Annotated in this window: 57 protein-coding genes and 1 tRNA gene (1 of these 58 running past the window's edge); 24 read left to right on the top strand and 34 right to left on the bottom strand. The window is 66.3% G+C overall.

The annotated features are described in order from the left end of the window. A partial coding sequence (locus tag VFZ97_06790; protein HEX6393131.1) for an agmatinase family protein occupies positions 1 to 828 on the top strand: 828 nt, incomplete at its 5' end. Here VFZ97_06790 and VFZ97_06795 read toward each other — a convergent pair. The 4 genes from VFZ97_06795 to VFZ97_06810 are packed head-to-tail and all read right to left on the bottom strand — an operon-like array spanning position 809 to position 4388. Continuing rightward, positions 809 to 1756, bottom strand: coding sequence for an alpha/beta hydrolase (locus VFZ97_06795; GenBank protein HEX6393132.1), 948 nt, complete (start codon positions 1754 to 1756; stop codon positions 809 to 811). The genes VFZ97_06790 and VFZ97_06795 overlap by 20 nt on opposite strands. Positions 1757 to 1758: 2 nt before the next feature. Continuing rightward, positions 1759 to 3384 (bottom strand): acyl-CoA synthetase, encoded by a 1626-nt coding sequence (locus VFZ97_06800; GenBank protein HEX6393133.1) that lies wholly within the window; start codon positions 3382 to 3384, stop codon positions 1759 to 1761. A 46-nt stretch (positions 3385 to 3430) separates the two neighbouring features. Next, entirely contained in the window at positions 3431 to 4033 is a 603-nt protein-coding gene (locus VFZ97_06805) for a response regulator (GenBank protein HEX6393134.1), read from the bottom strand. Between the two features lie 58 nt (positions 4034 to 4091). Then, positions 4092 to 4388, bottom strand: a complete 297-nt coding sequence (locus VFZ97_06810; GenBank protein ID HEX6393135.1) for a hypothetical protein — start codon at positions 4386 to 4388, stop codon at positions 4092 to 4094. Between the two features lie 227 nt (positions 4389 to 4615). Between VFZ97_06810 and VFZ97_06815 the strand changes: the two genes are divergently transcribed. Together VFZ97_06815 and VFZ97_06820 are read left to right on the top strand one after the other, a co-directional pair. Then, positions 4616 to 5296: a response regulator transcription factor gene (locus VFZ97_06815; GenBank protein ID HEX6393136.1), complete on the top strand. Its 681-nt coding sequence runs from the start codon at positions 4616 to 4618 to the stop codon at positions 5294 to 5296. Between the two features lie 3 nt (positions 5297 to 5299). Next, complete coding sequence (locus tag VFZ97_06820) at positions 5300 to 6823, top strand: HAMP domain-containing sensor histidine kinase (GenBank protein HEX6393137.1); 1524 nt, start codon at positions 5300 to 5302, stop codon at positions 6821 to 6823. 24 nt (positions 6824 to 6847) lie between these two features. Here VFZ97_06820 and VFZ97_06825 read toward each other — a convergent pair whose 3' ends face one another. Next, entirely contained in the window at positions 6848 to 7591 is a 744-nt protein-coding gene (locus VFZ97_06825; protein HEX6393138.1) for a hypothetical protein, read from the bottom strand. A 166-nt stretch (positions 7592 to 7757) separates the two neighbouring features. Between VFZ97_06825 and VFZ97_06830 the strand changes: the two genes are divergently transcribed. Beyond that, complete coding sequence (locus tag VFZ97_06830; GenBank protein HEX6393139.1) at positions 7758 to 9254, top strand: GGDEF domain-containing protein; 1497 nt, start codon at positions 7758 to 7760, stop codon at positions 9252 to 9254. 62 nt (positions 9255 to 9316) lie between these two features. On the opposite strand, the gene VFZ97_06835 is transcribed toward VFZ97_06830, so the two are convergent. Continuing rightward, positions 9317 to 9403 (bottom strand) — tRNA-Leu (locus tag VFZ97_06835). Positions 9404 to 9500: 97 nt separating this feature from the next. Here VFZ97_06835 and VFZ97_06840 point away from each other — a divergent pair. The 4 genes from VFZ97_06840 (at position 9501) to VFZ97_06855 (ending at position 13218) form a co-directional block, all read left to right on the top strand. Then, complete coding sequence (locus VFZ97_06840; GenBank protein ID HEX6393140.1) at positions 9501 to 10706, top strand: ACP S-malonyltransferase; 1206 nt, start codon at positions 9501 to 9503, stop codon at positions 10704 to 10706. Continuing rightward, positions 10688 to 11686 (top strand): beta-ketoacyl-ACP synthase III, encoded by a 999-nt coding sequence (locus VFZ97_06845; GenBank protein ID HEX6393141.1) that lies wholly within the window; start codon positions 10688 to 10690, stop codon positions 11684 to 11686. Before VFZ97_06840 ends, VFZ97_06845 begins: the two co-directional genes overlap by 19 nt. A 75-nt stretch (positions 11687 to 11761) precedes the next feature. Further along, positions 11762 to 12001: an acyl carrier protein gene (acpP, locus tag VFZ97_06850; GenBank protein HEX6393142.1), complete on the top strand. Its 240-nt coding sequence runs from the start codon at positions 11762 to 11764 to the stop codon at positions 11999 to 12001. Beyond that, positions 12001 to 13218, top strand: a complete 1218-nt coding sequence (locus VFZ97_06855) for a beta-ketoacyl-ACP synthase II (protein ID HEX6393143.1) — start codon at positions 12001 to 12003, stop codon at positions 13216 to 13218. Before acpP ends, VFZ97_06855 begins: the two co-directional genes overlap by 1 nt. Before the next feature lie 27 nt (positions 13219 to 13245). Here the strand turns inward: VFZ97_06855 and bcp are convergent, their stop codons facing one another. After that, complete coding sequence (gene bcp / locus VFZ97_06860) at positions 13246 to 13704, bottom strand: thioredoxin-dependent thiol peroxidase (protein ID HEX6393144.1); 459 nt, start codon at positions 13702 to 13704, stop codon at positions 13246 to 13248. An 82-nt stretch (positions 13705 to 13786) separates the two neighbouring features. Here bcp and VFZ97_06865 point away from each other — a divergent pair, with 82 nt between their 5' ends. The 3 genes from VFZ97_06865 (at position 13787) to VFZ97_06875 (ending at position 18441) form a co-directional block, all read left to right on the top strand. Continuing rightward, positions 13787 to 15397 (top strand): AarF/UbiB family protein, encoded by a 1611-nt coding sequence (locus tag VFZ97_06865; GenBank protein HEX6393145.1) that lies wholly within the window; start codon positions 13787 to 13789, stop codon positions 15395 to 15397. A gap of 41 nt (positions 15398 to 15438) precedes the next feature. Then, entirely contained in the window at positions 15439 to 17301 is a 1863-nt protein-coding gene (gene typA, locus VFZ97_06870; GenBank protein ID HEX6393146.1) for a translational GTPase TypA, read from the top strand. 222 nt (positions 17302 to 17523) lie between these two features. Further along, entirely contained in the window at positions 17524 to 18441 is a 918-nt protein-coding gene (locus VFZ97_06875) for a type IV toxin-antitoxin system AbiEi family antitoxin domain-containing protein (protein ID HEX6393147.1), read from the top strand. A gap of 40 nt (positions 18442 to 18481) precedes the next feature. Here VFZ97_06875 and VFZ97_06880 read toward each other — a convergent pair whose 3' ends face one another. After that, entirely contained in the window at positions 18482 to 19537 is a 1056-nt protein-coding gene (locus VFZ97_06880) for a glucose 1-dehydrogenase (protein ID HEX6393148.1), read from the bottom strand. 17 nt (positions 19538 to 19554) lie between these two features. Between VFZ97_06880 and VFZ97_06885 the strand changes: the two genes are divergently transcribed. Then, a complete protein-coding gene (locus tag VFZ97_06885; protein HEX6393149.1) occupies positions 19555 to 20127 on the top strand; it encodes a YqgE/AlgH family protein in 573 nt (190 codons plus the stop codon). Between the two features lie 306 nt (positions 20128 to 20433). On the opposite strand, the gene trpA is transcribed toward VFZ97_06885, so the two are convergent. The 15 genes from trpA to hisD all read right to left on the bottom strand — a co-directional run bounded on the left by trpA (position 20434) and on the right by hisD (position 33107). Continuing rightward, positions 20434 to 21240, bottom strand: a complete 807-nt coding sequence (gene trpA / locus VFZ97_06890) for a tryptophan synthase subunit alpha (protein ID HEX6393150.1) — start codon at positions 21238 to 21240, stop codon at positions 20434 to 20436. Further along, positions 21237 to 22412, bottom strand: coding sequence for a tryptophan synthase subunit beta (gene trpB / locus VFZ97_06895; protein ID HEX6393151.1), 1176 nt, complete (start codon positions 22410 to 22412; stop codon positions 21237 to 21239). Before trpB ends, trpA begins: the two co-directional genes overlap by 4 nt. After that, complete coding sequence (locus tag VFZ97_06900) at positions 22409 to 23125, bottom strand: phosphoribosylanthranilate isomerase (protein ID HEX6393152.1); 717 nt, start codon at positions 23123 to 23125, stop codon at positions 22409 to 22411. Before VFZ97_06900 ends, trpB begins: the two co-directional genes overlap by 4 nt. Then, positions 23125 to 23916, bottom strand: coding sequence for an indole-3-glycerol phosphate synthase TrpC (gene trpC / locus VFZ97_06905; protein ID HEX6393153.1), 792 nt, complete (start codon positions 23914 to 23916; stop codon positions 23125 to 23127). Before trpC ends, VFZ97_06900 begins: the two co-directional genes overlap by 1 nt. A 61-nt stretch (positions 23917 to 23977) precedes the next feature. Further along, positions 23978 to 24883: a carboxypeptidase-like regulatory domain-containing protein gene (locus VFZ97_06910; protein ID HEX6393154.1), complete on the bottom strand. Its 906-nt coding sequence runs from the start codon at positions 24881 to 24883 to the stop codon at positions 23978 to 23980. Next, positions 24880 to 25728: a hypothetical protein gene (locus tag VFZ97_06915; GenBank protein HEX6393155.1), complete on the bottom strand. Its 849-nt coding sequence runs from the start codon at positions 25726 to 25728 to the stop codon at positions 24880 to 24882. Before VFZ97_06915 ends, VFZ97_06910 begins: the two co-directional genes overlap by 4 nt. Further along, positions 25721 to 27280 carry an anthranilate synthase component I gene (gene trpE / locus VFZ97_06920; GenBank protein HEX6393156.1) on the bottom strand — a complete coding sequence of 520 codons (1560 nt, stop codon included), beginning with the start codon at positions 27278 to 27280 and terminating at the stop codon, positions 25721 to 25723. The genes VFZ97_06915 and trpE overlap by 8 nt, the downstream gene beginning before the upstream one ends. Then, entirely contained in the window at positions 27273 to 27650 is a 378-nt protein-coding gene (gene hisI / locus VFZ97_06925; protein ID HEX6393157.1) for a phosphoribosyl-AMP cyclohydrolase, read from the bottom strand. Before hisI ends, trpE begins: the two co-directional genes overlap by 8 nt. Before the next feature lie 40 nt (positions 27651 to 27690). Beyond that, positions 27691 to 28014 (bottom strand): co-chaperone GroES, encoded by a 324-nt coding sequence (locus VFZ97_06930; GenBank protein ID HEX6393158.1) that lies wholly within the window; start codon positions 28012 to 28014, stop codon positions 27691 to 27693. Beyond that, the gene (gene hisF / locus VFZ97_06935) at positions 28011 to 28781 is read right to left on the bottom strand and encodes an imidazole glycerol phosphate synthase subunit HisF (protein HEX6393159.1); all 771 of its coding nucleotides are present in this window, start codon (positions 28779 to 28781) and stop codon (positions 28011 to 28013) included. Before hisF ends, VFZ97_06930 begins: the two co-directional genes overlap by 4 nt. A 5-nt stretch (positions 28782 to 28786) precedes the next feature. Next, positions 28787 to 29536, bottom strand: coding sequence for a 1-(5-phosphoribosyl)-5-[(5-phosphoribosylamino)methylideneamino]imidazole-4-carboxamide isomerase (gene hisA / locus VFZ97_06940; GenBank protein ID HEX6393160.1), 750 nt, complete (start codon positions 29534 to 29536; stop codon positions 28787 to 28789). A gap of 5 nt (positions 29537 to 29541) precedes the next feature. Beyond that, a complete protein-coding gene (gene hisH, locus VFZ97_06945) occupies positions 29542 to 30153 on the bottom strand; it encodes an imidazole glycerol phosphate synthase subunit HisH (protein HEX6393161.1) in 612 nt (203 codons plus the stop codon). Then, positions 30150 to 30755 carry an imidazoleglycerol-phosphate dehydratase HisB gene (gene hisB / locus VFZ97_06950; protein HEX6393162.1) on the bottom strand — a complete coding sequence of 202 codons (606 nt, stop codon included), beginning with the start codon at positions 30753 to 30755 and terminating at the stop codon, positions 30150 to 30152. Before hisB ends, hisH begins: the two co-directional genes overlap by 4 nt. After that, complete coding sequence (hisC, locus tag VFZ97_06955) at positions 30745 to 31812, bottom strand: histidinol-phosphate transaminase (protein ID HEX6393163.1); 1068 nt, start codon at positions 31810 to 31812, stop codon at positions 30745 to 30747. The genes hisB and hisC overlap by 11 nt, the downstream gene beginning before the upstream one ends. Then, complete coding sequence (gene hisD / locus VFZ97_06960; GenBank protein ID HEX6393164.1) at positions 31812 to 33107, bottom strand: histidinol dehydrogenase; 1296 nt, start codon at positions 33105 to 33107, stop codon at positions 31812 to 31814. The genes hisC and hisD overlap by 1 nt, the downstream gene beginning before the upstream one ends. A 57-nt stretch (positions 33108 to 33164) precedes the next feature. Between hisD and VFZ97_06965 the strand changes: the two genes are divergently transcribed. Continuing rightward, complete coding sequence (locus VFZ97_06965) at positions 33165 to 33353, top strand: hypothetical protein (protein HEX6393165.1); 189 nt, start codon at positions 33165 to 33167, stop codon at positions 33351 to 33353. Here VFZ97_06965 and nth read toward each other — a convergent pair. Genes nth through mshD form a run of 3 tightly spaced genes read right to left on the bottom strand, consistent with a single transcriptional unit; the run spans position 33334 to position 36008 of the window. Next, complete coding sequence (nth, locus tag VFZ97_06970; GenBank protein HEX6393166.1) at positions 33334 to 34005, bottom strand: endonuclease III; 672 nt, start codon at positions 34003 to 34005, stop codon at positions 33334 to 33336. The genes VFZ97_06965 and nth overlap by 20 nt on opposite strands. Before the next feature lie 4 nt (positions 34006 to 34009). Beyond that, a complete protein-coding gene (gene rlmN, locus VFZ97_06975; protein ID HEX6393167.1) occupies positions 34010 to 35059 on the bottom strand; it encodes a 23S rRNA (adenine(2503)-C(2))-methyltransferase RlmN in 1050 nt (349 codons plus the stop codon). A 16-nt stretch (positions 35060 to 35075) separates the two neighbouring features. Further along, positions 35076 to 36008, bottom strand: a complete 933-nt coding sequence (gene mshD / locus VFZ97_06980; GenBank protein ID HEX6393168.1) for a mycothiol synthase — start codon at positions 36006 to 36008, stop codon at positions 35076 to 35078. 133 nt (positions 36009 to 36141) lie between these two features. Here mshD and VFZ97_06985 point away from each other — a divergent pair, with 133 nt between their 5' ends. The 4 genes from VFZ97_06985 (at position 36142) to VFZ97_07000 (ending at position 38988) form a co-directional block, all read left to right on the top strand. After that, positions 36142 to 36480, top strand: a complete 339-nt coding sequence (locus tag VFZ97_06985; GenBank protein ID HEX6393169.1) for a hypothetical protein — start codon at positions 36142 to 36144, stop codon at positions 36478 to 36480. Positions 36481 to 36545: 65 nt separating this feature from the next. Then, the gene (locus VFZ97_06990; protein ID HEX6393170.1) at positions 36546 to 37001 is read left to right on the top strand and encodes a MaoC family dehydratase; all 456 of its coding nucleotides are present in this window, start codon (positions 36546 to 36548) and stop codon (positions 36999 to 37001) included. Between the two features lie 17 nt (positions 37002 to 37018). After that, positions 37019 to 37735: a ubiquinone/menaquinone biosynthesis methyltransferase gene (locus VFZ97_06995; protein ID HEX6393171.1), complete on the top strand. Its 717-nt coding sequence runs from the start codon at positions 37019 to 37021 to the stop codon at positions 37733 to 37735. Beyond that, on the top strand, positions 37732 to 38988 hold the full coding sequence (locus VFZ97_07000) for an isochorismate synthase (GenBank protein ID HEX6393172.1): 1257 nt from the start codon (positions 37732 to 37734) through the stop codon (positions 38986 to 38988). The genes VFZ97_06995 and VFZ97_07000 overlap by 4 nt, the downstream gene beginning before the upstream one ends. 18 nt (positions 38989 to 39006) lie before the next feature. Here the strand turns inward: VFZ97_07000 and menD are convergent, their stop codons facing one another. Next, positions 39007 to 40761: a 2-succinyl-5-enolpyruvyl-6-hydroxy-3-cyclohexene-1-carboxylic-acid synthase gene (gene menD, locus VFZ97_07005; protein HEX6393173.1), complete on the bottom strand. Its 1755-nt coding sequence runs from the start codon at positions 40759 to 40761 to the stop codon at positions 39007 to 39009. A gap of 14 nt (positions 40762 to 40775) precedes the next feature. On the opposite strand from menD, the gene VFZ97_07010 reads away from it, so the two are divergent. Continuing rightward, complete coding sequence (locus VFZ97_07010) at positions 40776 to 41525, top strand: alpha/beta fold hydrolase (GenBank protein ID HEX6393174.1); 750 nt, start codon at positions 40776 to 40778, stop codon at positions 41523 to 41525. Between the two features lie 79 nt (positions 41526 to 41604). On the opposite strand, the gene VFZ97_07015 is transcribed toward VFZ97_07010, so the two are convergent. Beyond that, positions 41605 to 42495, bottom strand: coding sequence for a 1,4-dihydroxy-2-naphthoate polyprenyltransferase (locus VFZ97_07015; GenBank protein ID HEX6393175.1), 891 nt, complete (start codon positions 42493 to 42495; stop codon positions 41605 to 41607). Between the two features lie 101 nt (positions 42496 to 42596). Here VFZ97_07015 and VFZ97_07020 point away from each other — a divergent pair, with 101 nt between their 5' ends. From VFZ97_07020 to VFZ97_07035, 4 genes are read left to right on the top strand one after another with little or no spacing between them, the layout of a single operon-like run. Next, the gene (locus tag VFZ97_07020; protein ID HEX6393176.1) at positions 42597 to 43760 is read left to right on the top strand and encodes an AMP-binding protein; all 1164 of its coding nucleotides are present in this window, start codon (positions 42597 to 42599) and stop codon (positions 43758 to 43760) included. A 9-nt stretch (positions 43761 to 43769) separates the two neighbouring features. Further along, on the top strand, positions 43770 to 44759 hold the full coding sequence (locus VFZ97_07025; GenBank protein HEX6393177.1) for an aldo/keto reductase: 990 nt from the start codon (positions 43770 to 43772) through the stop codon (positions 44757 to 44759). A 59-nt stretch (positions 44760 to 44818) separates the two neighbouring features. Beyond that, positions 44819 to 45928 (top strand): NDMA-dependent alcohol dehydrogenase, encoded by a 1110-nt coding sequence (locus VFZ97_07030; protein HEX6393178.1) that lies wholly within the window; start codon positions 44819 to 44821, stop codon positions 45926 to 45928. A 13-nt stretch (positions 45929 to 45941) separates the two neighbouring features. Continuing rightward, positions 45942 to 46790 carry an alpha/beta fold hydrolase gene (locus VFZ97_07035; protein ID HEX6393179.1) on the top strand — a complete coding sequence of 283 codons (849 nt, stop codon included), beginning with the start codon at positions 45942 to 45944 and terminating at the stop codon, positions 46788 to 46790. 28 nt (positions 46791 to 46818) lie between these two features. Here VFZ97_07035 and VFZ97_07040 read toward each other — a convergent pair whose 3' ends face one another. The 4 genes from VFZ97_07040 to VFZ97_07055 all read right to left on the bottom strand — a co-directional run bounded on the left by VFZ97_07040 (position 46819) and on the right by VFZ97_07055 (position 50996). Next, positions 46819 to 47607, bottom strand: coding sequence for a VC0807 family protein (locus VFZ97_07040; GenBank protein ID HEX6393180.1), 789 nt, complete (start codon positions 47605 to 47607; stop codon positions 46819 to 46821). 122 nt (positions 47608 to 47729) lie between these two features. Further along, the gene (locus tag VFZ97_07045; GenBank protein ID HEX6393181.1) at positions 47730 to 48446 is read right to left on the bottom strand and encodes a glycerol-3-phosphate acyltransferase; all 717 of its coding nucleotides are present in this window, start codon (positions 48444 to 48446) and stop codon (positions 47730 to 47732) included. Continuing rightward, the gene (locus tag VFZ97_07050; GenBank protein HEX6393182.1) at positions 48425 to 50149 is read right to left on the bottom strand and encodes a hypothetical protein; all 1725 of its coding nucleotides are present in this window, start codon (positions 50147 to 50149) and stop codon (positions 48425 to 48427) included. Before VFZ97_07050 ends, VFZ97_07045 begins: the two co-directional genes overlap by 22 nt. Next, positions 50136 to 50996 (bottom strand): DegV family protein, encoded by an 861-nt coding sequence (locus VFZ97_07055; protein HEX6393183.1) that lies wholly within the window; start codon positions 50994 to 50996, stop codon positions 50136 to 50138. The genes VFZ97_07050 and VFZ97_07055 overlap by 14 nt, the downstream gene beginning before the upstream one ends. A gap of 192 nt (positions 50997 to 51188) precedes the next feature. Here VFZ97_07055 and VFZ97_07060 point away from each other — a divergent pair, with 192 nt between their 5' ends. Together VFZ97_07060 and VFZ97_07065 are read left to right on the top strand one after the other, a co-directional pair. Then, positions 51189 to 53180, top strand: coding sequence for a thioredoxin domain-containing protein (locus VFZ97_07060; protein HEX6393184.1), 1992 nt, complete (start codon positions 51189 to 51191; stop codon positions 53178 to 53180). A gap of 102 nt (positions 53181 to 53282) precedes the next feature. Continuing rightward, positions 53283 to 53948: a hypothetical protein gene (locus tag VFZ97_07065; GenBank protein HEX6393185.1), complete on the top strand. Its 666-nt coding sequence runs from the start codon at positions 53283 to 53285 to the stop codon at positions 53946 to 53948. Positions 53949 to 54064: 116 nt separating this feature from the next. Here the strand turns inward: VFZ97_07065 and VFZ97_07070 are convergent, their stop codons facing one another. Both VFZ97_07070 and dnaE read right to left on the bottom strand, forming a co-directional pair. Beyond that, on the bottom strand, positions 54065 to 54736 hold the full coding sequence (locus VFZ97_07070; GenBank protein HEX6393186.1) for a hypothetical protein: 672 nt from the start codon (positions 54734 to 54736) through the stop codon (positions 54065 to 54067). Between the two features lie 152 nt (positions 54737 to 54888). After that, on the bottom strand, positions 54889 to 56738 hold the 3' portion of the coding sequence (gene dnaE, locus VFZ97_07075) for a DNA polymerase III subunit alpha (protein ID HEX6393187.1). 1702 nt of this gene lie beyond the right edge of the window; the window shows 1850 of its 3552 coding nt (coding positions 1703-3552); its start codon lies off the right edge, out of view; it ends in the stop codon at positions 54889 to 54891.

Consider the following 56738-nt stretch of genomic DNA (forward strand, 5'->3'; position numbering starts at 1 on the left):
GGGAGCCGGCCGCACCTGGCTCTTGGCGTCGATCCCCTGGCCGATCTCCGCGTGGTCGATGCGGGAGACGTCGAGATGCCGCCGGGCGAGATCGAGACATCGATGGCGCGACTCGAAGCGGCGGTGCTGACAATCGCTACCTCAGGCGCGATCCCGGTGGTGCTCGGCGGTGACCACACGATCGCATGGCCGGACGTGACCGGAGTCGCCCGCCAAGTCGGCTGGGGTCGGGTGTCGGTCATCCACTTCGACGCACACGCGGACACAGGGAACACCCAGTACGGGTCGCTGATCGGTCACGGCACACCCATGCGCAGGCTCATCGAGTCGGGCGCGGCGCGCGGAGACCGGTTCCTGCAAATCGGGCTGCGCGGCTACTGGCCCGACCCCGAGACACTCGCGTGGATGGCCGAGCAACGCATGCGCAGCTACGAGATGGCCGAGATCGTCGAGCGCGGGCTCGATGACTGTCTCACCGAGGCCATTGCGATCGCGACCGACGACTGTGACGGGGTGTTCCTTTCCGTCGACGTAGACGTGGTCGATCCCGGCATGGCACCGGGAACTGGAACACCTGAACCCGGCGGGTTGTCGACGCGCCAACTCCTCGACGCTGTGCGCAGGATTGCGATGGAAGTTCCTCTCGCCGGGATGGACGTCGTCGAGGTCGCTCCGCCATACGACAACTCAGAGGTCACCGCGTTCCTCGCCAACCGTGTCGTGCTCGAGGCACTTTCTGGCGTCGCCTGGAGGCGCCACCCCGGCGAAGCCGGCCCGAAACCTCAGCCGGGCTGGCCGCTCCTCGACCCTAGGAGAGCGCAGACCTGAGCCAGTCGAGCATCTCTCGCCGGCAGCGCTTCGAGACGTCCGCTGATGGAAACATGTCGAAGGCGTGCGGCGCGCCGGGGTACACGTGCAGTTCCGTCGGGACCCCCGCCTGGATGAGCCGCTGGGCGTAGATGATGTCCTCGTCGCAGAACCCGTCGGCGGTGCCAACCCAAATACCGGTCGGTGGAAGCCCCTCGAGGTTCTCAGCCCTCGACGCGGCCGCGTACGCAGGCACGTCGTCAGTGCCGAACAGGTCGCCGAGATAGCAGCGCCAACCAAACTCGTTGTTTGCCGGGCTCCAGATCGGAACGTCCCAACGGCTTGACGGCGTGACCCGCCGATCATCGATCATCGGGTAGATCAGCATTTGGAAGGCCAGGGGTATATCGCCGCGGTCACGCGCCAGCAGAGCCAATCCGGCGGCGAGTCCACCGCCCGCACTCGCACCGGAGACACCGATCCTTCCCCGATCGATGCCGAGGGTGTCCGCGTTGTCATGGACCCACTTGAGCCCTGCGTAACAATCTTCGAGTGGCCCCGGGTAAGCGGTCTCTGGCGCGAGGCGATACTCGACAGACACTCCTACAGCACCCAGCCTCGGGCACCAGTTGTCGAAACGAAGGTCGTCCATGTCGTAGCTCCCGATGACATAGCCGCCGCCGTGAATCGAGTAGACGCAGGGCAGGTCACCCGAAACGTCCTTGGGCCGATGGACGCGTACGGCGACGTCCGGCGCGCCGGTGGGTCCGGGGATCACCAGGTCCGACCGTTCGACCGCATCGGACAGCTCGATACCGCCGACCAACTGCGATCGAAAATCGCGCACCGTGGGAAGGGTCTCCAGGCTCAGATCCGCGACGGAGATCGGAAAGAGCTCGAGTTCTGCGGTGATCGCCGGATCGACGGCTGGAATCGTTGGAGCCGTCATGTTCAGCTCACCGTCTCGGCGGGATGCTCGGCGGCCTCGCGTCGGATTCGCTGGTAGTCAACCTTTCCGGCGGGGCTACGCCCTATCGATTCAACGAACATCACTCTCCGCGGCACCTTGTAACCGGCCAGTTCCCCCCGGACGGCAGCCTCAACTTCTCCCGCGGTCATCGAGGAGCCGGTCTCCTTTTGGACGACCGCGCACACCGTCTCGCCCAGACGGTCGTCTGGGATGCCTACGACCACGGCGTCCGCGACTTCGGGAAGCCGTTTGATCACCTCTTCGACCTCCTCAGGGAAGACCTTCTCGCCCCCCGTGTTCACGACGACCGACCCTCGTCCCAGAAGCTTGATCGCCCCGTCTGCCTCAACCGTTGCATAGTCCCCCGGGAGCACGTACCGCACTCCGTCGATGACTCGCCAGGTCCGCTCCGATTTCTCCGGGTCCTTGTAATACCCGACCGGAAGAAAACCAGGCAGCGCGATCACCCCCGTCTCCCCCGATCCCGGTTCCACGTCGCGGTCGTCCGGGGTAAGGACACGCACGCCGTTGCCTAAAGAGAATTGCGCGGTTCCGGCAGCAGTCCCCGCGGCCGAGATGCTCGCTCCCAAACCGACCCCCTCGGAGGAACCGAGGCTGTCGAAGAGGATGGCGTGAGGAACGTGCCGGAGCAGGCCATCCTTGACTTCCTGGCTCCACATCACGCCCGACGAGTTGATCAGCTTCAGCTCCGAAAGGTCGTACTTTCCAGGGTTGGCGTCCAGCTCGGCGAGCATCGGCCGCGCAAACGCGTCGCCGACTATGGCAACGCTGTTGACTCGGTAAGCGGAAATGGTCTGCCACAGGACGGCGGGGTCGAACTTTCGGCCGGGCGTGGTCACGACGCAACCGCCGCCGATCAAGGCGATGAAAGCGCTGAACTGTCCGGTGCCGTGCATCAGCGGGCAGGCAGGGAGTGAGCTCATGCTGGGCTGGCCGGCCTCGAGGCGCGACCGAATCTCCGAAACGTCGTTCGCTGGTGGAGCCCCGATGAAGGGATTGCCGCCGGAACCGAGGACGTTGACCAGGTCGTCCTGGCGCCACATGACCCCTTTCGGCATGCCCGTCGTGCCGCCGGTGTAAAGGAGGAGCAGGTCGTCCGGGGACCTTCCCCAGCCGGAGGCGATCCGATCTGCTCCGCTCGCCACCAACTCCTCGTAGCGAACCGCCCAGTCGGGTGCCGGGGAGCCGTCTTCGACCACATACCAGCGGCGGACGTTCGGGAGCTTCGGCTGGATCTCCTCGACGATGGGGGCGAACGCCGCGTGAAACACGACGGCTTCAGCGTCCGCGTTGTCGAGCAGGTAGATCAACTCTCCGGCGCCGTAGCGGTAGTTGACGTTCAGCGGTGCCAGGCCCGCCTTGAACGCAGCGAAGTACACCTCGAGGTATTCGGGTCCGTTGTAGAGGTAGGCCGCCACTTTCGCTTGATGGCCAAGGCCGGCATCCAGCAGGTCGGCTGCGAGCGCGTTCGATCGCCGATCGAACTCGGCGAACGTGAACACGCGCTCCCCGCTGCGTTGCGCTTCGCTTCCGGGCCTTGCGTCGGCAACCGCCTCCCAGATGTCGGCAAGGTTCCAGCTCGTCATATTTCCCCCTATGAACGCGTTTCAGTTGCTCGTCTTACCGATGGACTCAGTCGCCGTGCCCGTCGTTTTGAGGAGCCGGTCTCAGTTCGCCGTTGATGATTCGCTCCGCCACCTCCACCATGCGAACCCTCTCACTCATGGCGGTCTTTTGAATCCACGAGAAAGACTCGTGCTCCTTCCATCCCAGCTCGTCCATCAAGATCCCCTTGGCGCGGTCAACGGCCTTCCGAACCTCGAGGCTCTCTTCCAACGACCGGACCTGCTCGTCGAGCGCCTTCATCTCGGCGAACCGCCCGAGCGCCATCTCTATCGCGGGCAGGAGCTCGCTTTTCTGAAACGGCTTCACGAGGTACGCGAGTGCGCCGGCGTTGCGAGCCTGCTCAATCAGGTCGCGCTGGCTGAAAGCGGTGAGGATCAGCACCGCGCTCAACCGCTCGGAACTGATCTCCCTCGCCGCGGTGAGCCCGTCCATACCGGGCATCTTGATGTCGAGGATGGCGATGTCCGGCCGGTGCTGCCTGACGAGCTCGACCGCCTCGTCACCACGGCCGGTCTCGCCGACCACCTCGTAACCCTCCTCTTCCATGATCTCCTTGAGGTCGAGGCGGACGATGGCCTCGTCCTCGGCGATCACGACGCGTACTGCCACGGGCACTGCTCCTTGAGGTCTCGTCTACGGAAAAAACTTCACCCGGCTGAAAGCCAGCTCATCCCCGACTCTCCCCGATCAGGCGATCGAGGAGGTCGTCTTGAGAGGCCTGCAACTCTGCCACGTCGGCGAGAACCGCCTTGCGGGTTCGGTCCATCGCGTCGGCATGCCGCTGGGCCTCGGTGTACTCCCGGTGGGCCAGGGGGGTCTCGGACACGAGCGAGCGGATGCGCGCCTCGTCGGCGGCGTCGTTGAGAACCAGCAACTGCTCCTCGATGATCGCCAGTTCCTCCCGAGCGCGTTTTAGACGCTGAGCTACGTCGATCAGCCTCCGCTCGATAAGGACGCGAGACATGGTCACGAAAGCGTACTGCTCTAACACTTGATCCGCCCCGGGACCCTCTAACAGCGACTTGGACAGCGACTCGGACACCGACTTGGGGCCCCGGGCCCTGCCCCCGATTGAGGCCGGCTTCGCCGGCGGGACGCGTGACCCCGGCCCGATGCCCGGCCGCAGGGTCTCGGTTCTCCTTTTCTCGCAGCGTTCAGCCGTTTCTCAGATGTTTCCGTCACACTGGAGTGGTGCGAGTTCTCGTAGTCGACGACGAGCCGGCCGTCCGCCAAGCGCTCGACCGCGCCCTCAGGTTCGAGGGGTACTCGACGGAGATGGCGGAAGACGGCTCCGCTGCTCTCGCAGCGCACGCCGAGCATCCGGCAGACGCGATCGTCCTCGACGTGGCGATGCCGAAGATGGACGGGCTCGAAGTAACCCGGCGGCTTCGCCGGGCCGGAGACCACACCCCCGTGCTGATCCTGACTGCGCGGGCGGCGATCGACGAGCGGGTGGAAGGCCTCGATGCCGGGGCGGACGACTATCTCGTGAAGCCCTTCGCCCTCGAGGAGCTGCTAGCCCGCATAAGGGCTCTCATGCGCCGGAGCGCCTCGAGCGACAGCGACATGCTCCGCTACTCCGATCTGTCGCTCGACCCGGGCACCCGTGACGTGTTCAGAGGAAAGCGGCGCATCGAGCTCACCAGAACCGAGTTCCTCCTGCTCGAGCTCCTGTTGCGCAACCCGAGACAGGTGCTTCCGCGAGAGGTGATCTTCGACCGCGTCTGGGGATACGACTTCGGCGCGAACTCGAACTCCCTCGAGGTCTATGTCGGTTATCTGCGTCGCAAGACCGAAGCCGAAGGAGAGCCCCGTCTGATTCATACGGTGCGCGGAGTCGGTTACGTCATGCGGGAGCCGGTGGGGAGGTAGCCGGTGGCGAACTGGCTTATGCGCACCAGCTTTCGTGCTCGGCTAGGAGTTCTGGTTGCCGCGGCCGTGGGAATCAGTCTCGCGCTCGCCGCCGTCGCCTCCTACGTGGCTGTACGCCACCAATTGCTCGGCCAGGTCGACTCGACGTTGCAGACCGACGTGCAGAGCGCGACACAGCTGTCACCAGGCGGAGCATTCAATCCAACCCGATACGGGTCCTTCCTCAGGCGGACGAACAACAGTTTCATTCAGGTCATTCAGCCTGACGGCACCGTGTGGTACTCGTCGATCAACCCCGCGATGCAGGTTGATCAGTCGCAGGCTTCCTTGGCTCAGTCGAATCACGGCTACGGCTTCCGGAGTGTTCTATACGACGGTTCGACCTACCGCGTCATAACCGAGGGTGGTTTCGTCGCTCCCGACGGAACGCCGCTCGCGCTTCAGATCGCCCGGCCCCTCTCCGACATCCAGCACTCCCTCGCCGACCTTCGCCGGATTCTGTGGCTGGTCGCCATCGCCGGCGTGGCAGTCGCTGTGGGCCTCGGATACCTCATCGGGAGGGCAACCATCCGTCCAGTCGAGAGACTGACCGCGGCAGCCGAACATGTTGCTGCAACCCAGCTGCTTGACGCGGAGATCGAAGAGAAGAGCGAGGACGAGCTGGGACGGCTGGCAAAGGCCTTCAACTCGATGCTGCGCGCGCTGGCAGCGTCGAGAAGTCAGCAGACACAGCTGATATCCGACGCCGGGCACGAACTTCGTACCCCGCTCACCAGCCTTCGCACAAACATCGAGGTCCTTCTGCGTGTGCCGGACCTGCCCGCCGGCGACCGCGCCGAACTGATGGCCGACATCGAAGCGCAGCTGGAAGAGCTCACCACCCTCGTGGGAGATGTCGTCGATCTCGCGAGGGAAGAGGAGCAGAAGGGGGAGCCCATCGAGGTTCGGTTCGACAGCATCGTGGAACGAGCGGTCGAGCGGGCGCGCCGGCGGGCACCTGGCGTTGATTTCGACGTGCACCTCACACCCGGTTCGGTGCGAGCTCACCCGGCCCTGCTCGAGCGTGCCGTCCTGAACGTGCTCGACAACGCCGTCAAGTGGAGCCCTCCTGGAGGCCGAGTCGGAGTGTGGCTCCAGCGAGGCGCGTACTGGACTCTCGATATCAGTGACCAAGGCCCCGGGATCAGCCCCAACGACCTGCCGAAGGTCTTTGACCGGTTCTACCGCGCCCAGACTGCCCGTGCGCTTCCCGGATCGGGTTTGGGCCTGGCCATCGTCAAGCAGGTCGTCGTCGCTCACGGCGGCCAAGTCACCGCGTCATCCCCGCCCGAAGGCGGCACGGTAATTCACATCGAGTTACCGTCGGTCGCGGAACAGGAGCTCGAGGGCCCGGACGCCCCCGACACCAGCCCGAGCTTCAGCTGGCCCGGACCGCTACATGAGGCGCCGTTGCTTTCGAACGATCCCGAACCAGATAACGGCATTCCGAGTCGAGCCGACACGGCGAAATCAGAGAGCCGCCCGTAACCCGGTTACACGCATAAAGCGTCGTCAGCCCGACGCTTTGGTCTCGTCGTCCAAACTCTTCTGGGCCGCCCTGAGACGCTTCTCTGCTTCTTTCACATCGCTGCGCAGGCGGGCCGCGGTTTCCTCGGCATCTCGAGCCGCGGCGCGTGCCACTTGAAGGCGCTGTTCGGCTTGGTCGACCTCTCTGCGCAACTGGCCTAGCCGAATCTCTCGATCGTCATTGCGCGAATCGTCCTCGTCTCGAGAGACCCGTGACCGCGAGAAGGCGCCGGCAGGGATGGCTTCGAGGCCGAAGCCGGGTGCAGCCATGTCCGTCTGGAGGTTGCCCTTCCGCAGCCGCTCGGCCACCGAGCTATCGACGGTCGCCGCCCGAAGTGTCTCACTCATACGGTGGCGAGCGCTTTCAGGAACCGGGTTGCCGCCGGCTTCCAGCAGCGCAACGGCGGCGCCGACCACGTCCTCGATCGCACGCCGCTCCTGGGCTTGCGCAGCCGGCAGCCCCGAGCGGTCCCCGCCCATCGTGGTCTCGATGGCAGCCCGGAGTCGTTCGCCGGCGTCGATCAGTGCATCGATCAACGCCGGCCGTTCGCGAGCCACTTGGTTGACCGCCCATGCGGTTGGCGACGGCCGCTTGAGCGCCTGTACCCCGGCCGCCTGCTCGGTCAGGCCCTCGGACTTCAGTCGCTTCGCCAGGGCGTTCCGGGCGGCGGTGAACTCCTCGGGTCGCAATCCGAACAGGTCATCGGCTTCTTGTGGCTGGCCAGTCATTTTTCTGGGTCATCCTGCGCCCGGGAGGATACCCGGAGGTTCGGGCGCCTCCTGAGCGGCATTCGACGCAATTCGGCCTATACCCGCGGGAGGAAGCAGCCGATATGTCTTCCCATCAGTTGCGATTAGTTGTGCTGTTCGACGACCCGGGGAGCACGCAGGCCACATGGACCCAAGTGAATCAGCGGAAGTTGAGCCGGCTCTCCGGACGCGACCGGTTGCCCTGGCATTTGCCGGCGTCCTGATCGCGGCCGAGGTCAGTGCAGCCCTGCCGCCGGGGCCCGCCCACGGTCCCCAGCTGGGAGTGAGCGCCGTCCTGCTCACCGTGGCCCTGGTTCTTGCCGCGTTTCGCAGGGAGCGCAGCCGCGTTCCGGATCTCGTTCCGCCGCTGCTTGTCATCGCGAGCACCTCGCTTCTGACGATCTCAATAGGGGGGTCCTATTCCGGCCTCGTCGCGCTGGTCATGGTTCCCATTGCCTGGGCAGCGCTGTATCTCCGCTGGTGGCACTCCGTCACGGTCGTAGCAGCAAGTGCCGTTGCGGTTTGGGTCAACTCCGCACTCGACCACGACATCTTGTCCGTCCTCGCCCGGCGGGTCGTGCTGTGGTCCGCAGTCGGCCTGCTGGTCAGCGTTGCCACCCACGCCCTCAGGACCCGGCTCGAGGTTGCGCTCCAGCGTCGGGGCGAGCTGCTGCATCAGGCCGAGGCGCTCGGCGCTGCTGCACGGCTACTCAATCAAATACACGAACCCCGGGAGGTGGTCACGATCGCCACCCGTCTAGGCGCATTGCTCGCTTCATCACCGGGTCAACCGCCGCGTCGGGCCCATTACTTGAGAATCGCCGGTAGGCGGGCCCATTTCGTGAGCCAGTACGAGGAGCTCAGCGAGAGCATCAACGAGGTGTGGCCTTTGTCGGAAGCACCGCTGATCCAGGGTGCGGTGAATTCCGGCACCCCGGTCAGCGGATCTGTGGGGGATTTGGCGGGACCCACCGCGGGACGAATACTCGGACGGATGGGCGTGACTCACGCAGCGTGGATTCCAGTTCGGGTGAATGGCGAGGTCGACGGGCTCTTCGTCATCGCCAGCAGCGGGCAGCCCATTCCCGATGAACTTCTCAAGAGAGGTATCGAGCTGGCGCAGATCATCGAGCTTGCACTCACCAACGCGATCTCGATGCAAGACCAGAAGCGGTTGTCTCGAACAGACCCGGTGACCGGTCTCGCCAACCGTCGCGGCTTCGAACTGGCTCTCAGGCGCCGCCCCCACGAGGAGTCCTTCACGATTCTCTCGATGGATTTGGACGGACTGAAGGCGGTGAACGACTCATACGGCCACGCGGTCGGCGACCAGCTCCTCATGCTGGTGAGCAGCGCTCTGCAAAGCGTGCTTCGAGACGACGACGTGCTCGCCCGGCTCGGCGGTGACGAGTTCGCGGCCATTCTCTTCGGTGCCTCCCCCAGTCAGGCGGAGGGCGTCGCCAGTCGGATACTCAACGCGTTGGGAGAGGTGCACCTCGGCGATGTGACGCCAAGGATCAGCATCGGGATTGCGATGGCGAACTCGGACGAGGATCCCGACGTCGTCGGCCTGAACGCGGACCGCGCTATGTACCGCGCGAAGCGTCTCGGCGGGATGCGCTACGAAGTCGCTGCTGCGTAAGTTACCGCGCCGTAAAGCAGGTCTTTGCGGCATACTGCGGTCCACTGTGGATATCCGTCGATTGGTGCCCGGAGCGGGAATCGAACCCGCACGGCCTTGCGGCCAATGGTGTTTGAGACCATCGCGTCTGCCTATTCCGCCATCCGGGCGGTGGCGCCAGATTAGCTGTTACCTCTAGTCGCTCCCGGTGGTCCAAACTTCAACGTGCCCCCCACTCGATCAGAAGCCCGAGGAGGTCTGCGGTAAGTGCCTGCGTTCGTCTTCCCCGGCCAAGGCGCCCAACGCGCCGGCATGGGCCGGCCTTGGACGTTCCATCCTTCCTGGGAGATCGTCGAAGACGCTTCGGAAGTATCGGGGCATGACATCTCCCATCTCCTGCTCGACGCGTCGATAGAGGAGCTGACCGAGACACGAAATGCTCAGCTAGCGACGTTTACCTTCAGCTTGCTGGTGCTCGACGCAGTCGAGCGCCTCGGCGTAGAGCCGACGGGAGTCGCAGGTCACTCGGTCGGTGAGTACAGCGCTCTAGCCGCGAGCGGCGTTCTCGGGTTCGAGGACTCGGTGCGGGTCGTCGCGGAGCGAGGCGCCGCGATGCAGTCCGCGGCCGACGCGCAGCACGGGGTCATGGCGATCGTCTCGGGATGCGACTCTGACACCGTAGACATCGCCTGTCGCCTGGCTGATGGCGACGTGTGGGTGGCCAACTTCAACAGCGCCGAGGAAACCGTGATCGCAGGTGACGCCGAAGCGGTCGCCCTGGCGGGCGCCATAGCCGTCGGCATGGAGGCAAGGAAGGTCACTCCCGTGCCGGTCGGCGGAGCGTTCCACACTCCTTACATGGAGACTGCTCGAACGAGACTGCGTAAGGTCCTCGCCTCCACGACATTCCATGACAGCGACATTCCGGCGATCGCGAACGTCGACGCGCGCAACCACGTGGGTGGCGGTGAATGGCCACGACTCCTTTCGGCTCAGCTGTGCAATCCGGTCCGGTGGCGTCAAAGCGTCATGCGCCTGGGTGGCATTCTCGACCGCGGCGCGGACACCGAGTGGCTTTTCGTCGAACTCGGCCCGGGGGACTCGCTCGCTACCATGATCCGCCAGACGCTTCCGAGCGTGACAGCACTCGCCGTGACTGTTCCGGCCGACCTGGACACGCTCGTCGAGACCGCTGCGGGAAGCCCGGCGATGCACGCGTTCGCCGCAGAACACCAAGGGGAGCACTTGTACGTTTCCGAGAGGGTTGTCATCAGCCCAAGCGCCGGAATCTTCGAGCCAGCGTCAGGTACCGACCTTTCCCCCGGCGCGGGCATCGTCGTCGGAACCCTCCTCGGCACGGTCTCCGGAGAGGAGATTCGTTCACCATTCGCCGGTCGGCTCGAAGGCACCCTGGCCCACCCAGGTGAGCGGGTCCAGACCGGGCAACCTATTGCTTGGCTGCACGCGTCATGACGGGGGCTCACATCACCGGTTGGGGAAGCGCGCTACCCGACACGGTCGTCACCAACGAGGACATGACGACCCTTTTCGAGACCAGCGACGAGTGGATCGTCGAGCGCAGCGGCATACGGACCCGCCGAGCCGCCACAGGACCATTCGTGCCGGAGCAACCTCCGGCCCACCCAAAAGAGGGACTGGGTACGACTGGGGCTCTTGCTGTCGCCGCCGGTAAGAAGGCGCTTGCCGTCGCGGGCGTCCAGGCGTCCGACGTCGGACTGCTCATACTTTGCACGACCACCCCTGACCAACTAATTCCCGCCTCATCCGCCGCCGCGTCGGCCGGCTTGGGGATCGGCGGAGGCGCGATGGACGTCAACGCCGCGTGCGCCGGGTTCACCTACGGGCTGGTAACCGCTGCCGGAATGGTCGCCGCTGGGCTGGAGAAAGTTCTTCTCGTCGGATCCGAGACCCTGACGCGGGCTACCAACTGGGACGACCGCACGAACGCCTTCTTGTTCGGGGACGGCGCCGGCGCGGTCGTGGTCGAGGCCTGCCCTGGCGAAAGCTCGCTCCTCGGCTGGGATCTCGGCGTTGACGGGACCTTGGTGCCCCTCCTGTACGCGGACCACGGGTCGCCCGGCATGGTCATGCGGGGGCAGGAGGTGTTCCGCAAGGCGGTCCGGGTAACGGTCGACTCCGCCACGGCGTCGATGGAGCGCGCCAAGGTGACAGCAGACGACATCGCGCTCTTCGTCCCTCATCAAGCCAACATCCGGATCATGGAGGCAGCCGCATCCCGCTTAGGGCTGCCCGAAGAAAAGGTCGCCTCGGTGATCGACAAGACCGGGAACACAAGCTCGGCCTCGATCCCACTGGCGCTGATCGACGCGGTCGAATCAGGTCGGTTGAAAGACGGGGACCTCGTGCTCCTGGCGGGCTTCGGCGCGGGAATGACCTGGGCCTCGGCGGTATGGCGTTGGGGGCGGCGCTGACCATCTCGGCGAGCAACTAATTTCGTAATTCTGGCACTGGATGGCTTGACCCCACAGGCTCGGACGGAGGAAGAAATGGACAACACTGAAGCATTCGACAAGTTCAAGCAGTGCGCCGTCGACGTTCTGCAAGTCCCGGCCGACAAGGTCACCCCCGACGCGGCCTTCGGCCCCGATCTCGACGCGGACAGCCTCGACCTGGTTGAGCTGGTAATGGCGCTCGAGGAGGAGTTCGGCATCAGCGTCGACGAGTCCGAACTCGAAGGCGTCGAGACCGTCGGCCAGGCGTTCGAGCTCGTATCGTCCAAGCTCTGATGCTGGTCGTCCACCCGACGCCTAACGGGCGCGATGGAATCCAGGGCCGCCGGGTTGTCGTCACCGGGGTCGGAGTGGTCGCGCCGTGCGGTGTCGGGCGAGACGCCTTCTGGGCGGGCCTTCTCGGCCCGGCACCCGAAGGACCCCGACGGGTGGAGGCGTTCGACGCCACTCCGATCTTCGGGCCCAAGGAAATTCGGCGAGTCGACCGCTTCACTCAGTTCGCGGCGGTCGCCGCTGCCGAGGCCGTGGAAGACGCGGGCGGGGTGAGCTCGTTCGCTTCGGATCCGGATCGGACCGGCGTAATCGTCGGCACGGGCGTAGGGGGCATCGAGACACTCGAAGAACAGATAAAGGTGCTCCTCGACCGCGGAGCCCGCAGGGTAAGCCCGTTCCTCGTTCCGATGATGATGGGCAACCGGGGTGCGGCCGACATCTCGATGCGATACGGGTTCCGCGGGCCCTGCGAGACAACCGTGACGGCGTGCGCAGCCGGGACGCACAGCGTCGCGAACGGAGCCCGCCTCGTAGCAACCGGCCGTTGCGACGTCGTCATCGCTGGATCTGCCGAGGCGGCCATGACCGAGACGAGCATCGCCGGCTTCACCAACATGACCGCCCTTTCCACGACCGGCGTATCCATGCCGTTCGATGCCAAGCGTGACGGCTTCGTTATGGGAGAGGGGGCGGGCATCCTCGTGCTCGAGGAGCTCGACCGTGCCGTTGCACGGGGAGCAAAGATCTACGCGGAAGTGCTCGGGGCAGCCAGTACGGCCGACGCCCACCACATCACCGCTCCGGCTCCTCAAGGGATCGGAGCGGTCACGTGCATGGAGTTGGCGTTGGTCGACGCTGGAGTAGGGGCCGAGGCTGTGACCCACATCAACGCCCACGGAACCTCCACGCCCGCCAACGACCTCGCCGAGTCACAGGCGATCGTAAAAGTGTTCGGCTCCCCCGGACCGGCCGTCACCTCGATCAAGGGAATCACCGGCCATTCACTCGGTGCGGCAGGTTCGCTCGAGGCCGCCGCCCTGGCGCTGACGATCGAGCGCTCTCTCATTCCGCCCACCGCCGGACTCAACGACCAGGATCCCGAGATAACGATTGATGTTGTACGCGGCCAGCCGCGCAAATGGGAACCGGGACCGGCGCTGTCGAACTCGTTCGGCTTCGGCGGTCACAACGGAACCCTGGTGTTGGGCCCGATCGCCTGAATCATCTTGCGCCCCCGGCGCGAAGAGTCAGGCAGCCAGCGCGGCGAGCAGGTTCTTCGGCGTGTCCGCCGGGGAGATCTTGTACCAGACCTGAGCGAGCTTGCCCTTTCCGTCAACCAGGAAGGCGGAACGGAGAATGCCCATGTACTTCTTTCCATACATCGACTTCTCCGTCCACACTCCGTAGGCGTCGGCGACCGCATGGTCCTCGTCCGCGAGCAGCGGAAATCCGAGGCCGTACTTCTGATCGAACTTGGCCTGGCGGGCCGGCGGGTCCGGGCTGATTCCTAGGACGGCCGTGTCTCCGATGTCGCCGAGGATGTCCCTCAGGCCGCACGCCTGCGCGGTGCAACCGGGCGTATCGGCCTTCGGATAGAAGTAGACCAGAACAGACCTTCCCTTGAAGTCGGACAGCTTCACCTTTTGGCCGCTTTGGTCGAGCAGGGTGAACGTGGGTGCCTTGTCTCCAGGTTTCAGCTGGGCCATGAACGCGCATCGTAGCCAGTCCTGATCGAACTCCGGTTTCCTCGGATGTCGGTTCCGTTCCGCCTCCCACTAGGGTCGAAGGATGCAGCAGCCGACGCCCGTCGACCTTGCCGTAGGAGGGTTCAGTTCAGACCCTCCGTGGTTGGTCGACCCGGACCACCTGGTGTGGCGGAAGGGCTGCGCGGCGCTTCGGGCCCGCACAGCGGCCCAGGTTCCCGAGCTTCTTCGCCGGCGCCGTCTTCCGCCCGGTCGGCGGGTCGTGAGGGTGGGTTTCACACTCGGACGGGCACTCGGTGGCTGGTACCTGCTCGACCGGAGAAGAGCAAGGCGCAGCAACCAACCTGAGATCTCACGCGCGGGGCTGTCGCGGCGGCTGCGCGAAGCGTTCCAGGCGCTCGGGCCCACCTACATAAAGCTCGGCCAGATCCTTTCCTCCGGCGAGGGGCTGTTTCCGGTCGAGCTGGTCACCCAGTTCCGGTTCCTGCGTGACCGTGTGCCTCCCGAAACCTTCGAAACGGTAAGGAGCGTGGTCGAACAGGATCTAGGCAAGCGGCTCGAGGAAGTCTTCGAGCGGTTCGACAGAACCCCGGTCGCCGCTGCCTCGATCGCCCAGGTGCACGCAGCGAAGCTCCGCACCGGCGAAGAGGTCGTCGTGAAGGTGCAGAGACCGACGGTCGCGGAGCTCGTCCGCTCGGATCTTGCCGCGATGAGCTGGATCGCACCCTTTCTCATCGGACGAATCCCGGTAACTGCGCTCGCCAATCCCCCCGCGCTCGTAGAGCTTTTCGCCGAGACGATCGTCGAGGAACTCGACTTCCGTCTCGAAGCGGACAACATGCTCGACATCGCGCATGTCTTCGCCTCCACGGGACAGCGATCGGTTGTCGTGCCACGCCCACACCCGACGCTCGTTACACCGAGAGTTCTGGTGATGGAGAGACTCGACGGGTTCTGTTTCGACGACGTCGAGGGAATGCGGGCCGCCGGCATCGACACCGAAGCGGTGGTGAGGGCGTTGATGATCTCCTTCTTCGAAGGAGCGACCCTGTTCGGGGTCTTCCACGGGGACCTTCACGGCGGGAACCTGTTCGTGCGGCACGACGGAACCATCGCCCTTCTCGACTACGGCATCACCGGCCGGCTCGACGAGCCACGCCGCCTCGCCTTCCTGCGGATGCTCATGGGCGGCACGATCAACGACGTCAAGATGCAGCTGTCTGCGCTGCGCGACCTAGGGGCGCTTCCCGCCGACACTGACCTCGACTGCGTAGTCCGGGATCTTGGACTCGACCAGCCGGTCAAGGATCCGACCACGATGACCCCCGACGAGCTGCTCTCCGAGATTCGGGAGATGATCAAGAAGCTGCTCGGTTACGGCGCCCGCTTCCCGAAGGTGCTCATGCTGTACGTCAAGGACATGCTTTTCCTCGACGGCGCCCTTGCGACGCTCGCACCGGATGTAGATCTGTTCTCCGAAGTCACCCAGATCGCGACCTACTTCACCGAGCGCTACGGCGAGCGGATCGCCGCCGAAGTCGGAGTCGACCCGCGACAGCAGGCGATCGACCTCGACGGAATGCGTGCCCAGTTCGGCCTGACCCCCGAGGTCGAGCGCATGAGCTACCGCGACCTGCAGGCCAGGCGGGAGCTGATCCGCAAGCGAATGGAAGAGCACCGCAGGACACGGCGATAAAGCCAGACCGTCCGCCGCGGCCGGTACCCTGTTAGTCCCCCATGCAACGCCCAGACCTACGTAACGTCGCGATCGTCGCCCATGTCGACCATGGCAAGACCACCCTGGTGGACGCCATGCTCCGGCAGTCCGGCGCGTTCCGAGCCAACCAGGAAGTCGCCGATCGGGTCCTCGACTCCATGGATCTGGAGCGTGAGAAGGGAATCACCATCCTGGCCAAGAACACCGCGGTCCGATACGGCGACCTGACCATCAACATCGTCGATACTCCAGGGCACGCGGACTTCGGCGGGGAAGTCGAACGAGGCCTCACCATGGTCGACGGCGTTCTGTTGCTGGTCGACGCCAGCGAAGGGCCGCTGCCCCAGACCAGGTTCGTTCTGCGCAAGACCCTCGAAGCCCGCCTACCGGTCATCTGCGTGATCAACAAGATCGACCGGCCGGACGCGCGTCCCGGTGAGGTGATCGACGCGGTCTACGAGTTGTTCATGGACCTCGGCGCGGACGAGCACCAGATCGAATTCCCGATCGTCTACTGCAACGCACGCGCGGGCAAGGCTGCCATGGCAGCAGAGGACGTCGCCTCGGCCCCGGACCTCAAGGTTCTGTTCGACCTTCTGGTCGATCACATACCCGCTCCGTCATACGAGGAGGGCCATCCCTTCCAGGCGTTGGTAACCAACCTCGACGCCTCGCCCTACGTCGGCCGTCTCGCTCTGTGCCGGATACGCAACGGATGGGTCAAGAAGGGCCAGACCGTGGCGTGGTGCCGTCACGACCGATCGATCGAGCGGGTCAGGCTGTCCGAGCTGTACGTGACCGAAGCACTCGAGCGGGTCGACGCGCCCCCGCAAGGAGCCGGCCCCGGAGACATCATTGCCGTAGCTGGAATTCCTGAAATCATGATCGGTGACACGCTGGCCGATTCGGAAGACCCGCGGCAGCTCCCGGTCATAACCATCGACGATCCCAGCATCTCGATGACCATCGGCGTCAACACGTCACCCCTGGCGGGCAAGCCAGTCTCCGGCGCACATCCGGGCACGAAGCTGACGGCTCGGTTGATCAAGAGCCGGCTGGACGCCGAGCTCGTCGGCAACGTGAGCATTCGGGTGCTGCCGACCGAGAGGCCCGACACGTGGGAAGTGCAGGGACGAGGCGAGCTGGCTCTGGCCGTTCTGGTCGAGCTCATGCGAAGAGAGGGCTTCGAGCTGACCGTGGGCAAGCCGCAGGTCCTCACCAAGGAGATCGGCGGCAAGCTTCACGAGCCGATGGAGCGGGTCTCCGTTGACGTTCCGGAGGACTTCATGGGCGTGGTGACTCAGCTCCTGTCGCTGCGCAAGGGGCGTATGGAGTCGATGACCAACCACGGAACGACCGGCTGGTGCCGGATGGATTGGCTGGTTCCGTCGCGGGGGCTGATCGGTTTTCGCACCGAGTTCCTCACCGAAACTCGGGGCACCGGGCAGCTCCACCACGTGTTCGAGGGGTACGAGCCCTGGCACGGTGATCTTCGAACCCGACCGAACGGGTCGATGGTTGCGGACCGCCGCGGACCGACGACGTCGTACGCGCTGACCACCCTGCAGGAGCGGGGAGCACTCTTTGTCGGGCCGGGCGTCGAGGTCTACGAAGGGATGATCGTCGGCGAGAACGCTCGCTCCGAGGACATGGACGTCAATCCGACCAAGGAGAAGAAGCTCACCAACATGCGTGCCGCGGCCGCCGACGAAACCGTTCGGCTGGTCCCCGCGCTGCAGCTTTCACTTGAGCAGGCACTCGAGTTCATCCGCGAGGACGAATGCGTCGAGGTGACGCCGGCCAGTGTGCGGTTGCGGAAAGTGATCCTCGACCAATCCGACCGAGCTCGCCGGCGAGCGGCTGGCAGGCCTCCTCGGTCCTAGGGAGCGGCGGGGGTCGGGCAAGGGTCTGCCAGGGCTCCTCGGTCCTAGGGAGCAGCGGGGGTCGGGCAAGGGTTTGCCAGGGTTTGCCGGGGCCTCGGCCTGTCGTGACCGTTTTTTCGGGACATTTCGCATCTGCGGTACAGGACCCGGGTGCTTCGCGTTCCGTGCGTCCCACAGAAACAGTTTGTCCCGGCGTCCCCGTGTCTTTTAACATGAAATATCATGAACAGCGGTATAAGTGAACTCTTCCGCCGCCAGTACGGAGCGATCAGCCGGGCGGATGCGACTGCCCTTGGACTGACTCGTCGCCAGATCGTCCAGCGGGTTCGCTCAGGCCTCTGGGTGGAGGCAAAGCCGGGCGTGTACCGGAATGCCGCCAGCCCAATTACGCCCGAACTGCTGATCATGGAGGCGATCCTCTCGGCCGGATCCGACTCGTTCGCATCCCACGGATCGGCCGCCTACCTGTGGTCGATGCTGACATGGAAGCAGGTCGGAGAGCGGGCGGCGGTCACGGTGGCAGGCTCACGCAACCCGCGCCGATACGGGTTCGACGTTCACCGGACCAGCAACCCTCAATGGGAGAGAGTCCGTCGCTGGAAAGGGATCGACTGCACCGACCCGCTGCGCACCCTCATCGACGTCTCGGCCGTCGTCGCCGCCGGCGTTCTGGACAGTGCGATTGACCGCTCCCTTTCGAGCGGCCTGGTCACCGTCGCCGGCTTGCAGCAGGAAATCGGCAGGCGCTCGGTTCAGGGCCGCAACGGGCTGGGGATACTCCGGGAGCGACTGAAGGTCAGAGGTTTTAGCGGGGCCCCTCGCCCGAGTGCGCTTGAAATGCGGGGCATCCAGTTCCTCCGGACCTACCGCATTCCCGTTGTCGGCCGAGAGGTCGTCACCGGACCCGACGGCGAATACCGAGTGGACTTCGTCATCGTCGACAGGGTGGCTTGGGAACTCGACGGGTATGCCTGGCACTTCAGCCCAGAACACAAGGCCCGGGACGAGCGGCGTCGGAATGAGTTGCGGGCAGAAGGTTGGGAGCTTTATGTCTCGGATTGGCGATCGTTGTCGGGGGAACCTCTCGTCATCGCGCATACTCTGCGCAACGCCGTCGCTCGCGCGGCTCGATCGTCCTGATTCGTCCGATCTGTAAGCGTGCCCTCAGCCCAAATCACTGCTAGCTGGGACTGGAGTCGAACTGGAGGACGGTCTTCACGTCCGCCGGCTGGCGGTCGTACGCGTCGTGCCAATTCGACAACGGCACTCGCCGGGTAATCAGCTGGGAGAGCCAACCTCGATCTGCATTGGCTAGCGCTTCTGCACCCGCCTGATAGTGGCGACGGTTGGCGTTGACCGAACCGAACACAACATCGTTCTCGAGAACCAGCCTCCGGTTAAGCAGGCCGACGTCGACCGGCACCTCGCGACCTCCGGAGGAGACACCGGTGAGGCACACGATTCCATTCGCGCCGGCGGTGTCCATGACGTCGAAGATCAGCTGACTGACACCGGTGCATTCGATCGCTACGTCCGGCTGTATCCCTATATCCGCGACGGAACCGGAGTGGTAGGTGGCGCCAAGCGCAGCGACAAGCTGAGGCTTGAGGCCACCGGTCACCTTGTCGAGCACGTGAACCTCTAGGCCGCGCTGCCGTCCGAGAAGCGCGGCCAGCAGCCCGATGGGCCCGGCTCCCGTCACCAGAACGGTGGAGGGCTGCCACTTGGCCCGGCTTCCTATGCGCTCGATGTGATCCCATGCCTTCGCGACGACGGTTGTTGGCTCGAGCAGGACGCCGAGGTCGCCAAGCGCGGGGTCCACTTTGACCACGAAATCCGGCGTGATTCTGTAACGCTCCCGCGCGTACCCATGGTGCTCCTTGATGCCCCATTCGGTGTACTGGCCGTTGCGGCACATGTCCCATTCCCCGATGGCGCAGTTCGGGCACGGCACCGGGTCGGGTCGCCTGACGATCGCGACGACGAGATCGCCGGCAGCGAGTCCGGTCCCGCTGGGAGCTTCGATCACTTCGCCGATCGACTCATGTCCGATAACGAGGCGCTCCTCCCCCGGCGGAGCCCATCCGTACTCACCGTTGATGATCTCCAGGTCGGTTCCACACACCCCGATGGCTCTCGTCTCGACAAGCACCGGGCCGTCGGAATCCGGAGGCTCCGGAACGTCGGTAAGGTCCACCGATCCGGCCTTCAAGGGAAGAACTGTGACCGCACGCATAATGGCAAGCTAGTCGGGTGCGCAACGAGCACCTCGAAGCTGGACGGTTACTTGTCGCCAACCCACTGCTTCCCGACCCCAACTTCGACCGCACGGTCGTCCTACTCATCGCCTACAACGACGAGGGCGCGGTCGGCCTTGTGCTCAACCGGCCAAGCAAGACCTCGCTCAAGGTCCCGCTCTCCGAGTGGGAACCGCTTGCCGCTTCGCCGGCGGTGGTATTTGTCGGCGGACCCGTCGACCATCGGGCTGTCATATGCCTCGCCCGTTCGTTCACCCATCCCGCCAGCAGCACCCCTCCCGGCGGCTGGACTGCGGTGACTCGGGACGTCGGAACGCTCGACCTCGACCTGGGTCCCGAAGGCCTGCAGAGCTCATTGAGCGAGGTTCGGTTCTTCGCCGGCTACGCCGGATGGGGCACCGGCCAGCTGGAGGGCGAGATCGCGGCCGGGGCGTGGTGGGTGGTCGATGGAGAGGCCAGCGACATCTTCTGCGAGGACCCGGACCTCCTCTGGAAGCACGTGCTCCGCCGGCAGAAGGGCGGGCTGGCGCTCGTTTCGGCTTACCCGGACGATCCGGTCCTTAACTAAGTGGTTCGGATCGGCTCGGTTCGAATCGGCTCGGTTCGGCTTGGCTTGGTCCGGCTCGAGGGTGGGTTGCAGACCGGAGGGGGATCCAGGGCCCCCGGCTGGTCGAAATTCGGGACATCTGGTTTTTGAGGGACGAGCGCAACCCGAAACGTCAAAATTTAACCGCAGAAACCATTTGCACCGGAAAAACGCAGGCCAACACAAAACGCAGCCACCACACCGCCCACCAACCAAACGGTGACCAACCACACGCTGACCAACCACACCCAGCACCCAACACACGCAGCACCAAACAAACAGCCGCCGTCAGCCCCGGTCGAGAGCCCCTCGTATCGCCGCCACCGCGTCCCCGACGGCCGCCGGCCCCGCCCCGCTGAGCAGCAAACGCATCAGGGCAGATGCGACCACCACACCGTCCGACTCGGCTGCTGCCGCCACTGCCTGGTCCGGAGTGGAGATCCCGAAGCCCATGACGACGGGTTTGTCGGTCGTTGCCTTCAGCCTCTTGGCGAGCACGCTGGCGGACTTGGCGAGGGTGTCGCGCTCACCGGTCACCCCCATGAGGTTTACGCCATAGACGAAGCCGCGGCTTCGCTCGCAGATCTCAGCCAGACGTTCGTCGGGCGTGACAGGGGACGCGAGAAGGACGGTCTCCACGCCGGCTTCGGCTGCGTCGGTCTCCCACCCGGCCGACTCCTCCAGCGGGAGGTCGGGAAGGATCGCTCCTCGGACGCCGGCGCCGGCGAGCATGGTGGCGAACCGGTGGTGACCCGCCCGGAAAACGAGGTTGTAGTAGGTCATCGCCACCAGCGGCACACCGGGCTCGAGCCGGGCCAGCTCATCGAGGATCGCCGGCGGGGTCGCACCAGCTGCCAGCGCCTGCACCGACGCCTCCTGGATGGTCGGGCCGTCCATAACCGGATCCGAAAACGGCAGCCCGATCTCCACCGCATCCGCACCTGCGGCAATCATCGCCTCTAGCGCGACGGTCCAATCGCTTCCAAGGCCTCCCGTCACGTATGTGACGAGCAGCTTGCGCCCGGAATCGCGTGCCGACCGCAGCGCCGGATCCAGCGGAACGCCCTTTGCCACTTCCTCGGATGCCGAACTCAAGACAACAACCTCATCACCTGCTCGGCGTCTTTGTCCCCTCTACCCGACAGGGTGACCAGAACCGCCGAGTCTCTCTCGACCTCGCCGCTTCGGACCGCACGGATCAGCCAAGCGAGCGCGTGCGCGGGCTCCAACGCAGGAATGATCCCCTCGGTGCGGGACAGCAACTGCAGCGCGTCGAGTACCTCGGCGTCGGTCGCTCTCTCGTACGACGCGCGCTTCATGTCGGCGAGGTAGGCGTGTTCCGGTCCGATCCCCGGATAGTCGAGACCGGCGGAGATCGATTCGGCTTCCAAAATCTGTCCCCACTCGTCCTGGAGGATGAAGGAACGCATCCCGTGCAGGATCCCCGGCACACCGTGGCCGATCGCGGAACCGCCGGCGGCCTCGACACCGACCAGCCGAGCGGGAGTGTCGACGAACCCGGCAAACGTTCCCGCCGCGTTCGACCCTCCTCCCACACACGCGACGACGATGTCGGGGTCCCCGCCGATCAGGGATCGGCACTGCTCCCGTGCCTCTTCGCCCACGACCCTCTGGAACTCGCGCACCATCCACGGGTACGGGTGAGGGCCCATGACAGATCCGAGGCAGTAGTGGGTGTCCTCGACGGTGGCGACCCAATCTCGGAGAGCCTCGTTCACCGCGTCCTTCAAGGTGCGGCTGCCGGAGCGAACCGGTCTCACCTCCGCCCCGAGCAAGCGCATCCGGAACACGTTCAGCTCCTGCCTCGCGGTGTCCACCTCGCCCATGTACACGACGCACTCGAGCCCGAAGAGCGCCGCCGCTGTGGCCGCGGCGACCCCGTGCTGGCCGGCCCCGGTCTCGGCCACCATGCGGGACTTGCCCATTTCGAGGGTCAGCAGTCCCTGACCGATGACGTTGTTGATCTTGTGCGAACCGGTGTGGGTGAGGTCCTCGCGCTTCAGCAGCACCCTGACTCCCAGCTCTTCGGAGAATCGCCTGCACTCGCTAACCGGTGTCGGGCGTCCCGCGTAGTCACGAAGGAGGTCGTCGTAACGACGCCGGAAGTCCTCGCTGGCCCACGCCGCCCGGAAGGATTCCTCCAGCTGTAGGCACGCCGGTATGAGGGCTTCAGGGACGAACCGGCCTCCGAAGTCCCCGAACCTGCCGTCCGACGCGGGCTCTCCCATGTTCACGGGGGCGGTCATACCTCCTCCTGCCAGTCGTAGAGGCCGACCTCGTCCTCCACGTCGGCGGCGGAACTGTCGCCAGAGCCCTTATCGGCTCTGACCAGAGGAGCGTGCTCACGCTCGAGCTCGGCTTCGGCTGCTCTCGCCGCTGCGATGAACTCCCGCACCTTGATCGGGTCCTTGTTCCCCGGCTCGCGCTCGACGCCTGTCACCACGTCGACCGCCCAGGGTTGCGTCCGCGCTATGGCCGCGGCGACGTTGCCCGGATTGAGCCCGCCGGCGATCATCAACCGCTGCCCCACCGGAACCTCCGCGGCCATCGCCCAGTCGAACACTTGACCGGAACCCGGGTTCGGGGCGTCGAGGAGAATTGCATGCGCTCCGTAATCCGCTGCCCTGCGCACGCGAACATCGCCGGCAGGGAACGCCTGGATCACCCACGGGACCCGGGTCCGCAGCCACTGGGCCACTTCGGGCTTTTCGTGGCCGTGGAGCTGCACTGCCTTCAAGCCGGCCAGGTGAGCGATGGACAGCACCCGCTCCGGGGCTTCGTCGCGGAACACGCCCACCGGGATGGTCTCCCTCGGGAGCCGCTTGATGATGTCCCCGGCGATTTGGGGAGCGATCTGTCGTGGCGATGGTGCGAACACGAATCCCACCATGTCCGCGCCCATCGCCACCGCGAGAAGCGCGTCCTCCTCGGACGTCGTGCCGCACACCTTGACCAACATCAGCGTGCCGTCTTCTCCGACGTGCGCAACTCGCGTACGGCGCGCTCCGGATCCGGCGAGCGAACCAGAGACTCGCCAACGAGGACAGCGTCGAATCCCGCGTCCGCGAGCGGCTTCACATCGTCGGCCGACGCGACACCCGACTCCGCGACGCGTACGACACCGGCCGGCAGCACGCCGGCGACACGGACAGCACGCCGAGTGTCCACATCGAAAGTCACCAGGTCTCGCTGGTTGACGCCGACGAGGGTCGCACCCGTCTCGAGCGCCAAGCCGGCCTCCTCTTCGTCGTGTACTTCGACGAGCGCCTCGAGACCGACCGACCTGGCCACCGTGATGAGGTCAGCAAGTTCGGACGTCGACAGAGCCGCGACGATGAGCAGCACTGCGTCGGCACCCATGATGCGAGCATCGAGGACGTCGGAGGCGGACACGGTGAAGTCCTTGCGCAACACCGGCAACTCGACGGCGGCCCGGGCCTTCTTCAGGTCGTCGGCCGACCCGGAGAAGAACTCGACGTCGGTCAGAACCGAGAGTGCCGCGGCGCCTCCGCGCTCGTACGCTGCTGCCAGGGCGGCGGGGTCCAGGTCCGGGGCGAGCATGCCCTTGCTCGGGCTGGCTCGCTTGATCTCGGCGATGACCGATATGTCGTCGCCGGCGCGCAAATTCTTGGAAAACGGACGCGCCGCTGGGGCCGCCCGCGCCTGCTCGTACAAGTCGGCCAGATCCCTGCGATCGGCGGCGGCGCGGGCGCGATGCGCCGCCAAGATCCGGTCTAGGTACGTGGCCATGAGTATCCGAGCCTAGCTATAACACTCGGCCCGGCCGGGGCCCCAAACCCCGCCGGCGCCCTCAAGTTGTTGTGCAGGGTTGCTGAGTGGTGGTCGTCTCGCCTGGCCGGATCAACGTCGTGGTCGACGAAGTCGAGGGGGTACATGCCGTGGTCGGTGGCGCCGGCTCGATGCACGCGGGCGTGGGAACGGTTTGGGGATTTGCGGAGCCGACGGTAACGCTCAGAGGGTTGTCCCCCGGCTGCGAGCATCCGATCTGGAACAGGACCCGCCCGTTGGTGCCGGTCGTCTGGGGGTTGCCGTTGTAGACCGTCCAGGCGGGACCGTTCGTAAGGGTGACCGTCGTTCCTACAAGCGGCTGGTACCGGACCACGCCGTCGGACCCAACTGCAGGCGTGGTCGCCTGGACGAGCAGGTTCGCGGAGTTCCCGACGTAGAGGACGCTCGGATTGACCGACGTGGCGATGTCCGGTCCGCTGAACCCCACCAACTGCAGGGTGACGTTGTGAGGCTGACCCCCCTCGAGGAAGAAGATCTGCGGAGAGGTCATGCTCAGGTCGGGGCTGTGCCAGGCGCGGACCCGGTAGCGGCCCCCGAGAATGTTGCCGATCGTGAAGCTCCCGTCGGCAGCCGTAGTCGCATTTGCAGAGGCGAGCTGGATTCCGACCAGGCGCACGACTTCGACCGTCGCGCCGGCGACCGGACCCCCAGGACCGAAAACCGACCCGGTGATAGACGCGTTGCCCGGCCCGATCTTGGGGAGCGTCGTCGTCGTGGCACCGGGAACGGGGGTCTGTCGCACCGAAGCCAGGTCTCCCGGGAGGGTAAGCGGCGATGTCGTACGGGGTGCCGTAGTGGGCGGGGGCTTGCGGAAGCTGAGGGTCTCGACACCGCCGCACCCCACGAGGAGCACCGACGCCCCGAGCGCCACCAGCACCGACAACAGGCGCACCCGCGACGTTCTCAAACCGGTAGCTCCTCGACCCCAACCTCGACCAGGTCAGAACCTTCGGTGCGCGCAAGGAGCGTTACCGGGAGTTCGACGCCGCGTTTGGTGAACCCGAGCGCAACCCAGCTGCCGGATGGTTCTCGCGCGGCGCTCGTCACTGTTCCGGCAACAGCTCCTGTTTCGAGCACCAGCTCGGCGCCAGGCTCTATCGGACTCGAAGCGTGCATGAGACGCAAGCGTCGAGGAACATTGCTCCCTCGCGAGTCGACGCGCGCCACCAGCTCCTGACCGGTGTAGCAACCCTTCGTGAAACTGACCGTCAAGGGAACGAGGCCGGTTTCTGCGGGCATCGTCTTCTCGTCCAGCTCGGCGCCCATCTTCGGCATGCCGGACAAAATTCGAGCGGCTTCGTTCTCCGAGTCCGTGATTACGTTCCAGCCGTCCGGCACCGAGGGTTGGGGTCCGATCATGTCGATCCCTTCAACATGGGGCCACGGAGCGACGGCCAAGCTGTTGGCTGGCTCGCCTGCAGTACGGGCTTCGTCGCCGCGGAGGCCGAGAACTCGCCAGTCGACTTTTTCGATCTCGACCTTCGTCCGGAGCTTGAATCGGTTGAGCCGCTGGGCCAGCGCGTCGCCCCACCCGAGGTCGGTGTCGAGAAGCCAGTCGTCGGCGGGGAGACGGGTGACTCGGACCAGGGCGTCTATTTTTCCTTGAGGGGCCAGAACCCACGACCACGCGCTTTGCCCCTCGTCGAGCCGGAGCACGTCTTGACTGAGCTGCCCCTGCAGGAACTCGGCAGCTTCCGGACCGCCGGCCTTGACAGTGTCGCGGTCGAGCCAGACCGCGTAGGCCTCAGGCACCTGCGAGCTCCTCTGGACGTGAGGTTCTCGCCGTCCGGGCGGCACTCATGCGGCGGGCGCCCGGCACCGCCGCGAGCAGGGCGGCCGCCTTGTTGCGGCACTCCAGATCCTCGTCGTGGGGGTCGCTGTCGGCGACAATCCCGGCTCCCGCCTGAACACTCGCGGTTCCGTCCGGTGCGACGAGCATCGTCCTGATCGCGATCGCCGTGTCGAGGTTGCCCGAAAAATCGAAATAGCCGATCACACCCGCGTACGGGCCGCGCTTCGCCGGCTCGAGCTCGTCGATGATCTGCATCGCTCGCACCTTCGGCGCGCCGGAGACAGTCCCGGCCGGCAGCGTCGCTCGAAGCACATCGATCGGACCGAGACCGCCGCGTAGCCGTCCGGAGACCTGCGACGTCAAATGCATTACGTGGCTATAGCGCTCGAGCGTCATCAGCTCGTCGACTTTCTCGGTTCCGTAGTCGACGACGCGACCGACATCGTTCCGCGCGAGGTCCACGAGCATGACGTGCTCGGCGCGCTCCTTCGGGTGCTCGACGAGCTCGGCCGCCATTCGCCTGTCGTGCTCATCGGTCCGTCCTCGCCGCCGGGTGCCGGCGATCGGCCGCGAGATGACCTTGCCGCCCATCAGCTGCACCATCGGCTCGGGCGACGATCCGACAACACAGAGCTCCGGATGCTGCAAGTAGTACATGTACGGGCTCGGGTTCACCTGCCGTAGGGCCCGGTACAGGTCGAAGGCCTCGGCTTCCAATTCGAGCTCGAAGCGTTGCGAGAGCACGACCTGAAAGATGTCTCCTGCGAGGATGTGCTCTTTGGCTACTGCGACTGCGGAGGCGAACATCTCCGGCGAAGTGCGCCGCGTGAACTCCGGAAGCTCGTCGTCACGCTCTGGTGGCACGACGATCGGCTCGTCTATCGGACGCGCTCCCTCGGAAGCGAACACCTCGAGCCTGGCCATCGCCGCGTCGTACAGGTCGTCGCACAGCGCCCTGTTGCTCGCCGCAGCCGGCGGTATCGGCACCGCATCAATGAGGGTGACTCGCTGGCGCCAGTAGTCGTAGGCAGCGACCTGCCCGACTACCGAAAGGATTGCGTCCGGGTAGCCGGCCTCATCGGGCGGGATATCGGGGAGGTGCTCGACCTCTCTGACCACGTCGTAACCGAGGTATCCAACGATCCCTCCATGAAGCGGGGGAAGGCCCTCGATCACGGGGGACCGGTAGCGGTTCAACAGTCCTTCGACAGCGGCGAGGATCCCCTGGCGCAGGGGGACCTCCGGAGGGATTCGCCCTTCGACATCGATGCGCCCGTCCTTGCACACAAGGGTCGCCGAAGGATGGCGGCCGACGAACGACCAGCGGCCCCAGGGCCCGGCGTGCTCGACGGATTCGAGGAGGAACGCCCTCTCGTCGCGATCGTCTCCGGTAACCCGGGCGAACGCCGCAACCGGGGTGGTCAGGTCGGCGAGCAGCTCTCGCCACACCGGAACGACGCTGTAATCGCTGGCGAGAGAAGCGAACTCGTCGCGTGAGATCCCGCTAGTCACTGCTCGCAGCGTCGCCGGCGCCGAATGACCTGTAGAAGCAGCTGTGCTCGCCGGTGTGGCACGCGCCGGCGCCGTCCTGCTCGACCACGAAGAGGAGCGTGTCCCCGTCGCAGTCGTAGTAGGCGGCTTTCACCCACTGGCAGTCTCCGCTGCTGTCACCCTTGCGCCACCGCTCCTGCCGGCTCCTCGACCAGAACACGGTCCTGCCGCTCTCGAGCGTCTCCGCCAGCGTGCCGGCGTTCATCCACGCCATCATCAGCACAACTCCGCTCCCGTGCTCCTGCACGATCGCGGGAACGAGGCCCTCGGAGTTGTACTTGACCTGGGCGAGCTGCTCCGCCGTGGCTTCGATCGGGACTGCTACAGGCATGCGTCCATGCTAGGAGGCCCGGCCCCGGGAGAAGGTGCAGTTACAAATACAGGCCAGTCCCGCCGTCGACCCGCTCGGAGGCGACGGCGTGGATGTCGCGCTCGCGGAGGATCAGGTAGTCCTCGCCCTGCACCTCGACCTCGTAGCGGTCCTCGGGGTTGAACAGGACCATGTCGCCTTGCTTTACCGATCGCACGTGAGGTCCGGTGGCGACCACCTCCGCCCAGGCGAGGCGCCGGGCCACCTGAGCCGTCGCCGGGATGAGGATGCCCGCGCGGGACTTGCGCTCGCCTTCGCTCCGGGGAATCTGCACCAGCACCCGGTCGGTGAGCATCTGTACGGCCTGCTTCGGCGACGTGCTCATTCAGTCAACGTTACTTCGACCGGCCTGACGGTGACGCCGGCCGCCGCGAGGGTCTCCTTGGCCTCTGCCACGCTGGCCTCGGCGAAATGGAAAATAGATGCGGCGAGAACCGCGTCTGCGCCTCCGATCACGGCTCCGTCCACCAGGTGTTGCAAGAGGCCCACACCGCCACTCGCGACCACCGGAATTCCGACCGTGTCGGTGACTGTACGGGTCAGCTCGAGGTCGAATCCCTCTCGAGTCCCGTCGCGATCCATCGAATTGAGAACAAGCTCCCCCGCCCCTCTTGCTTCGCACTCGGCCGACCACTCGACCGCGTCGACCCCTGTCGCCCTGCGGCCGCCGTGGGTGAACACCTCGAAGCCACCGCGCTCGTTCCTGCGGACGTCGATCCCGACGACAACGCACTGGGTCCCGAACGTGTCCGCCAGCTCGTCGACCAGAGCGGGACGCTCGACGGCAGCGCTGTTGACGCTCACCTTGTCGGCACCGACCCGAAGCAGCTGCCGGGCGTCCTCCAGCGTCCGCACGCCGCCCCCGACCGTCAACGGGATGAAGACCTGCTCGGCAGTCCTCGCGACGACGTCAACCATCGTTTCCCTGGCTTCGGCCGACGCGGTGATGTCGTAGAAGACGAGCTCGTCGGCCCCCTCGCTGTCGTACCGCGCAGCGAGCTCGACCGGGTCGCCCGCGTCGCGAAGGTTCTTGAACTTGATCCCTTTGACCACCCGTCCGGCGTCCACGTCGAGGCAGGGGATGACGCGCACGGCTCTCAACCGCCGGCCTCCCGAAGAACCTCGAGCGCGCTCGTGACGTCGACCCGTCCCTCGTAGATGGCCTTGCCGACGATCACTCCTGCGAGACGCCGGCCGTCGGGAGAGGCCAATCCGGCGAGCGTTTCGAGATCGTCCAGCCCCGACACTCCACCCGATGCGATCAGCGGAACTTCGAAGCTGCCGAGCAAGTCCGAGAGCCCGCCGACGTCCGTGCCTGCGAGATTGCCGTCGCGTGATATGTCGGTGACGACGACTGCTGCTGCGCCGGCCTCCGCAAAGGACTCGACTGCGTCGGCGACCTTCACACCCGCGCGCTCCTCCCATCCGCGCAAGCGAAGCTCTCCGTCACGATGGTCGACGCCGGCGGCCACCCTTCCGGGCCACTCGAGACACAGCGATCGCAGAAAGCCGGGCTTCTCCAAAGCCGCGGTGCCGACCACGACTCGGGCCACCCCTGAATCGAGGAGTTGCTCGGCATCTTCGTGAGAACGCACTCCCCCACCGGTCTGCACCTTGACTCGATGGCCGAGGGTCGAGGCCAGTTCCGCGATCACTTTCCGGTTCACCGGTTCACCCGTTCGAGCGGCATCCAGGTCCACGACGTGTATCCACCTTGCGCCGGCCGAAGCGAAGGCTTGTCCCATCGAGATAGGGTCGTCGCCGTAAACGGTCTCGTCGTCGAAATTGCCTTCGACAAGACGCACGCAACGACCGCCACGCAGATCTATGGCCGGAAAGAGCTCCACCTGGCTCAGCGGGTCGCCTCTGCTGCCCGAACGAAATTGCCCAGCATCTCCAGCCCGACAGCTCCCGACTTCTCGGGGTGGAACTGGGTTGCCCACACGTTCCCCCTCGCGACGGCGGCCACAACCCTTCCTCCGTAGTCGCACGTCGCGACCGCCGGATCGCCCGCCGGGGGCGAATACGAGTGCACGAAGTAGACCCAGGGCTGCGGGCCGAGGCCGGCGACGAGTGCGTGACCGGGTTCCTCGAGCTGCAACTGGTTCCACTGCATCTGGGGAACCTTCACGCCCGCCGGAAGTTTCTCCACTATTCCGGGGAGTACACCGAGGCCGGTGACTCCGGGCGACTCCTCGGATCCTTCGTACAGCATTTGCATCCCGACACAGATACCGAGAAAAGGCTTTCCAGACTCGATGGCGTCGAGGGCGACCTTGTCGAGTCCAGTGTCGCGTAGAGCTTCGATGCAGCGACCGAAGCCTCCGACTCCGGGTAGCACCACCGACGCGGCAGTTGCGGCTTCGTCCGGATCTGAGACCAGCCGGGCGTCGCCGCCTTGCCGTTGCAACGCCTTCTCCGCCGATCGAAGGTTGCCGATGCCGTAGTCGAGGACCGCGATCACAGAGTCCCCTTTGTCGAAGGGACTCCCCCACCCTCGATCCGCACCGCGTCGCGCAAGGCCCGGGCCACGCCCTTGAACGACGCCTCGAGAATGTGATGGGTGTTGCGGCCCGAGACCATTCTCAAGTGCAACGTCATGCCGGCGGCGGTAACGAACGCGCGCCAGAACTCCTCAGCCAACTGTGGATCGAACGGAGGACTCCCGATCGGGTACGCCTCCCCGCCGGCTCCCGGGTCGACCTCGTACACGAGGAACGGACGTCCGGACAAGTCGACTGCTACCGAGATCAACGCCTCGTCCAGGGGCACATCGATCGACGCGAACCGCCGAATGCCGGCCTTGTCGCCGAGCGCCTCTCGGAACGCCTCGCCGAGAAGGATGCCCGCGTCCTCGACGGTGTGGTGCGCGTCCACGTCGAGATCCCCGGTCGCTTTCAGCGAAAGGTCGAACCCCGCATGCTTTCCGAGCTGGGCGATCATGTGATCGAAAAAGGGAAGGCCGGTCGCGACTGACACGTCCCCTTCGCCGTCTATTGCGAGGCGAAGGACGATCGAGGTCTCCTTGGTCGCGCGTTCGCGCACAACCGGATTCCTAGCGGTCACGGAGAACCTCCTTTAGAGCGGACAGGAAAGCGTCGTTCTCCGCCGGCGTTCCGATGGTGACCCGCAGGCATCCGGACAGACCCGGCCACGACGACGTGTCGCGCACCAGAACGGATCGGTCCAAAAGCCCCTGCCAAACTTCGCTTCCTTTTCGCCGCTCGGGGCGGAAGAGGACGAAGTTCGCCTGTGATGGCCACACCGTCACTGGAAGCTTTCCGAGCTCGCCCTCGACTCTCTGGCGCTCTCTGACGATGAGGCCAACGCGCTCTTCCATCTCGCTCACGAACTCCAAAGCCAGCCTGCCCGCAGCCTGCTTGAACGAGTCGAGATGGTAAGGGAGCGCCACCCGCTCGAGGGCGGTGACGACCTCTGCCGGCCCGATGAGATACCCGAGCCGCGCGGCCGCCATGGACCACGTCTTCGAGAAGGTCCGGGTGACCACTAGCGGTCGCGAGTCCTCAACCAAAGAGACCGCCGACCAGTCCGAAAACTGACCGTAAGCCTCGTCCACCACGACCAACCCGGGCGCGCATGAAAGCACCACCTCGACGCTGGAGCGGTCCTCTGCCATTCCAGTCGGGTTGTTCGGCGAGCACAGAAACGTCAGCGACGGAGACGTCTCGCCAACCACATCCCTCACCGCATCCACGTCGAGCGAGAAGTCCGGACGGCGCTGCCCCTCTACGACCTTGGTCGACGTGAGATGAGCGATGTGCGAGTGCAGCGCGTAAGTCGGCTCGAACACAGCGGCGGCGCGTCCCGGCCCGCCGTATGCGAGGCACAGCGACTGGAGGACTTCGTTCGACCCGTTCGCGCAGAACACCTGATCCGGCGACACTCCGTGGAAATCCGCCAGCGCGCTACGGAGGTGAATCGCCGAACGATCCGGGTACCGGTTGAAAGGAATCTCGCGCAGCTCGGTGACTAGCGCGCCCAACCAGCCGGCGGGTGGCGGCAAAGGCGACTCGTTGGTGTTGAGACGAACCGACACGACGGCCTGTGGAGAGTGGTATCCCTCGCGAAGTCCGAGATCCTCGCGAGGCTCGGGCAGCGGCATCAGCGGGAGCCGCCGGCGCGGATCAGAACCGAGTCGGCATGAGCTGCGAGACCCTCGCTTCTCGCCATGGCCGCGACGTGAGGAGCAAGGCGGTCCAGGGCCGGCCGATCAACGTCGACCAGATGGATGAACTTGCAGAAGTCGTCGACTCGCAGCGCGCTTCCGAACCTCGCGGAACGCGCCGTCGGCAAGACGTGGTTGGGGCCTGCCGCGTAGTCACCGACGCTCGCCGGCGCCCAAGGACCGAGAAACACCGCGCCGGCGCTGCGGACAAGGGGGACGAGCGATTCAGGATCGTCGTTGAGCAACTCGAGATGCTCCGCGGCTACGGCGTTGGCGACGGCCATCGCCTGCTCCGGCCCGTCGACCAGGACCGAATATCCGCCGCCGACGAGGGTCGACTCGATCTCCTGACGTCGAGGAGATGCCGCAACGATGCGGTCCACTTCGCGTGTTATCCGGTCGGCAGCCTCGGGCGACCAGGTGATCAGGTAGGCAAGGCCGTCCGGTCCGTGCTCCGCCTGCACCACGAGGTCGACGGCCGCGTACTCGGGCGGGGTGGAGTCGTCGGCCACGACGGCGACCTCGGAGGGGCCGGTGAACGCCGAGGGAACTCCAACCGCGCCTTCGCCCGCGACGAGCCTCTCGGCGATCGCCACGTAGCGGTTGCCGGGCCCGACGATCACGTCCACCGCCGGGATCGAATCGGTCCCGTAAGCCATCGCCCCGATCGCTTGAGCACCGCCGACCCGGTAGACCTCGTCCACCTCAGCGATGGCCGCCGCCGCGAGGATCGCGGGCGCGAGCTTCCCGTCGGGGCCGGTGGGCGAGCACATCGCGATCGCGCCGACCCCGGCGACGCGCGCCGGTCCGGCGGTCATGAGCACCGTTGATGCCAGCGGCGCCCTGCCGCCCGGCACGTACAACCCCGCCCGCTCGACCGGGCGCCGGATCTCACGCACGACGATCCCGTCTTTTTCATGCCTGATATCCGGCCGCAGCTGCTCGCGGTGGTAGTCCACGATGTTCTCATGCGCCACACGTAGCGCCACGCGCAAATCCCCGGGGATCTCGTCCAGCGCGGCGCGGACTTCGGACGGCGGAACGCGCAGCTCGTCGATTACGGCCTTGTCGAACCGCTCGGTCAGGTCACGAAGCGCCGAGTCGCCTCCGGCACGGACCATCGCGAGGATCTCCCGAACCGAGGCGGTGGGCCCGTCCTCGGTCAGGTCGGGCGCCGGAAGGAGCTTCCTGAGGTCGCCCGTCGCCCCGCGCAGGTCCAAGGGTCTAAGCATCGACCCTCGAAAGTGACGTTCGCGGACGGGCGTACACGGAACCATGATGGTACCGATATGACTGCGCGCGCCGAACTGAGTTCCGTGTCGACCAGGCTCGAGGAGCTGGTCAAGAGGGTTACCGACATCGCCGACGGGCTCGCCGGCCAAGAGCGGGACTCGCTCGGCCCGGACCTCTACGAGGTCGAGCGGGCCCTGCGCGCGGCCGATCGGCGGCTGCGGCGGGTCATCGACGCCGAGCGCTAGCGAGAACCGTCGACGACGGGCAGAAGTCGTTCAGAACGCAGTCGGGGCACCTGGGCCGGCGGGCGATGCAGACCCGCCTCCCGTGGAGGATCAGGCGCAGCCCGAAAGCGCCCCACTCCTCCGGAGGCAGCATCGCGGTGACGTCCGACTCGATCTTCACAGGGTCGGTGGACTCGGTCAGGCCTATGAGCCGGGTGAGCCGGGTGACGTGGGTATCGACCGCGAGGCCCGGCTTGCCGAAGGCGACGCTCAGTATCACGTTGGCGGTCTTGCGCCCGACACCGGGGAGGGTGTCGAGGTCGTCCATGTCATCCGGTACCCGACCCCCGAAGCGTTCCTCCAACGCCTTGCTCAGCCCGATGATGCTTCGTGCCTTGGACCGGAAGAACCCCGTCGAGTGGATGAGCTTCTCGACATCCTCGGGGTCGGCGGCGGCGAGGTCAGCCGGCTCGGGATAGCGAGCGAACAGGGCGGGGGTGGCCTTGTTCACGTTCTCGTCGGTCGTTTGCGCCGACAGCACTGTTGCCACCACAAGTTGGAACGGCGTCTCGAAGTCAAGAGCGCACAGGTCCTTGGCCGTCCCGGGATATTCGACGGCAAGCCGCTTTGCGGTCTCGCGCGCTCTTCCTTTGGGGGTACGGGGGAGTCCCATCGGGTCACAGGGTACGTGGTGTTCGGGACGTTCCTCCGCGAGCTACCCGGGCGGCCAATTGCCCGCAGGCGGCGTCGATGTCGGTGCCGCGGTTTCGCCGAACCGTTGCGTTGACCCCTGCGTTTTCTAGCGACGAACGGAAGCGCTTGACCGCTCGTGGGTCGCTTCCCCTCACCGGATAGCCGGGTGTGGGGTTGAGGGGGATCAGGTTGACGTGGGCGCCGAGGGGCGTCGCCAACTCTGCGAGCTCGGCTGCGTCGGATGGCCGGTCGTTGACCCCGGCGATCAGCGCCCATTCGAAGCTCAGCCGGCGGCCCTTCGCTGTCACGTACTGGCGGCACACCTCCATGAGGGCGCTTAGCGGATAGCGACGGTTCAGGGGAACGAGCTTGTTGCGCAACGCGTCGTTGGCGGCATGCAGGGAGACCGCGAGGTTGACAGGCAGGTCCTCGCCCGCCATCCGGCGTATACCGGGCACAACCCCGACGGTCGACAAAGTCAGGTGACGGGCGGATAGACCGAGGTCGTCGTGGATCCGGCGGATGGCGGACCAGACGTTGTCGTAATTGGCCATCGGCTCGCCCATGCCCATGAAGACGACGTTCGACACGCGCGACTTCGCAGCTTCACGCCGCGCAGCGACGACCTGCTCGACGATCTCGCCGGCGCTTAGATGCCGGCTGAATCCGGCCTGCCCGGTAGCGCAGAACGAACAGCGCATCGCGCAGCCAGCCTGGCTGGAAATGCACACCGTTGCGCGGTCCGGATAGTGCATAAGTACCGTTTCGATCTGGGCACCGTCGTGGAGTTCCCACAGCCACTTGACGGTCTGCCCCTTGTCCGATCTCGACTCGGCGACAAGTCGCAGACCCGACGGAAGCTCCTCTTCGAGACGGATGCGGAGCGAGCCCGGAAGGTTGGTCATCTCCGCCGGACATCGGGACTCGGCGTGCAGGCCGCGCCAGACCTGCTCGACCCGATAACCGGGTTGATCCGAGAGGACCTCGGCGAGGTCGTCCCGCGTGAGGTCGTACCGCCCGGTCGCGAGCTTCATCTACTACCGGGCTTCATCAGGCGGGAGCGATGTCACCGACGAAGGCCTGGTCGAGGTGGTTGACCACGAACTCCAGATCCACGTAGAGCTTCACTGCCTTGGCGTTGTTGGCGTCCACGTAAAGCATCCCGTTTTGCAGCCCCCGGCCGTACAGGTAATCGAGCCCCGCTATCACCAGGCGACGGCCCAGGCCCGGAGTCGGCTCCGCCGCTTCGGGGTCGACAGCGATCACATATATCTCGCCGAGCGGCGGGTCGGTCTCGGCGTGAATCTTGGTCCAGCAGAACCCGTCCACACGGCCGGAGCCGTCCTCGTGAAGCAGGAAGCCGCCGGGATCGAACCACGGCTCGGCCTCTCGCTGCTTTAGCGTCTCAAGCTCCCAACCGCCTTGCTCCGGGTGCCAGTGGAAGGCTCGGTTGTTCACTTCGAGCCATGCTTGTTCGTCGAATCCGACGCGAAACGGCCGGGTAGCGAGCGGGGGCCCGTCCGGCCTCAGCTCGTCCTCGATGGGAAGCGGGCGGCGCATCTGGTAGAGCACCCGCCCAGGTTTGAGCCCGATCGTCGCCGCGAGCGCTGCCTGCTGCGGCGTTGGCTGGTTGACCCACAGGTGCACGTGACCCCCGCCTTCCGAGGCGATGATGCCCGCGGCGCACTGCAGGAGATCACGCGCGATCGTGCTTCCAGGGACTCGGTGGTGGGGGTCCACCACGTATTCGAGAGCCCAGCTTTCGGGCCCGCCCGACACCTGCGCGTATCCGACCGGGTGGTCGTGCCCTTCCTCCAGAGCGACGAGGCCGGCGAAACCTTCCCGGCCGCCATGCACCAGGTCGAGCCACGCGTGCTCGTCGAGAGCCGCATGGGCATCCGCGGCGGCCGCTGCGTCGAGCAAACCCTTGACCGCTGCCGCGTCGCCGGCGCCCATCTGGCGCTTGACCTCTATCCGGTGCACGGCCCGAAGGCTATGCCAGTTTCGCCCGGACGGGGCCCCAACCCCGTCCTCCTCCGGAACGCGGGGACCCCAACCCCACGCCCGGCCGTGAACCCGCACCCGCGATGCCGCCGACGGCTGTAAGACTGGCTCCATGCCTGCCAACCGCTGGCTCGACAGAACCCAACCGCAGACGCTGATGATGGCGACGCTCCTGATGTACATAAACGCGGGCCTGGCCATCATCGACGGCGCAGTGCTGTTCCCCATCGGAGCAGCGCTGGTGGCCGGGCAGATCGCGTCTGGGTGGGGCATAGCCAACGAGAAGAAATGGGGCTATTGGTTGGGCGTCGGACTGGTCGCCCTGCAGCTGGCGTTCATCGTCCTGTATTTGTCCTTCGCGGCTGTCCTGAACCTCCTCTTCTACGGGGCGCTTCTCGCGCTGCTCTTGCACCCCCAGAGCCGCAGCTACCGGAAAATCTGGTTCCACTGACGCAACCGTGTGCGGCTCGTACGCCGGTGTGCCGCTAGCGCGACCCCAGAGATAGCCTCGGGCTCATGACAACCAAGATCGACGGGATCGCCGGGCTCGAGAAGCTGGTCGGTGAGCACCTCGGCTACAGCGAGTGGCACGAGATCACCCAGGAGCAGGTCAACCTGTTCGCCGACGCGACGGGAGACCACCAATGGATCCACGTCGACGTCGAGCGCGCCAAGGCCGGGCCGTTCGGAGGGCCGATCGCCCACGGGTACCTGACGTTGTCCCTCGCGCCGACCCTCCTGACCGAGATCATGCATGTCGACGGCATAGCTATGGGAATCAACTACGGGCTCAACAAGCTCCGGTTCCCGTCTCCCGTCCCGGTCGGCTCAAAGTTGCGAGCGGGGGCGAAACTCGCGTCGGTCGAGCAGGTGAGCGGCGGGGTTCAGGTGACCCTTGAAGCGACGTTCGAGATCGAGGGGGGCAGCAAGCCGGTCTGCGTGGCGGAGATCCTCTTCCGCTACTACGCATGATTAGTAGGGCGTGATCAGTGGGCGCTCTGCATGGCGCCGAACTTCCGGAGGGGGAGGCCAAAGCGCGCGCCGTGCGCGACATGTTCGACACGATCGCGCCACGCTACGACCTGGTGAACCGGATCATCACGTTCGGTCTGGACCGGAGGTGGCGAAAGGCTGCGGTCGAGTCGTTGTCCTTGCCGGCCGGGTCTCGGGTGCTCGACGTCGCGTGCGGCACGGGTGACTTGTGCATAGAGCTCTCGTCGCGCGCCCACCAGGCCGTCGGCATAGACCTGTCGATCGGGATGATCTCCCATGCTCGAACCGCTGCGCCGCTTGTCCAGACCGACGCGCTCGAGATGCCGTTCCCTTCAGCATCATTCGACGGAGCGGTCAGCGGGTTCGCGCTGCGCAACTTCGTCGCCCTCGACGCCCTATTCAATGAGCTCGCTCGGGTCGTCCGGCCGGGCGGGCGGATCTCGCTGCTCGACGTCGAGACGCCCGCCAACCCGGTCTTGCGTGCGGGACACGCCGTTTACTTCGGCCACGTCGTTCCGCGCGTCGGATCGCTGCTGTCGGATCGCGACGCTTACCGGTACCTGCCGAGGTCGGTTGCCTACCTACCGCCGGCGGAGACAACGCTCTCACTTCTTCTACAAGCGGGCTTCGCCGACGCTCGGCGGAGGCTGCTCAGCGGGGGCATAACCCAGCTCATCACCGCAACCCGGTCCCCCACCGGAGGAGTCCCGTGACAACAACAACCACATCCGTCGAAGGCACATCCCTCAAGGCCAGAACGGTCAGGATCGATGGTCGCCTCCCCAACCTCATAGACGAGGCCGGCGAGACCGGGTTTCTGTGGCGCGACGGCGCCGGAGGAATCGCCGGCAACGGGGTGGCGATGCGCATCGATCTTCCGCAGGGCCTGGCCGACCTCGAGGCCGTGCGAGAGGCCATTCGCCTGCTCAACACCATCGACGTCGAGGACGCGGTGGGGCTGCCGGGCTGTGGCGCCGTCGCGATCGGAGCCCTCCCATTCGATCGCTCTGCCCCGGCGCATCTCATCGTTCCGCGCCGGGTCGTTGGACGCTCCGGTTCCGAAGCGTGGGCCACGACCATCGAGCCCGGGTCGGGCGATACCGCTCCGAAGACGGCGGAAGGATCACCGCCCGATCAGTTCACCCTGACCTCCTCGATGCCCCACGCGGACTGGCAGGCCGTCGTTACCGGAGCGCTGGACGCGATCAAGCGGGGCGAGCTCCGCAAGGTCGTCCTCGCCCGTCGAGTTGAGATCACCTCGAACCGACCGTTCGTGGTCACCGACGTGCTGTCGAGGCTGGAGGCTCTTTACCCGTCCTGCATGGTGTTCTCGGTGAACGGATTCATCGGAGCAAGCCCCGAGCTGCTGATCCGCCGGCACGGTCTTACCGTCGAGAGCCATCCGCTCGCGGGGACGGTCGCCCGAAGCGGAGACAGCAAGTCGGACGAGGCGTTGGTTGCCGGTCTAATGGCCTCGGAAAAGGCACGCCATGAGCACCAGGTCGTCGTGGACGCGCTCCAGGAGATCCTCGAGGAGGTGTGCTCCGAGATCGAGGTCCCCTCCCAACCGTCGGTTATGGGTCTGCGGAACGTGTCGCACCTCGCGACCCACATCACCGGGCAACTTGTCGCCGGCGGCGCGGCCGGCGGTCCCCCGTCAGCTCTGGAGCTGGCAGCAAGGGTGCACCCGACGCCGGCCGTCGGAGGCGATCCAACCGGTGCGGCGTTGGATTACCTCAGGCAGGTCGAGGGTTTCGACCGGGGCTTCTACGCCGGTCCGGTCGGCTGGGTGGACGCACGAGGCGACGGGGCTTTCGCCGTGGGTATCCGCTGCGCCGAAGTCAACGGGGCCCGGGCGCGGATCTACGCCGGCAACGGCGTCGTGGAAGGCTCCGATCCCGCCGACGAGCTCGTCGAAACTCAGCTCAAGCTGCAAGCGCTGCTGGCCGCCCTGGTCCGACCCTAAGCCAACCGGGCCGGCGCGTCAGACCAGGCCGGCGGCTGCCTTGCCAACGGCGGCGTTCAACCGTTCGTGGGCGACGACGTTGTCAGCCCGATCCGAACGCACGATGGCAACCCGGACACCGGGCTTTCCGGCTCCCGCGATCAGATCGTCCAAGCCCGATCGCGAATCGATCCCTTGCGCAGCGACCCCGTAGCCGGCGGCGATCGACAAGAGGTCTGCGTCCTGCGGTGTCCCCCAGTACCTCTCGTAAGTCTCCGCGGGCAGCGCCGAAGCCTGCGGAAGGAACGAGAAGATCCCACCTCCGTTGTTGTCGACCACGAGGACCGTCAACGAGATGTCGCGATTGTTGAGCCCGAGAAGCGCGCCCGCGTCGTGGAGGAAAGCCAGGTCGCCCAAGAGCGCGATCGCGGGCACACCACTCAACGCAACTCCAATCGCGGTCGACAGGACACCGTCGATCCCGTTCGCGCCACGGTTAGAAAGAACCTCGCAATCGAACGACGGAGGGCCGAACCACTCGACGTCTCGCACGGGCATCGAGGACGACACCATCACCCGTGTGCCGGCGGGCGCGCCTGCAAGCAGGGCCCGTGCGACACCCGGCTCGCTCATCTCAAAGTCTCCACCCGGTCCGAGAAGCCGATCGAAGGCCTGTTGGGCCGCACGCTCGGCATCGGCCCATCCGGAGAACCACGAGCTCGATTTCGGCCCATCTTGCCCTGCCGCGACTTCCGCGAGCAGTTCGCCGGCGCCGCCTGCGACCACGTGCGATGACCTGCGTTCGGGATCCGACCACCGACCCCACGGATCGACCAGCACCTGAGGAATGTCCGGCGGCAAAGAACCAAGCCACTGCGAAAGAACCTTCGATGCCCAAGGAGAGCCCGCGCGAACCACGATTTCGGGCGTCCAACCGTGACCGATGGCGGGAACTCGCAGCAGCGCATCGGCGGCTGCCACAACGGGTTCAGGGCCGGCACGGCAACCCGATCGTGGGTCGGCGAACACCGGCCAGCCGACCGCGCCCGCCGCCCGAACCAGCCCGGACCCGCCGGCGCCGGCGCCCCAGCCTGCCACCACCAAACCCCGTCGCCCCGAATACCGCTCGAGCAGATCGACCACCTCGCGGGGAGCCGAACCGGTCAGCGAACGAGTGACTTTGTGCCAAGGCTCGCGGGACGTTCTTCCCGGCGGCACCCCGATCGAGCCGGCATCACCCAGAAGCGGCTCTCGAAACGCGAGGTTGACGTGCACCGGTCCGGCCGGTCCGCCGGAACCTGTCGCCTCGACGACGATTCGCGACCCGAGCGAACGCCACGTCGCGACCGATCCAAGATCCGGAACTCCGGGGGATACAGCCCATCTGACCGCCCGGGAGAACAACGATTCCTGTTCAACGGTCTGCGGCGCGCCCACGTCATGCAGTTCCGGTGGGCGATCCGATGTCGCCGCGATGAGAGGAACGTACGAGTGGTAGGCCTCGACGACAGCAGGGTGCAGTTCAACCGACGCAGTGCCCGACGTGGTCGCGATTGCGACAGGTCTGCGAGTCGACAACGCCAGCCCCAGCGCAGTGAAACCCGCCGAACGCTCGTCGAGCACGACGTGGACACGCACCGCCGGGTCGGCGTCCAAGGCCAACACCAGCGGGGTGGAACGCGATCCCGGGGCTACGACCGCGTCGGTCAAGCCCCCCCGGACCCACTCGTCGACGAGTACCGCGCAAAACGCAGCCTGGACGTCTCCCTGAGAAGTGGCGGCCGGCTGATTCATGCGAGGATCATCGCGTGCTTCGTACCGAGGCCACAGGCGAAGGATCCCCGGTGGTGCTCCTTCACGGGTTCACCCAGTCGGGAGCAGCCTGGGCGCCGATCACCCGAAAGCTGGCGGATAGTCATCGGGTTGTCACCATCGACGCGCCCGGTCACGGCGGCTCGGCCAACGTGCGAGCCGGGCTTTCCGATGGGGCTGACTTGATGGCCGCCGCCAACCCCTCGCCGGCGGCATGGATCGGATATTCGATGGGCGGTCGTTTCGCGTTTCACGTCGCGCTGCGCCATCCCGAAGTCGTGACTCGGCTCATCGTCGTCTCTACGAACGCGGGCATCGAGAACCCGATCGAACGTGCGGACCGGCGTTCTGCTGACGATCGCATGGCCGGCCACATCGAGGAAATCGGAGTCGAGCGGTTCATCAAGGAATGGCTGTCGCAGCCGCTCTTCGCGAGCCTCCCGACCGAAGCCGCAGCGCTCGAGTCGCGGTTGGGGTCGACGGCAGAGGGGCTCGCATCCAGCTTGCGACTCGCCGGCGCCGGGCGACAGGAGCCTGTCTGGCATCTACTTCCGTCTTTGTCCATGCCTGTTCTCGTCGTAGCGGGAGAATACGATTCGAAGTACGTCGCCATCGCAACGCGTCTGGTCGACTCGATCGGCTCGAATGCCCGGCTTTGTGTAATCGACGGGGCCGGCCACGCGTGCCACCTCGAGCGGCCGGACGCATTCCTCGGCGCGGCTCTGCCGTTCCTCGCCGGCGGCTGAGACATCACCCGGCCGGGGCCCCAACCCCGGCCTCCTCCGCAACGTGGGGACCCCCAACCCCACGGCGGACGTGACCCGGTCAAGTGGCGATGCCCACCGCCAGCAGCCCCCCGAACACGAGCTGCAGCCGCGCGGTGTCGACCAGCACTGCGACGAGCCCTCGCCCGCTTTCCCCGCCGAGCACGCGGAGGACCGGCGATACCGCGAGCGGCGCGGCGAACAGGGTGAGAAGTGCCCACGGTCTGGTTACGGCGACTTCGCACGCGAACGCAAAGGGAACGACGACCGAAGCGCAGTAGAGCCAGCGGGTGCGGGTGGGCCCGAGGCGGACGGCGAGAGTTTGTTTTCCGGAGGCGGCGTCGGTCGGGATGTCCCGGAGGTTGTTGACTACGAGCAGCGCGACCGCAAGCAACCCGACCGGAACCGACGCGGCCACCGCCAAACCGGTCAGCTGCTCGAGCTGGACGTAAGCGGTTCCCGCGGTCGCCACCAGCCCGAAGAAGACGAAAACGAAGACCTCCCCCAAGCCCACGTATCCATACGGCCGGGGACCACCGGTGTAGAGCCAGCCGGCGAGAATGGATGCTGCTCCCACGGCCAGGAGCCACCAGCCTGCGGCGGCAGCGAGAGCCAGGCCCGAGCCGCCTGCAACGGCGAAGGCGAGGACCGCCGCTCGCCTGACTTCTGCGGGTTCGGCAAGACCGGAGGCGACCAAGCGAACCGGTCCGACCCTCGCATCATCGGTGCCCCGGATTCCGTCGCTGTAGTCGTTGGCGTAGTTGGTCCCGACCTGGATGGCAACCGCCACCACAAGAGCTGCCGCCGCCCTCCACCAGATCACGTCACCCTGCGCCGCCGTCACCGCGGTGCCAACGGCGACGGGAACCGCCGACGCCGGCAGAGTTCGGGGCCGGGCGCCGGCGAGCCATGGATGCCTCGGACGGGTCGCCCCGCCGGCGGGTGTTGTCATCTGCGGGCCACACTAATCAAGGCCGTCGAAAAACAGACAGCTGGGAACCACGCCGCGCTCGCGTCCCTTGCTCGGCAGGCAATTCTGCGACGCTGTTGGCCGTGCCCGATCTCGTAGCGATCGACCTACCCGGCGGTCCCGAGTTCGTAGACGTCCTCCTCAAAGTCTGGGATCGGGGTGACGCGGTCCTGCCGCTGGATCAACGTCTGTCGCGTGACGCCAAGCGGCGCGTCATCGAGACGCTCAAGCCGGGATTGATCGTCGACCGCGGCGGTGAGCAGCGCTTGACCGCCGGTGTGCCTGTCGAAGCGGGTGACGGGTTGGTTGTCGCGTCCAGCGGAACGACCGGTGAACCGAAGGGCGTGGTGCTCACGATGGCCGCAGTGGAGGCATCCGCCCACGCGACCAGCGCGCGCCTCGGCGTCGATCCCGAAAGGCATCGATGGCTCGCGTGCCTGCCGCTCAATCACGTGGGCGGTCTGTCCGTTCTCACGCGGAGCCTTTTGACCGGAACTCCGTGCACGGTCCTGCCCGGTTTCGAGCCGGACGAAGTGGTGCGCCACGCCGGCCGCGACGTGTTCGTGTCCCTTGTCGCGACCGCGCTTCGGCGAGTGGCTGCGGACCGGTTTCACACGGTCGTGCTCGGCGGCTCGGCGCCGCCGTCAGTAGTGCCGGCGAACGTGGTGACCACTTACGGGATGACTGAAACCGGCAGCGGGGTGGTCTACGACGGGGTTCCTCTCGACGGCGTGGAAGTCTCGCTGGAGAGGGGGGCGCCGGAGAGTGGGGCGCCACAGGACGGTGCGCCCGAGATCCGGCTGCGCTGCCCGATGCTGCTGCGTTGTTATCGCGACGGGTCAGTCCCCGTCGACTCGAACGGATGGTTCTCGACCGGCGACTCAGGCTGGATCGGGCCGGACGGTCGCCTGAACGTCGAAGGGCGCCTGTCGGAACTGATCATCTCCGGGGGCGAGAACGTCTGGCCGGCTCCGGTCGAGGCCGCGCTCCGCTCTCATGTTGGCGTCTCGGAGGTGGCCGTCGCCGGCCTACCGGATCCGGAATGGGGCCAAAGGGTGGTCGCGTGGGTGGTTCCTTCAGATCCTGCGCACCCGCCGGTGCTTGACGAGCTACGCGCCATAGTTGCGGAGTCCGTTGCGCCGTTCGCAGCCCCGAAGCAATTGGTGCTGGTCGATTCGTTGCCGAAGACGTCGATCGGAAAGGTCCGCCGAGACCTTCTCGACAGCTTGACGGGACATAGGCCGTAGCGTGCCGGCATGGCAGCGGATTCCACCATGCAATACCGGCGGCTAGGCCGCTCCGGTCTCAAGGTCAGCGTCTTCTCGTTCGGCTCCTGGGTCACCTTCGGTCCGCAGCTCGCCGGCCGGGGAGCCTCGGACGCGCTGGCCGCGGCTTACGACGCGGGCGTGAACTTCTTCGACAACGCAGAGGCCTACGCGCACGGAGAATCCGAGCGGATCATGGGCGAAGCGATCGTCGAGCTGGGATGGCCTCGTCACAGCTTCGTGGTCTCTACCAAGGTGTTCTGGGGTCTGCACGACAACCCCAACATGCGGAACACGCTCAACCGCAAGTACCTCATGCAGGCGATCGAGGGAAGCCTGGAGCGCTTCGGCTTGGACTTCGTCGACCTTCTGTTCTGCCACCGCAACGACCCACAGACGCCGATCGAAGAGACAGTGTGGGCGATGAGCGACATCGTGTCGAGCGGTCGCGCTCTTTATTGGGGTACATCCGAATGGCCCGCCGACGAGATCCGCGCGGCGTGGGAGATCGCCGAACGCCACCATTTGCACAAGCCGGTGATGGAGCAGCCCCAGTACAACCTCTTCAACCGCCGCCGGGTCGAGCGCGACTACGCCCGGCTCTACCAGGACATCGGACTCGGCCTCACCACATGGAGCCCCCTCGCGTCGGGCTTGCTGACCGGGAAGTACCGCAACGGAATCCCGGAGGGCAGCAGGGCGAGCCTCCACGGCTACGAGTGGCTCCGCGATGCGGTCACCAGCGGCGCCGCGAACGAGGCGGTCGGCAAGCTCGAAACCATCGCGAACGAACTCGGTTGCACCGTGGGCCAACTGGCCCTGGCGTGGTGCGCCAGCAACCCGCACGTCTCGACGGTCATCACCGGGGCCAGCGGCGTGGAGCAAGTCCGCGAAAACATCGCCGCCCTCGACGTGCTCCCCCTCCTCACTCCGGATGTCCTCGCGAGGATCGACCAGGCCATAGGCCGCCTCGCCCGGTAACGGGATAGGGTTCACTGACAAGACGCTGAGCGCCGCTAGCCAACCACGGGGAGGACGCAGTGCAGACCGAAGCCGCCATCTGCTGGGGACAGCACACCGACTGGAACGTCGAGCCGATCGAACTCGACCCTCCGAAGGAAGGCGAGGTCCTCGTCAGGCTTGCCGCCTCGGGGATGTGCCACTCCGACGAGCATCTGGTTACCGGGGACCTCGGAGGGCTCTACCCGATCGTCGGCGGCCACGAAGGTGCCGGCGTCATCGAAGAGGTCGGCCCCGGCATATCGGACCTCGCGGTCGGCGACCACGTGGTGTTCGGGTTCATACCCGCTTGCGGCAAGTGCCCTTCCTGCGCCCGTGGACGCTCCAACCTCTGCGATAACGGCTCCAAACTCCTGTCCGGCATGCAGCTCGACGGGACCTCCCGCGTGCACGCCCGGGGCCAGGACATCAGCGTCATGGTGTGCCTAGGCACCTTCAGCAAGTACACCGTCGTCAACCAGATGTCGTGCGTGAAGATCCTGCCGGATCTCCCGCTCGACCTGGCGGCGCTCACCGGTTGCGGCGTGACAACCGGATGGGGGTCGGCCGTTTACGCGGCCGACGTGCAGCCGGGCGACAACGTAGCCGTCATCGGCGTAGGCGGGATCGGCGCCGCAGCGATCCAGGGGGCACGTCTCGCCGGCGCCGAACGGATCTTCGCGATCGACGTCGTCCCTGGCAAGGAGGCGCCCGCGCGGCGGTTCGGGGCCACCCACTTCTACAACTCGGTCGAAGAGGCCGTGCCGGCGATCGCAGAGGAGACGTGGGGCCGCCTGGCCGACAAGGTCATCTGCGCCATGGGCGTCGGCCGGGGAAGCATGATCGGCACGATCATGTCCATGACCGCCAAGCACGGCCGGGTCGTCGTCACCAACATCCACCCGATGGCCGAGATGGAGGTCACCCTCAACCTCTGCGACCTGACCCTGATGGAAAAGCAGATCGTCGGCACCATCTTCGGGTCGGCGAACATCCGCTACGACATCCCCCACCTCCTCCACCTCTACAGGCTGGGCCAGCTCGACTTGGAGGGAATGGTCACCAACAGGTACAAGCTCGGGGACATCAACCAGGGGTACCAGGACATGCGGGACGGAAAGAACATCCGCGGCCTCCTGGTTTACGACTGATCCATCCGGAAAAATGTCCCCGCGCCTCGAGCAATACACCCGCGACGGGCTCACCTTCGACGTAACAGACGTCGGGCCCGGGGAGGGCCGGGTGGTCATCGCGCTGCACGGTTTTCCCGAGGACCGGCACTGCTGGGACGCGATCGGCAACAACCTCGCCGGAGCCGGCTACCGAATGCTGGCGCCGGACCAGCGCGGCTACTCGCCGCGCGCGAGACCAACCGGCCGACGGGCCTACGCGCTCCCTGAGCTGGATGCGGACATCCTTGCCCTCGCCGACGCGGCGGGTGTGCAGGCCTTCGACGTCCTCGGCCACGACTGGGGAGGGGCGCCGGCCTGGGACCTCGCCGGGCGCCACCCCGACCGAGTCCGGACAGTCACGGTTCTCTCGACCCCACACCCCCGCGCTTTCCAGGCCTCGATCCTGCGCAGCTCGCAGCTGCTCCACTCGTGGTACATGGCCTTCTTCCAGATCCCCGCGCTACCGGAAGCCGGATTCCGGTTCGGTGGGGGCAAGCGCATGGAGGCGTCGCTCCTGCGCTCTGGCCTGGACGCGCAGAGCGCGGCACGTTACTCGACCCGATTCGTGGAGCCCGGCGCGATGACCGGGCCGGTGAACTGGTACCGCGCCCTGCCTTTCGGCTCCCGAGACCCGACCCCGGTGGTGCGGGTGCCGGCGATGTACGTCTGGAGCGACGGCGACCGTTTCCTGACCAGGAAGGCCGCGGAGCTCACCGCCAAATACGTGAGCGGCAGCTACCGCTTCGAGGTGCTCGCCGGCGAGTCGCACTGGCTGCCGAGCGCGGCCCCGGGCGAAGTCTCCCGCCTGCTGCTCGAGTTCCTGGCCGAGCACACGACGTAGCGTCGGGGTTCGCTGCGCGCCGGCGGTTCTAGGCGGTGGCGATGTTGGTGCGCATGTGGCCGGTCGCAAGGGCAAACAGCTCCTTGGCGTGGCGGCGGCCGTAGAGGAAGGAGAACGTCAGCCCGGTCCCGGTCCACATCCACCCGGACATCTGGTGCAGCAGCAGGAACCAGCGAATGTTCTGGGTGAGCAGCAGCACAGCCGAGGTGCTCGCCGATCCGAGGTAGACGATGCCCCAAACGCAGGAGAGGTGCCGGACGAGCCGCTGATGCTTCTCGTGGGTGAGGTGGTCGCCGAGAGAGGGCACGAAGTCGCGTGCCAGGCTGACCAGGAGCGGCCGGCCCATGAGGAACGTCACGACGAAGAGCGCTCCCATCCCGATGGTCTCGGCAATGGGAACCGCGAAGTAGGTGAAGGTCGACTGATGGACCACCCAGGTGACGCAGCGGACTGTGAGAGTGAAGGCGGTGATCATGAGCAGGCCGGACATCCGCCTGCTGGTGAGGAGCTGCCTGCCGAGCATCAGGTAGGCCCACGCGAGGGAGGCAATGATGCCCGCCTTCATACCTGCGGCCGCCGATATCGAATAGAAGAGGAACAGCGGGATGATCGTCGCGACGAGCAGGGCCGGGAGCGCTCCCGCCACGAGCCGGAGCACCTTCCGAGGAGTCACAGATAGGTTCTTCCCGCGCGCGGCCATTTCTCCTTCAAGAAAATCGACATTGGCTAGAAGATCCGCCTCTCTGTCGTCGGTGCGTGTGAACCCGGCATCAGCGGAGTCGGGTCCGCCCCGGACGTCAGAGAGCGTAGTGGGCATGATTCCGTCTCGGTACGCGGTTCACTGCTCTGTAGGACAACCTTCACCCAACGGAAACAACTCACGGTCTCCGGGCGACTCAGAGTGGTTGCACAGGTTGGATCCGGTGGCGTTGTTCTGTCCTATTTGTGCGGATCGACCACCATCCACTGCCCCGCCTCGCGGGCCTCGATCTGGCCGCTGATCTCGCCGGCTGCGGCGTGGGATCCATGGACGTCACTGTCGTACAACAGACGGTTCAGATAGACCCGGGCGGGAGTCTTGGTGGGCCTGCCGTTTCCGGCCAGGCGTTTGGCGACGATTGGAACCGCGATGAGGGCACCGGCGGTCGCGCCGGATCTGCCGCGGGTGCGATACAGGGCGGGAGGCAGGCATGCGACGGCGGCGAAGCTCGACAAACCGGTCTCCCCCACCAGCCGCCCGACGCCTAGACCGGCCCCGATGAGAGCCGAACCCTCGGGCGCGATGGCGAGCAGGGCTCCCATTGCCACGGAGAGACCCCGCCCGCCGGAGAAGCGCAGGAACGGCGACCAGTTGTGACCGGTGACGGCCGCCCCCGCGCCGGCGGCGCGCAGCACCGGCCGGGTCTTTCCGGCCAGGACCGGGGCGGCGGCTCCTTTGGCGAGCTCCAGGCAACCCGCAACGGCGAGAGGGGCAAAGCCCGCCACCTTGTAGAGCCCCGTACCGGAGACGGTGCCGTTGCCCACGTCTCGAAGGTCCACGCCACGAAGCGCCTTGCTTGCGAGGTTGGCGACGGGAACCGATCCGAGCAGGTAGGAGAGCACGAGGACCCGCCACGACGAACGGGCGCACCGTGTCACCGAGACGCTGAGCCCCATATGACACCCGCCAGATCTGCGTCGACCGTCGCGCACTGGTTGCGCGGGGGTCCGGTGACCGTGCGAGCGAAGTACGAGTCGGGAAGGGTGGGCACCTGCCAAGAAGATGCCGCCCAGCTGACCGCCGATGCAAGCGTGCTCATCAGGTGATCGCCCGCGACCGGCAGGTGGGCGAGCAGGCGGCCGACGGTTCGGTCCAGGGACGCCCGCTGGAGCATGCCGCCGTGGAAGAACGGCACCACGATCGTGCGGAAGGACGGGCGGAGGTGCGGGGGCACCCCGACCGCATCGGCCAGGGACAGCAGCCCGACCTGCCTCACTCCGGGCACCGGGCAGGAGTCCAGCCGGCGGACGAGCGGCCCGTCGGCGACGATCGAACGAAGGAAATGGTTCTGAGGGGAAAGGTCGATCGGCGCCGACGACTGGAAGGCATTCCCGAGCGCGGCCATTCCCCACTCGCCGGCTTGACCCCAGCCGTCGGACCCGCCGGCGGGGTAGGAGACGGCGACCGACGACAGAAGCGGGCTGAGCAGGATCGCCGTCGAAACAGGTGCCAGAGGCGTCGAGTGCAGGTACGCCTCGGCGAGGATCGCGCCCTCGCTTTCGGCGACCAGGCTGACCGGCCGCCGATCGGTTTGAGCCACCGAAGCGACCTGTGAGGCGAGAAGCCGGACAAGGGTCTTCAACGGCTTCACCGTGTCTTTGCTGGTGTAGGGCAACGCCTGCCCGGCCGGTGAGACTCCGCGGTAGGAGAAGTGCGTCTCGCTCCAGGCACCGGGAACCGGATGGTCTTTGACGCCGGTCCAGTTCGAGCCGTACCCGTCGACGATGAGCACCGGTGGACCCGCGTCGAAGGCGATTGCATGGGCTTCCTGCAACCTGGTCGACTGCACCTCGGTCTGTCGCGCCTGGGTGAACCCGACGAGCGTCCCTGCGACCACACCCCCAACCAGCCCGGCCAGAGCCACCGGCACCACCGGCCGGATCCGGTCGGCGTGAGCGGGCAGGACGACGGCTCGGACGGTGCCGTGCCAAGCCCATGCGTTGAACAACCCGCCGAGCGCAGCGATCCCCAACGCCGCTTCCGGCACCGAGGACATAGCCGAGATCAGGACTCCGGCGACCGTCGCCACGAGAAAGCTGAGGAGCGCCCACCCGACAGCACGAATCGGAAGGGCCCTTCGCCACCACCCGGTTCTTACCGCGACCGGCTGCACGATCATGGAGACGAAGACTGCGGCCGGGACGGCGGCGATAAAGAGCCATGAGACCGGGACGACCGCGGATGCGAACAGCACGGCCACGCTCGGCCAGAGAAATACCGACAGGAGGGCCGATGCACCAGCCCCCCGGCCCCACAAACGCAGCCAGGACGGGAGAGCCGGGACATGTGTGTCGCCTGACCTCGGGTCGCCTGCGGATGGCCAGGCCCACCGAACGCAAGCGGCCATCAGCAAGGCCCTCAAGCCGAGTACGCCGGCTATCTCCGCCGGGGACCACCACGAGTTGCTGTAGACGCTCAGCCAGCGAAGGTCATGGAACACCCCGAACGGGCCGATCGAACTCGCTTGTGGGGCGAGGCTGAGATCGGCGCTCGGCGCAAGTGCCAGGACGAGAACAGCTTCGAGGAGGTTGGCTCCGACGCAAACCGTGAGCAGCCGCCATTTGCGAAGCACCGACGGCGCTGCGTCAGGAGTTTCCACCGTCCAAGAGCTTCCCCGATTCCGGCTCCCACCACCACGCCAAACCGTCGATGTCGTTGCCCGTGTGGGCGACCATTGCCGGCCCGAAACGACTGATCATCGAGGTAGCCGGCGTCGCCACATCTGTGACCGCTCGAAGGATCTCTTCCGCGCGGGCGCGGTCACCACCGTGCATCGCCACCAGGTGAAGCTTGTGATCGGGAACCGCCGACCGGCGCCAGGTTTCCATCATCAGTGACAGGGCACCGCCCTTCGACAGGCCCGGCCTCAACAACCTGATCGAACCGTTGCGGAGCTCGAAGACCGGACGGACCCCGACACTGTTGCCGAGCGACGCGAGGCGCCGGGGCAGGCGACCGCTTCGCGCAAGTTGGGTCAGGTCCCCGACCTCGGAGACGAGCCTGACCCTCCGGCTCACCTCTCCTGCATGTTTGGCCAGAGCATCGATACCGAGTCCGGTTCTCGCCGCAGCCGCGGTCGAGAGCACCACCAAGGCCTGGGCTCCGGCGGCGGCTTGGGTATCAACGACCTCGACCATTTTTTCCGTCTGGGAAGCTGCCAGCCGCGCGGCGTCGGCGGAACTCGAGAAGCGGCTGCCCACGGTGAGGATGACCACCCCCTCCCCGTCATCGGCATCCTCGATCGCCTTCATGAACGACCCGGGCGGGGGGCTTGCCGTTCGGGCTCTGCCGGAGCTGAGCAGGTCGGACATCTCCGACTCGGTCAGGGCGGTCTCTTCGACCGAACCACCTTCCGCCTCCAACAGGAGCGGCACCAGGTGAATGTGCTCGGCATCAACGATGCCGGGTTCGAGGGCCGACGCGCTGTCGGTGACGATCCCGACCATCAGGCCGATCCGCTCTCTGTCCCAGGCACCGGAGCCATGCGAACGGGTCTCCTTCCTTTCGCGGCGTTCTGAGGCTTTTGCTTCAACCGAACGTGGATGCGTCGGATTCCACGAAACGCCTGAAAACTACCCAACGCCGCCGGCATTTCCCGGGATCGTTGGCCCGCGATCGTTGATCGGTAGTTTGGAGCGGTGACGACTGCTAACCGCCTGGCGCAAGAGACCAGCCCGTATCTGCGACAGCACGCCGGCAACCCGGTCGAGTGGTACCCGTGGGGCGACGACGCCTTCTCCGCGGCGAGGCAGCGGGACGTTCCGATCCTGCTCTCGGTGGGTTACAGCGCGTGCCACTGGTGCCACGTCATGGCCCACGAATCGTTCGAAAACGAGTCGGTCGCCGCCCAGATGAACGCCGGCTTCGTCTCCGTCAAGGTCGACCGCGAGGAACGACCCGACGTCGATGCCGTCTACATGGAAGCGGTGCAGGCGATCAGCGGAGGGGGCGGGTGGCCGATGACTGTTTTCCTAACGCCCGACGGGCGCCCGTTCCACGGCGGCACCTACTACCCGCCGGCACAGTTCACCTCCCTGCTGGCCCAGATCGGCGAGGTCTGGGCGCGGAAGAGGCCCGAGGTCGAGATCGCGGCGGACCAGCTGGCGTCGGCGATCAGGTCGGGTACCGGGATTCCTAGCCCAAGATGGGCGCCGGGGGAAGATCGGAGCGCCGGAAGTACGCCAGCACTTCTCGAAGTCACGGGCGACGCGCTTCTCGCCAGGTTCGACCCTGAGTGGGGAGGCTTCGGGCGGGCGCCGAAGTTCCCCCAGCCGGCAATGCTCGAGACGCTCCTGCGGGCGGCTTCGAAGGCTGGGCGCGGGGATCTTTTGTCGGCGCTTGTCACCACCCTCGACGCGATGGCAGCAGGCGGCATCTACGACCATCTGGGCGGTGGGTTCGCGCGCTACTCGACGGACCGCGAATGGCTGGTCCCCCACTTCGAGAAGATGCTGTACGACAACGCGCTTCTCGCAAGGGTGTACCTGCACGGGTGGCAGCAGACCGGGTTCGACCGGTACCGGCAGGTCGTGACAGAGACCCTCGATTACTTGCTGCGCGCACCGGTCCGGCTGCCGGGAGCAGGGTTCGCTTCAGCCGAGGATGCAGACAGCGAGGGGGAAGAGGGACGGTTCTACGTGTGGGACGAGACCGAGGTCCTCGATGTCGCAGGACCCGCGGTCGCCGAGTGGTACGGCGTTACGCCAAGAGGGAACTGGGAGGGCAAGAACATCCTCCGCCGCCCGCTCGGCGCTGCTTTGGCAAGGCCGGAGGAGATCGAGACTGGCCGGGTTGGCCTGTTCGAGCGGCGGGAGACCCGAGTCCGTCCGGGACTGGACGACAAGGTCCTGACCGAGTGGAACGCGATGGCGATCGCAGCTCTTGCCGAGGCCGGGGCCGCGCTCGGCGAGTCGAGGTGGGTGGGGGCGGCGGAGGAGGTGGGTCGTTTTCTGCTCGACCAGCTTCGCCGGCCGGACGGCCGGTGGCTCCGCAGCTGGCAATCCGGCTCCGCCAAGCACCTGGCTTACGCGAGCGACCACGCCTGGGTTGTCGAGGCGTTCGTCCGCCTGTACGAAGCGACCGGCGATCCCGGCTGGCTGGAGCCGGCTTCGAGGACAGCCGGATCTCTCATCGAGCTGTTCTGGGACGACGAGGCGAGGGCGTTCGGGACCACCGGGCGCGACGCCGAGGCGCTGATCGCCAGACCGATCGACACCCAGGACGGCGCGCTGCCGTCGGCGAACTCGGTGGCCGCCAGCAGCTTGATACGGCTGTCCGCGCTCACCGGAGAGGAAAAATTTCGACAGCACGCCGAGGCGGTGATCGATGCGATGGACCCGGCCCTGGCTGCGATCCCGGTGGCCTTCACCGCCATGGTCGACGCGGCAGAGACAGCGCGAACAGGTATCACGGAAATCGTGGTGACGGGCGACCGCCCTGACCTGCTGAAAGTCTGCCGTTCCACCTATCTTCCGGCCGCGGTGATCGCCTGGGGAAAGCCGTTCGCGAGCCCGCTCTGGGAGGGCCGGGACGGGCCTGATATCGGAGGCATGGCGTTCGTCTGCCGGGACTACACGTGCAAGGCGCCCGTGCGGGAAGCCGGCGAACTCGCGGCTCAACTCGCCGGCTGAGGAGCTAGAGTTTCTGGGATCCTCTACCGGGATCTATGGCTGTGCGATTCCCGCTACGGGGATCCACCTTTCGGGGCCCTCAACACGCCACTATGAGTACCCGTGTCGACTAGCACCGCTCCGGATTTCCATCCTGTTGTCAAGGATCTGCCGCGCGTCGCCGTCGCGCCCGGCGTGACGCTTGAGCTGCTGGTCCTCGCCGCCGACGGTCACCACTGCGCCGGCGTCGACCTGGCCTCCGGCGCCCTCGTGCGAGCATGGTCGCCGGCGCCGGCGGAGGAGCCTCTCGCCCCGTACGACGTGGTAGCGGTCACCCTCGACGTCAACACCGACGCAGTTCCGGACCCCTCCGAGCCGGAGGCCCTCGTGCTCGAGGCGCCGCCGACCCCGCTGCGCCACATCAGGGGCCGGAAGGCCGAGCGGCTTCTGAGGCCGCTGCTGCACCCCAAGGCCCAGCCCCTCCTCGGGATCTCCGCCCCCGCGGTTCCGTTCTGGGAGCGCCGGCCCGACCACCCCTCGATCGCCCTGGTGGAGCCCGAGGGACAGGTCAGCCTCTGGCGCGACGGCACCTACCTGGGATGCCGGTTCCGCTGGCAGGGCCACGAGCGGGAGCTGCCCTGCCTCGATCGCCGGATCGCCACCCACATGGACCGGGCGCGGATGACCCGCATGCTCGCCGGGCGCGGTGACCGGCTGGTCGTCTCCCTCACCCCGCCCATCGACGGGACCTGCCACAAGGTGGTCGAGGCGGTTCTCCCCCGGCCGTAGTCGTAAAGGCTTGAGGGTTGACGGTTTCGGATCTAGGGCGGGCGCGGCGATGCAGCTGCGTCAGTTTTCTCGAAGGGGACTGAGGCAGGTGCTTCGGCGCAACCCGGCCTCGGGCTTTACGGTGAGTACTTGTTGGCGAGATCCTCGGCCATCGCCCAACCGAAGGCGATGAGCACGTCCCGGCGCTCGGAGTCGATGGGGTCCAGGAACGCCGCAACGTCGGCGGGGATCGACTCGGGCTTGGTGGAGGCGAAGTCGAAAACGCCGACCGGGTTGCCGTCCCCCGTCACGATGAAGGTGCGGTCGTCGATGCGGCCCTCGGCACCAAAACGCTTCGCCAAGCGCCGGCTCCACGCCCGCTCCTCACCGGTCGGTTTGTGGCCGGGACGGGGGCAGATGTCCTCGAGACCCTTGAACGCCGCGAACGCGCCGGCGTCGCCGAACCGGGTCCCGATCAGGACGTCCTCGTCGGGGAACGCGAGGACCGCCCGCCGGAACTGGGCTCCGATGATCGCCTTGAGCACCTGATCCCGCTTCGAGGTCCTCTTCACCGACGCGAGCCCCCAGAGCAGGCAGGGCGTCCCGCCAATGCGCTCAAGGGTGCAGAAAGAGAAGCCGACCAGCTTGTCGGCGTCACGCACCTGGCTGATCAGAACCCAGGCTTCCGGCTGCTTCGAAAGCAGGCCGATGTCGAAACCAGCGGGTCCGTCCGTAACGATGTCGGCCATCTCGGCAAGTTCGGCGTCAGACAGTGCGGTGCAGTCCTTCGTTTCGACAGCGAGCGTCATACCGCGGTAACTCTCCTCACCACTTTTCGGCTGTGCATCCCGCTTCCGAGGGCGGGCTGCCTAGACGACATTTTACGCCCTTCCCGACCGTCTCGGCCAACGCACCCCCCTGCAAAACCTGGCCCAGCGGCCGGGACAGAGCCGGGAGACCCTCAACCGGCTGTCAAGCATGAGGGTCCGAGCAGCACTCGAAGCTCGGCGAGCAGTCCCTTTGTCGTGTCGACGCTGAACTGCGAGGCGAGCCGGATGCACTTCGCGCCGACGTGCAGGAGGACCGGGGAGGGCCCGGGGTGCTCCGAGAGGAGCCTCTTCAACGACTCCACCCGCGCATCGGTCAGCGCGTGAAGAGGCAGCTCCAGGTGGAGCGGCTCGATGGATCCGTCGACCTTCAGCTCAGGGCGCTTGAGCTCCATGCAGATCAGCTTCGGCTGGTCCTCCTTCAGGTCCAACCGGCCCTTCACGCAGACAACGGCGTCGTCCGCGAGCAGATAGCCCACCTCGGTCATCACCCTCGGGAAAACCCACACCTCCACCGACGACTGCAAATCCTCCAGCAGGAAGGTGGCCATCAGGTCTCCCCGCTTGGTGTACTTCCGGGCCAGCCCGGTAACAACCCCGCCGACCCAGCGGGTCTCCCCGTCCCGACCCTGCTCTTTGAAGTCGCCGATCGTCCCATCCACGTGCCTCGCCAGCGCCGCCTCTGCCCCTTTCAGCGGGTGGTCGCTCAGGTAGAGGCCGAGCATTTCTTTCTCGAAGGCCAGGCGGGTGTGCTTGTCGAACTCGCGGTCCGGCACGGGCATGCGGGCTTCGTCGAAGAGCGGCTGTCCGGAGCCGTTGAGGTCGCCGAAGAGGCTCATCACCCCCTGGTCCTCTTCGCGGCGGCGAGCCAAGGTGCGGTCGACGATCTGCTCGAACACGGTGCAGAGGCCCTGGCGCGGGTGACCAAGCGAATCGAAGGCTCCCGCTTTGATCAAGGACTCGACGGTTCGCTTGTTGAGCACCATCGGATCGACCCGGGCGCAGAAGTCATAGAAGTCGCTGAAACTGCCTTCCTTCTCGCGCTCGTCGATGATCTTCTCGACGAGCGCCTCGCCCACGTTGCGTATCGCCGAGAGTCCGAACGGGATGGTCCAGCGGGAATCCGCTCCGTCGCCGACGCGGACCGCGGTGAAGTCGGACGACGACAAGTTGACGTCGGGAACCAGCACCTCCATGCCCATCGCCCGGCACTCGGCGAGGTATACCGCGGTCCTGTCCTTGTCGTCCTTGACGCTGGTGAGTAGGGCGGCGAGGTACTCGGCCGGGTAGTTCGCCTTGAGCCACGCGGTCTGGTACCCGACGAGTGCGTAGCCGTAAGCGTGCGACTTGTTGAAGGCGTAGTCGGCGAACGGCTCGATGATGTCGAAGAGCCGCGCCCCTAGTTCGGAGCCGTAGCCGGTCCGCTCGCAACCGGCGATGAATTTTTCCCGCTCCTTCGCCATGACCTCGCGGATCTTCTTGCCCGCGGCCTTGCGCAGGTTGTCGGCTTCTTCGAGCGAGTAGCCGGCGATCTTCTGCGCGACGCGCATCATCGACTCCTGGAAGACCATCAGCCCCTGCGTGTCTGCCAGGACCTCCTCCAGGTCGGGGTGGAGGTAGGTGATCGGTTTGCGGCCGTTCTTGCGGTCGGCGTAGTCGTTGTGCATGTTCGCCGCCATCGGGCCCGGCCGGTACAGGGCGTTCAGGGCGGCGATATCGTCGAAGGAGTCGGGGGCAAGGGAGCGCATGAGCGAGCGCATCGGGCCGCCCTCGAGTTGGAAGATCCCGATCGAGTCCCCGCGCTGGAGCATCTCGTAGACCTTGGGGTCGTCGAGCGGGATGTCGTCGATGTCGGGGCGTGCGCCGGTTGCGTCCTCGATCAGGTCCAGGGTCCGCTCGATGACGGAGAGGTTGCGCAGCCCGAGGAAGTCCATCTTGAGAAGGCCGAGGTCCTCGACCCCGTGCATTTCGTACTGGGTGACGA

It is taken from the genome of Acidimicrobiales bacterium (assembly GCA_036378675.1).
Classification (GTDB): Bacteria; Actinomycetota; Acidimicrobiia; order Acidimicrobiales; family Palsa-688; genus DASUWA01.

Bases quoted from the DNA above. Each gene is read 5' to 3' on its own strand.
- VFZ97_06795 (HEX6393132.1), bottom strand. From the start codon at position 1,756: ATGACGGCTCCAACGATTCCAGCCGTCGATCCGGCGATCACCGCAGAA.
- VFZ97_06800 (HEX6393133.1), bottom strand. From the start codon at position 3,384: ATGACGAGCTGGAACCTTGCCGACATCTGGGAGGCGGTTGCCGACGCA.
- VFZ97_06810 (HEX6393135.1), bottom strand. From the start codon at position 4,388: ATGTCTCGCGTCCTTATCGAGCGGAGGCTGATCGACGTAGCTCAGCGT.
- VFZ97_06825 (HEX6393138.1), bottom strand. From the start codon at position 7,591: ATGACTGGCCAGCCACAAGAAGCCGATGACCTGTTCGGATTGCGACCC.
- VFZ97_06830 (HEX6393139.1), top strand. From the start codon at position 7,758: ATGGACCCAAGTGAATCAGCGGAAGTTGAGCCGGCTCTCCGGACGCGA.
- acpP (HEX6393142.1), top strand. From the start codon at position 11,762: ATGGACAACACTGAAGCATTCGACAAGTTCAAGCAGTGCGCCGTCGAC.
- VFZ97_06855 (HEX6393143.1), top strand. From the start codon at position 12,001: ATGCTGGTCGTCCACCCGACGCCTAACGGGCGCGATGGAATCCAGGGC.
- bcp (HEX6393144.1), bottom strand. From the start codon at position 13,704: ATGGCCCAGCTGAAACCTGGAGACAAGGCACCCACGTTCACCCTGCTC.
- VFZ97_06865 (HEX6393145.1), top strand. From the start codon at position 13,787: ATGCAGCAGCCGACGCCCGTCGACCTTGCCGTAGGAGGGTTCAGTTCA.
- typA (HEX6393146.1), top strand. From the start codon at position 15,439: ATGCAACGCCCAGACCTACGTAACGTCGCGATCGTCGCCCATGTCGAC.
- VFZ97_06875 (HEX6393147.1), top strand. From the start codon at position 17,524: ATGAACAGCGGTATAAGTGAACTCTTCCGCCGCCAGTACGGAGCGATC.
- VFZ97_06880 (HEX6393148.1), bottom strand. From the start codon at position 19,537: ATGCGTGCGGTCACAGTTCTTCCCTTGAAGGCCGGATCGGTGGACCTT.
- trpB (HEX6393151.1), bottom strand. From the start codon at position 22,412: ATGACCGCCCCCGTGAACATGGGAGAGCCCGCGTCGGACGGCAGGTTC.
- VFZ97_06900 (HEX6393152.1), bottom strand. From the start codon at position 23,125: ATGTTGGTCAAGGTGTGCGGCACGACGTCCGAGGAGGACGCGCTTCTC.
- trpC (HEX6393153.1), bottom strand. From the start codon at position 23,916: ATGGCCACGTACCTAGACCGGATCTTGGCGGCGCATCGCGCCCGCGCC.
- hisI (HEX6393157.1), bottom strand. From the start codon at position 27,650: ATGCCTGTAGCAGTCCCGATCGAAGCCACGGCGGAGCAGCTCGCCCAG.
- VFZ97_06930 (HEX6393158.1), bottom strand. From the start codon at position 28,014: ATGAGCACGTCGCCGAAGCAGGCCGTACAGATGCTCACCGACCGGGTG.
- hisC (HEX6393163.1), bottom strand. From the start codon at position 31,812: ATGCCGCTGCCCGAGCCTCGCGAGGATCTCGGACTTCGCGAGGGATAC.
- hisD (HEX6393164.1), bottom strand. From the start codon at position 33,107: ATGCTTAGACCCTTGGACCTGCGCGGGGCGACGGGCGACCTCAGGAAG.
- VFZ97_06965 (HEX6393165.1), top strand. From the start codon at position 33,165: ATGACTGCGCGCGCCGAACTGAGTTCCGTGTCGACCAGGCTCGAGGAG.
- nth (HEX6393166.1), bottom strand. From the start codon at position 34,005: ATGGGACTCCCCCGTACCCCCAAAGGAAGAGCGCGCGAGACCGCAAAG.
- rlmN (HEX6393167.1), bottom strand. From the start codon at position 35,059: ATGAAGCTCGCGACCGGGCGGTACGACCTCACGCGGGACGACCTCGCC.
- VFZ97_06985 (HEX6393169.1), top strand. From the start codon at position 36,142: ATGCCTGCCAACCGCTGGCTCGACAGAACCCAACCGCAGACGCTGATG.
- VFZ97_06990 (HEX6393170.1), top strand. From the start codon at position 36,546: ATGACAACCAAGATCGACGGGATCGCCGGGCTCGAGAAGCTGGTCGGT.
- menD (HEX6393173.1), bottom strand. From the start codon at position 40,761: ATGAATCAGCCGGCCGCCACTTCTCAGGGAGACGTCCAGGCTGCGTTT.
- VFZ97_07015 (HEX6393175.1), bottom strand. From the start codon at position 42,495: ATGACAACACCCGCCGGCGGGGCGACCCGTCCGAGGCATCCATGGCTC.
- VFZ97_07025 (HEX6393177.1), top strand. From the start codon at position 43,770: ATGGCAGCGGATTCCACCATGCAATACCGGCGGCTAGGCCGCTCCGGT.
- VFZ97_07035 (HEX6393179.1), top strand. From the start codon at position 45,942: ATGTCCCCGCGCCTCGAGCAATACACCCGCGACGGGCTCACCTTCGAC.
- VFZ97_07040 (HEX6393180.1), bottom strand. From the start codon at position 47,607: ATGCCCACTACGCTCTCTGACGTCCGGGGCGGACCCGACTCCGCTGAT.
- VFZ97_07045 (HEX6393181.1), bottom strand. From the start codon at position 48,446: ATGGGGCTCAGCGTCTCGGTGACACGGTGCGCCCGTTCGTCGTGGCGG.
- VFZ97_07055 (HEX6393183.1), bottom strand. From the start codon at position 50,996: ATGGTCGGGATCGTCACCGACAGCGCGTCGGCCCTCGAACCCGGCATC.
- VFZ97_07070 (HEX6393186.1), bottom strand. From the start codon at position 54,736: ATGACGCTCGCTGTCGAAACGAAGGACTGCACCGCACTGTCTGACGCC.